34 protein-coding genes (1 of these 34 running past the window's edge) are annotated in these 57,671 nt (G+C 44.3%); 12 read left to right on the top strand and 22 right to left on the bottom strand.

What is annotated here, in order from left to right; translation table 11 throughout:
* The 8 genes from AB6735_RS03080 to AB6735_RS03045 form a co-directional block, all read right to left on the bottom strand.
* Nucleotides 1–1,148, bottom strand: partial view of a hypothetical protein gene (locus tag AB6735_RS03080; RefSeq protein ID WP_370994362.1) — the 5' portion only. The gene continues 526 nt to the left of window position 1, outside the view; the window shows 1,148 of its 1,674 coding nt (coding positions 1–1,148); the start codon lies at nt 1,146–1,148; its stop codon lies beyond the left edge, outside the window.
* 425 nt (nt 1,149–1,573) lie between these two features.
* Nucleotides 1,574–2,980: an efflux transporter outer membrane subunit gene (locus AB6735_RS03075; protein WP_370994361.1), complete on the bottom strand. Its 1,407-nt coding sequence runs from the start codon at nt 2,978–2,980 to the stop codon at nt 1,574–1,576.
* Between the two features lie 23 nt (nt 2,981–3,003).
* Nucleotides 3,004–6,171: an efflux RND transporter permease subunit gene (locus AB6735_RS03070; protein ID WP_370994359.1), complete on the bottom strand. Its 3,168-nt coding sequence runs from the start codon at nt 6,169–6,171 to the stop codon at nt 3,004–3,006.
* Between the two features lie 36 nt (nt 6,172–6,207).
* The gene (locus tag AB6735_RS03065; protein ID WP_370994358.1) at nt 6,208–7,419 is read right to left on the bottom strand and encodes an efflux RND transporter periplasmic adaptor subunit; all 1,212 of its coding nucleotides are present in this window, start codon (nt 7,417–7,419) and stop codon (nt 6,208–6,210) included.
* A gap of 216 nt (nt 7,420–7,635) precedes the next feature.
* Nucleotides 7,636–8,580, bottom strand: a complete 945-nt coding sequence (locus AB6735_RS03060) for a sugar phosphate isomerase/epimerase family protein (protein WP_370994357.1) — start codon at nt 8,578–8,580, stop codon at nt 7,636–7,638.
* 9 nt (nt 8,581–8,589) lie between these two features.
* Nucleotides 8,590–9,441: a sugar phosphate isomerase/epimerase family protein gene (locus AB6735_RS03055; protein ID WP_370994356.1), complete on the bottom strand. Its 852-nt coding sequence runs from the start codon at nt 9,439–9,441 to the stop codon at nt 8,590–8,592.
* 151 nt (nt 9,442–9,592) lie between these two features.
* Nucleotides 9,593–13,033, bottom strand: a complete 3,441-nt coding sequence (locus AB6735_RS03050) for a ThuA domain-containing protein (RefSeq protein WP_370994355.1) — start codon at nt 13,031–13,033, stop codon at nt 9,593–9,595.
* A gap of 283 nt (nt 13,034–13,316) precedes the next feature.
* Nucleotides 13,317–13,592: a hypothetical protein gene (locus AB6735_RS03045; protein WP_370994354.1), complete on the bottom strand. Its 276-nt coding sequence runs from the start codon at nt 13,590–13,592 to the stop codon at nt 13,317–13,319.
* 219 nt (nt 13,593–13,811) lie between these two features.
* On the opposite strand from AB6735_RS03045, the gene AB6735_RS03040 reads away from it, so the two are divergent.
* On the top strand, nt 13,812–15,710 hold the full coding sequence (locus AB6735_RS03040; RefSeq protein ID WP_370994353.1) for an AAA domain-containing protein: 1,899 nt from the start codon (nt 13,812–13,814) through the stop codon (nt 15,708–15,710).
* A 162-nt stretch (nt 15,711–15,872) separates the two neighbouring features.
* Nucleotides 15,873–16,907: a class 1 fructose-bisphosphatase gene (gene fbp, locus AB6735_RS03035; RefSeq protein ID WP_370994352.1), complete on the top strand. Its 1,035-nt coding sequence runs from the start codon at nt 15,873–15,875 to the stop codon at nt 16,905–16,907.
* Between the two features lie 159 nt (nt 16,908–17,066).
* Here the strand turns inward: fbp and pckA are convergent, their stop codons facing one another.
* From pckA to AB6735_RS03015, 4 genes are all read right to left on the bottom strand, one after another.
* Nucleotides 17,067–18,665, bottom strand: a complete 1,599-nt coding sequence (pckA, locus tag AB6735_RS03030; protein WP_370994351.1) for a phosphoenolpyruvate carboxykinase (ATP) — start codon at nt 18,663–18,665, stop codon at nt 17,067–17,069.
* Between the two features lie 253 nt (nt 18,666–18,918).
* Nucleotides 18,919–20,688, bottom strand: a complete 1,770-nt coding sequence (locus AB6735_RS03025; RefSeq protein WP_370994350.1) for a CocE/NonD family hydrolase — start codon at nt 20,686–20,688, stop codon at nt 18,919–18,921.
* A 147-nt stretch (nt 20,689–20,835) separates the two neighbouring features.
* A complete protein-coding gene (locus AB6735_RS03020) occupies nt 20,836–21,534 on the bottom strand; it encodes a LytR/AlgR family response regulator transcription factor (protein ID WP_370994349.1) in 699 nt (232 codons plus the stop codon).
* A complete protein-coding gene (locus AB6735_RS03015; RefSeq protein WP_370994348.1) occupies nt 21,531–22,592 on the bottom strand; it encodes a sensor histidine kinase in 1,062 nt (353 codons plus the stop codon). Before AB6735_RS03015 ends, AB6735_RS03020 begins: the two co-directional genes overlap by 4 nt.
* 268 nt (nt 22,593–22,860) lie before the next feature.
* Between AB6735_RS03015 and AB6735_RS03010 the strand changes: the two genes are divergently transcribed.
* Nucleotides 22,861–25,713 (top strand): TonB-dependent receptor domain-containing protein, encoded by a 2,853-nt coding sequence (locus AB6735_RS03010; protein ID WP_370994347.1) that lies wholly within the window; start codon nt 22,861–22,863, stop codon nt 25,711–25,713.
* A gap of 100 nt (nt 25,714–25,813) precedes the next feature.
* Here AB6735_RS03010 and AB6735_RS03005 read toward each other — a convergent pair whose 3' ends face one another.
* The 7 genes from AB6735_RS03005 to AB6735_RS02975 all read right to left on the bottom strand — a co-directional run bounded on the left by AB6735_RS03005 (nt 25,814) and on the right by AB6735_RS02975 (nt 38,055).
* A complete protein-coding gene (locus AB6735_RS03005) occupies nt 25,814–26,890 on the bottom strand; it encodes a cellulase family glycosylhydrolase (protein WP_370994346.1) in 1,077 nt (358 codons plus the stop codon).
* A gap of 10 nt (nt 26,891–26,900) precedes the next feature.
* Nucleotides 26,901–28,052, bottom strand: a complete 1,152-nt coding sequence (locus AB6735_RS03000) for a sialidase family protein (protein WP_370994345.1) — start codon at nt 28,050–28,052, stop codon at nt 26,901–26,903.
* 15 nt (nt 28,053–28,067) lie between these two features.
* Nucleotides 28,068–30,140 (bottom strand): beta-L-arabinofuranosidase domain-containing protein, encoded by a 2,073-nt coding sequence (locus tag AB6735_RS02995; protein WP_370994344.1) that lies wholly within the window; start codon nt 30,138–30,140, stop codon nt 28,068–28,070.
* Nucleotides 30,141–30,154: 14 nt separating this feature from the next.
* Nucleotides 30,155–31,996 carry a glycoside hydrolase family 2 protein gene (locus AB6735_RS02990; protein ID WP_370994343.1) on the bottom strand — a complete coding sequence of 614 codons (1,842 nt, stop codon included), beginning with the start codon at nt 31,994–31,996 and terminating at the stop codon, nt 30,155–30,157.
* 91 nt (nt 31,997–32,087) lie between these two features.
* Complete coding sequence (locus AB6735_RS02985; RefSeq protein ID WP_370994342.1) at nt 32,088–32,792, bottom strand: DUF3823 domain-containing protein; 705 nt, start codon at nt 32,790–32,792, stop codon at nt 32,088–32,090.
* 24 nt (nt 32,793–32,816) lie between these two features.
* Entirely contained in the window at nt 32,817–34,721 is a 1,905-nt protein-coding gene (locus tag AB6735_RS02980; protein WP_370994341.1) for a RagB/SusD family nutrient uptake outer membrane protein, read from the bottom strand.
* Between the two features lie 109 nt (nt 34,722–34,830).
* On the bottom strand, nt 34,831–38,055 hold the full coding sequence (locus AB6735_RS02975) for a SusC/RagA family TonB-linked outer membrane protein (RefSeq protein ID WP_370994340.1): 3,225 nt from the start codon (nt 38,053–38,055) through the stop codon (nt 34,831–34,833).
* 193 nt (nt 38,056–38,248) lie between these two features.
* Here AB6735_RS02975 and AB6735_RS02970 point away from each other — a divergent pair, with 193 nt between their 5' ends.
* The 5 genes from AB6735_RS02970 (at nt 38,249) to AB6735_RS02950 (ending at nt 48,290) form a co-directional block, all read left to right on the top strand.
* Entirely contained in the window at nt 38,249–42,241 is a 3,993-nt protein-coding gene (locus AB6735_RS02970; protein WP_370994339.1) for a two-component regulator propeller domain-containing protein, read from the top strand.
* A gap of 18 nt (nt 42,242–42,259) precedes the next feature.
* Nucleotides 42,260–43,291, top strand: a complete 1,032-nt coding sequence (locus tag AB6735_RS02965) for a family 43 glycosylhydrolase (RefSeq protein ID WP_370994338.1) — start codon at nt 42,260–42,262, stop codon at nt 43,289–43,291.
* A gap of 581 nt (nt 43,292–43,872) precedes the next feature.
* Nucleotides 43,873–44,469 carry a short chain dehydrogenase gene (locus AB6735_RS02960; protein WP_370994337.1) on the top strand — a complete coding sequence of 199 codons (597 nt, stop codon included), beginning with the start codon at nt 43,873–43,875 and terminating at the stop codon, nt 44,467–44,469.
* A 380-nt stretch (nt 44,470–44,849) separates the two neighbouring features.
* Nucleotides 44,850–46,763: a long-chain fatty acid--CoA ligase gene (locus AB6735_RS02955; RefSeq protein ID WP_370994336.1), complete on the top strand. Its 1,914-nt coding sequence runs from the start codon at nt 44,850–44,852 to the stop codon at nt 46,761–46,763.
* Nucleotides 46,764–47,087: 324 nt separating this feature from the next.
* Nucleotides 47,088–48,290, top strand: coding sequence for a DUF763 domain-containing protein (locus AB6735_RS02950; protein WP_370994335.1), 1,203 nt, complete (start codon nt 47,088–47,090; stop codon nt 48,288–48,290).
* Here the strand turns inward: AB6735_RS02950 and AB6735_RS02945 are convergent.
* Nucleotides 48,282–48,815 carry a DUF4142 domain-containing protein gene (locus tag AB6735_RS02945; protein ID WP_370994334.1) on the bottom strand — a complete coding sequence of 178 codons (534 nt, stop codon included), beginning with the start codon at nt 48,813–48,815 and terminating at the stop codon, nt 48,282–48,284. The genes AB6735_RS02950 and AB6735_RS02945 overlap by 9 nt on opposite strands.
* 175 nt (nt 48,816–48,990) lie before the next feature.
* On the opposite strand from AB6735_RS02945, the gene AB6735_RS02940 reads away from it, so the two are divergent.
* The 4 genes from AB6735_RS02940 (at nt 48,991) to AB6735_RS02925 (ending at nt 51,016) form a co-directional block, all read left to right on the top strand.
* Nucleotides 48,991–49,323: an ArsR/SmtB family transcription factor gene (locus AB6735_RS02940; protein WP_370994333.1), complete on the top strand. Its 333-nt coding sequence runs from the start codon at nt 48,991–48,993 to the stop codon at nt 49,321–49,323.
* Nucleotides 49,324–49,382: 59 nt separating this feature from the next.
* Nucleotides 49,383–49,808, top strand: a complete 426-nt coding sequence (locus tag AB6735_RS02935; RefSeq protein ID WP_370994332.1) for an SRPBCC domain-containing protein — start codon at nt 49,383–49,385, stop codon at nt 49,806–49,808.
* Between the two features lie 115 nt (nt 49,809–49,923).
* Nucleotides 49,924–50,496, top strand: coding sequence for a Crp/Fnr family transcriptional regulator (locus tag AB6735_RS02930; protein ID WP_370994331.1), 573 nt, complete (start codon nt 49,924–49,926; stop codon nt 50,494–50,496).
* Between the two features lie 82 nt (nt 50,497–50,578).
* Nucleotides 50,579–51,016, top strand: coding sequence for a carboxymuconolactone decarboxylase family protein (locus tag AB6735_RS02925; protein ID WP_370994330.1), 438 nt, complete (start codon nt 50,579–50,581; stop codon nt 51,014–51,016).
* Nucleotides 51,017–51,191: 175 nt separating this feature from the next.
* On the opposite strand, the gene AB6735_RS02920 is transcribed toward AB6735_RS02925, so the two are convergent.
* Together AB6735_RS02920 and gltB are read right to left on the bottom strand one after the other, a co-directional pair.
* Nucleotides 51,192–52,670 (bottom strand): glutamate synthase subunit beta, encoded by a 1,479-nt coding sequence (locus AB6735_RS02920; RefSeq protein ID WP_370994329.1) that lies wholly within the window; start codon nt 52,668–52,670, stop codon nt 51,192–51,194.
* 6 nt (nt 52,671–52,676) lie between these two features.
* Nucleotides 52,677–57,194 (bottom strand): glutamate synthase large subunit, encoded by a 4,518-nt coding sequence (gene gltB, locus AB6735_RS02915; RefSeq protein ID WP_370994328.1) that lies wholly within the window; start codon nt 57,192–57,194, stop codon nt 52,677–52,679.
* Nucleotides 57,195–57,671 lie beyond the last annotated feature (477 nt).

The following is a 57,671-nucleotide window of genomic DNA, read 5'->3' as shown; positions in this document are numbered from 1 at the left end:
AAATTGGAGCCAGCCGGAACAAATGATGAATTCTCGGTCGTTTTAGCGATCTGGTTACCTTCATTATACTCATCAAACATAGATATATATATGCCCTGCGCACCACCACGGATCAGGTTATAGAATTGCGTCCACATCAGGTCGCCATGCGCCCGTTGATGCAATTGCAGGTCGCCTGGCAAAACGCAAGGCTGGTAATCGATACCGTTGGCATTACAATAGGTCTGATCACCTGCCTGATGATCGTTATAGAAGTTATTGGCTTCAGTTACGTTACTTATTTTACCGATCATCCATGGCGATATCATGTTCAGTGCGGTAGCGGTTGGCAGGAAATTGGGTTGAATATCGGTTGCATTAGTATCGCGCCATGAGGCAGGTACCCCGCCTATCACATAACAACCCTGACTTTTAAACCAATTGATCACATCCAAACAAACAGCCGAAGAAAATGGGTGATTGGCATCATTAAAACCCAATCCCCAGATACATACTACCGGTTTACCATTTTGTTTGGCATAGGCCGATGATGAAGTATATGCCGACATTTTGTTCGTCCAGTCGGTTTTAATCTCCGATTGCATATTTGTCCAGCCGGTTATATCATACATAATATAAAATTTGCGACCTGTAGCCTCTGCCGCGGTTTTTACCTTGGCAGTTATCGCATCACGTACCGGGCCTTCGCCACCTGTAGGGTTAAAACGTTGCAGGGCGGCGCAATCAATATTATTCTGCTGCATCCATTGGAACTGCACATTTACAGTTTGGTCATTAAAAGATGAGAATAATTTTGCCGGGCTACCATTGTTCAAATTGGCAAAGCCGGTTTGATATGAACTGGTATACTCGCGCATATCCGGCCATGATTTGATGCCGATATTATTTGTTGATGGCGCCTGGCTCGCATTCGGCGCCCAATGCCACCAGATATTAATGGGCGAACCGTCACCAATGGCGGCAAACCAGCCCTGGTAGCCTACGGTGATCTTACCAACCACATCACCAACGGGCGATGCAGCTGTTTTTTTACTTTTTCCGGCCAAAGCACCGGCGGTGTTATTGTCTAACCCTTTTTTACAGCTGCTTATGCTTATTATGCCAAACAGGGCTAATAAAAATATTGCCTTAATAGTTTTCAATTTCATAATTTAAGTGTTTAATAATTGGTTTGATATTAGTTAATAGTTGTGATTGGGCATAGTAATGCCTAAGGGGGCATAGAAACATGTTTTTTCATAGATATTAAGGTTTTACAAACCGAAAACTTTAAGAAAAAGCTTACCGGCATAAATTGGTTATCGACATAAAATAAGCGGTTGGACATTAAAAAAAGCTTAATAAATACTTAATTTTTAAACTATTATGAGATTATTAATTAAGCAAAACGAGCGTTATATAGCTTATCAAGAAGTTAACAAACTATATATGATCAATAAAACTAATAAGGTATCTGATAATTATCCATAAAAAAAGCCCGAATGCATCCATTCAGGCTTTTTATTTTTTATAAAAAGACACATGTGATGTGTCTCTACTGTAGAGACGCATTACATGCGTCTCCGACTTACATCTACCGCCATCCGCCGCCCAGCGCACGGTATAAATTCACAATAGCTTGTAATTCCTGTAGTTTATCGCTCACGCCGCTTAATTGCGCGGCTAATAAATTTTGTTCTGAAGTTAGCACATCAGTATAATTAGTTGCCGAACTGTAGCGTAACAGTTCTTGTGTATAATCAACCGATTTTTGCAGCGCGATGATCTGTTTGCTGCGTGAGTCTTGTTTTTCGACCGCGGTTTCATGTGCATATAAGGCGTTGGAAACTTCCTGTCCGGCTACTAATAAAGTTTTCTGAAAACTGTTCAGGGCTTCCTGTTGCTGTGCCTGTGCGGTGCGTAATCTGGCTTTGTTGATCCCTTGGTTAAAAATAGGCTGGGTTAAACCGGCGGCTGCGTTATAAAATATCGATTTGGTAAAGAAATCTTTCAGTGTTAAGCTCGATAAACCTCCGGAAGCGGTTATGGTAAATGATGGATAAAAGTAAGTCCGTGCCAGGTTGGTATTCTCAAACGCCGCTCTAAACGCGTATTCGCTTTGTTGTACATCCGGACGATTGGTCAACAGCTGAGTTGGAACACCTGTCTGCAGTTCGGTGGTCACTTTTTGATCGGCCAGTGTGCTACGGGTTATTGGCCCTGGCGGTCGCGAAAGCAGAATATCCAAAGCATTCTCCGTTTCACGGATGCTGCGTTTAATGTCGGGAATAGATACTTCTGCAGCGTAGCGATTGGCTTCGCTTTGCACAACCGCGGCGCCGTTAACCACCGCTCCTTTTTTGAGCTCCTTCATGGTCTCTACATCCTTTATCCGGTTTTTGAGCGTTTGCTGAGTAATTTCCAACTGCTTATCCAAAGCCAGCAGACTGAAATAGTTATTGGCAATATCAGCTATCAGTTGGGTTTGCACTGCTCTTTTTGCAGCATCGCTTTGTAAAAAGCTGGCCAGGGCGGCCCTTTTGGTACTGCTAAGCTTACCCCAAACATCGGCTTCCCATGAGGTACTTAAACCCGCCTGGTAAGTAGTGGTAAGCGTATTGATATCAATACCTTCCGGAAAATTCAAACCAGCCTGTGATTGTTTTGATCGTGTAAGGCTGGCATTACCACTTAAACTGGGTAAATAAGCCGCTTTACTTTGTCTTAGCGTTGCCTGTGCTTCTAGGATCTTTTGTACAGCGGTTTTCAGATCAAGGTTATTGTTTAGTCCTTCCTGTATCAATGACCGCAATACGGTATCGGCAAACAGGCTTTGCCAGGGCGTAGAAGCGATTGTAGTAGTGTCAGTCGACTGGCTACCGCGATAAAGGCCCTGCGTATTTACATCGGGGCGTTTATAGCTCTTAGTTATCCGGCAGGATAACAGGGCACCTGAAAGCGAGACAAATAGTAATATATATTTTAAACAATTTCTGTTCATGGCGATGTTTTTAATTGATTAGATCAATGAGCGGGTTTTATTTCGACCGCGTCATCTTCATCGTCGTCATTATCTTGTTTCGGCGGGCCGCTTACCCTTTCCTGCAAATGTTGGAAAATGATAAACAATACCGGGATCACGAATACTCCAAATATGGTACCCACAAACATACCACCCACCGCACCGGTACCGATAGATCTGTTACCGTTGGCACCCGCACCTGTCGAGAACATCAATGGCATAATACCAAATATAAACGCGAAGGAGGTCATGAGGATTGGGCGTAAACGAGCTTCAGCGCCGGCTATGGCGGCAGGTATCAGCTCCATTCCCGCGCGCCGCCTTTCCAGGGCAAACTCCACGATCAGGATAGCGTTTTTGGCCAGCAAACCGATGAGCATAATGAGTGAGATTTGCAGATAAATATTACTTTCGATACCGAAGATCTTGGCAAACAGGTAAGTTCCGCACAGGCCTACCGGCAACGAGAGCAATACCGCGAAAGGCAAAATATAACTTTCGTACTGGGCACTTAATAAAAAGTAAACAAACACCAGGCAAAGCATAAATATATAAGCCGACTGTGTTCCGGCGGTTAATTCTTCACGTGTTAAACCCGAAAACTCATAGCCGTAACCGGCCGGCAAGCTCTCCAAAGCAACTTCTTTAATGGCTTTAATGGCATCACCTGTACTAAAACCAGGTTTTGGTTGTCCCGAAACTGATATGGCCGTAAATAGATTGAACCTGGAAATAGACTCTGGCCCAAACACCCTTTTCAGCGAAATAAAGGAGGTTATAGGTGCCATAGTGCCCGCGCTGTTACGTACAAATATCTTGCTTAAGCCTGTTTCTGTGGCCCGGTAATCATAATCAGCCTGAACCATTACACGGTATTGTTTACCAAATTGGTTAAAGTTGGAGGCATATACACCACCATAGTAACCCTGCAAGGTATTTAATACAGAATTTACGGTTACACCAGCCTCTTTACATTTGGCTACATTAACATCAACCTGATACTGCGGAAAATTGGGATTGAACGAGGAGTTAAGGCTCTGAATTTCGGGGCGTTTGCCGAGAGCGGCAATAAAGTCGTTACTTACTTTAAAAAGTTCGTTCACCGTATGACCGCCTTTGTCCTGTAGCTGGAATTCAAAACCATCACTGTTACCGAAACCATTTAAGGTAGGCGGCGAAAAATAAAACACATTGGCCTCCCGCATCCCACTGGTTTTGCCATAAAGCTGGCCTATAATGCCCTCCTGGCTATCGCTTTTTGATTTACGCTGATCCCAGGTTTTTAGTTTCAGGATCACCATGGCATAAGCGCTGCCATTACCAGCTATAAAGTTAAATCCAACCAACTTCAAAGAACTCACTACAGCCGGAAAGGTATGCCCGATACTATCGATCTTACTGGCAACCGCATCCGTGCGCTCCATTGACGAGGCCGGCGGCAGACTAATGGCAGCAAATACCACACCCTGATCTTCATTGGGTACAAAACTGGACGGCGTAGTTTTGATCAGATAAATAAGGACACTGGCAAATACGGCAATAGCAGCAATTGCTATCCACTTTTTATGCGCCAGGAAACCCACCGATTTTTTATACTTCCCGCTTACCGCATCAAAAGCGGTATTGAATATCACGTAGAAATGATTGATAAAGCCATGCTTTTTAGTGCCTTTTTCATGTGGTTTTAGGAACAAGGCGCACAAGGCCGGACTAAGCGTTAACGCGTTGATGGCCGAAAGCATAATAGCCACAGCCAGCGTAATACCAAATTGCTTATAAAACACACCGGTTGAGCCTGATATGAAAGTTACCGGCAAAAACACTGCCGACATGACCAGCGTAATGGAAACTATAGCGCCTGATATTTCGCTCATAGCATCAATAGATGCCTTACGGGCCGATTTATAGCCGATATCCAGCTTGGCATGCACAGCCTCCACCACCACAATAGCGTCATCCACCACAATACCAATGGCCAATACTAATGCAAATAGCGTAAGCAGGTTAATGGTAAAACCAAACAGGTTAAGGAAAAAGAAAGTACCTACAATAGCTACAGGAACCGCGATGGCCGGGATAAGGGTTGAGCGGAAATCCTGCAGGAAGACAAACACTACGATAAACACCAGTATAAAGGCTTCTATGAGCGTACTGATCACCTTTTCTATCGAGGCATCCAAAACCTCATTGGCATCAACCAGGTAGGCTATCTTCATCCCCTTAGGAAAAGTTTCTGCAGCGGCGTCCAGGATCTTTTTTGATTCATTGATCACATCACGTGCATTTGATCCCGCCGTTTGACTAATGGCCACACCTACAGATGGTTTACCGTCGGTAATGATATGAAACGAATAATCCAGCGAACCCAGCTCAACACGGGCTACATCATTTAAGCGCAGTAATTGCCCGTTGCCAACAGATTTGATGATCATGTTGCCAAACTCAGCGGCAGATTGCAAACGCCCTTTATACCTGATCACATATTGAAATGATTGATTGCTGTTTTCGCCAAATTTACCCGGTGCAGCTTCAATATTTTGTTCGTTAAGCACCTCGGTAATATCATCAGGAACCAGGCCATAACGCGACATGACATCGGGTTTAAGCCAAATTCGCATGGAGTAATCCCGTGACCCAAAAACCTCGGCCGTACCAACACCGGTAACACGCTGTATCTGCGGCACCAGGTTTATCTTGGCATAGTTCTGTAAAAAGGTTTCGTCGTAGGTTTTATTGTCGCTGTATAGGGAGAAGATAACCAGGTTGCTGCTCTGGCTTTTAGCCACCGTAACACCAGATTGTGTAACCACCAGGGGCAATAAACTGGTTGCTCTTGATACCCTGTTCTGCACGTTCACCGCAGCCAGATCGGGATTAGTACCTACTTTAAAATATACCGTGATCGATGCAGAACCGTCATTACTGGCGCTGGAGGTCATGTAGGTCATGTTCTCCACCCCGTTGATCTGCTCTTCCATCGGGATAATCACACTTTTAAGTACCACATCGGCATTGGCGCCATTGTAAAAGGCAGATACGTTTACCGTTGGGGGCGCTATATCCGGGTATTGGGATATGGGTAAATTAAGGAGTCCCAGTATACCCAGTATCAGCAGTAAAACGGATATAACGGTTGATAATACCGGACGTTCTATAAATTTTTTAAGCATACTATTGCTTTAACAGGATTGATAAATTAAACTCCACTATTTAAGGTTGCCATAAACAGATGCCTCGTTAACCGGGTTGGGCTTTATGGTAGTACCATCAGGTAAATTATTGGCGCTTTGCAGTACTATTTTATCGCCTGCATGCAAACCGTCGGTAACCACATAAAATTGGCCGGCGGTATTATCCATCACCTGTATGGCTACATTTTTGATCTTGTTCTGTTTGTCAACCAGGTAAACAAAGCGTTTGTCCTGTAATTCATAAGTAGCGCTTTGCGGTACCAACAAGCCCGATTTAATGGTGTTTGGTATCCTTATCGTTGCGCTGCTGCCGCTACGGATAATGCCGCGCGGATTTACAAAGTCGGCCCGGACATTGGCAGCGCCGGTAGCCGTATTAATTAATCCGTTAACGGTTTCCACCCGACCGGTATGTTCATAAGTAGAACCATCAGGCAGTATCAACAACACATTAGGCAGTTTGCTCAGCTTTGATTTGAAAGAGGTTGTACCTGCACTATCCTTGCTAAAATCAAGCAGCTGTTTTTCGTTCAGTGCAAAGTAGGCGTAAATATTAGATGTATTATAAACCGTTGTTAAAGGATCGGTTGTGGCACTGGTTACCAGGCTGCCCAATTTGTAGGGCAATGAACCAATAACGCCATTTACCGGACTGGTGATGGTTGTATATCCCAAATTAACCTGCGCATTTACCAATGCTGCTTTTGCCTGAGCTAAAGCAGCCGCTTTTGACTGTTGCGTATATTCTGCAGATTCCAGTTCGTAATGACTGATGATATCTTTATCAACCAGGGGTTTTACTTTGTTCACCTGCATTTTGGCCAGGCTCAGGTCGGCCTCCGCGGTTTTGATACCCGCCTGGGCGGTACGTACATCCTGCTCATATTGCGGTGCATTGATCTTAAAAAGCAGCTGGCCTTTTTTTACGATTGCCCCTTCGTCTACATATATTTTCTCTACGTAACCATCAACTTTGGGCCGTATCTCGATATTTTGCTGACCCTGTATACTTGCCGGATAATCCACATTTAAAGTAGCCGCACGGGGTTGCAAAGTGAGCACCTTATAATCCAACACCTGCTCTCCTCCCTGGCCTCCGGCTGCCTGCTTATTTTTACTGCCACAGGAACTCAATATAGCCGTTGATAAAACGATTGTAAAAAATGCAGCCCAATTTTGAGGCGAAAGTACATAGTAAGTTTTGCAGGACGATTTTAAAAGTATCATAAGGTAAAATAATCGTGAAAATATAGGGCGCAGGGGTTTACGCCGCTAAATACGGCATTAATTAGATATTTTGACTGTTAAATATAGTTAATGTTACAGCTTAATTTAAAATCGGAAGCGCTGTTGGTTAAACATCAATTAAAATAGCTTTTATTTTTTAATTAACAAGATACGCTGCGCTAATCTCGTGGAAGCGAGAAGCAGGTATTTATATTGCTACACATCCGCCGTAACCGCTTTCATTTTGCGCAGGGCCGTTTGGGCTACCCGTAAGGCATCCTGAGCATAATAGCTTTTATTAAAGACTTCGCAGGATATGATGAGCGGCTTTTCCGGATGTTTTACAAGTTGCAGAATCCGCTTTAATGGCGCAACACCATCGCCGGGATATACGCGGTCGGGCTCGGATATAACATCCGGTTTGATACCTGACGGATAATCATTTACATGAAATATCTCCAGCGCGGGTTTACCAATCAATTGCAGGCTCTCCACTGCCGATTGCCCTTTGTATATATGAAACACATCCAGCAACACCCGGGCATCGGGAAGCCCGCTTTGCAGGGCCACATACAGCACCTGGCTGATGTGTTTTAGATTGACCGATCCACCCCACATTTCCAGTTGCGGCATAACGCCGGTATCCCTGCCCATAGTCAGGATGATGTTATAGCGTTCAGTTACGGTATCCAGGTTGATCACATCGCCTTTGGTAGCACCAGCCGGCGGTGCGGCAATACGCTTACAGCCCAATTTGGCCAGTAGTTCCATTTCACTCTGTAGCTGGATCAAGGCCTGTTTACGGATAGCCTCGTCATCCACTATCCATTGGGCAAAGCCTATGGCATTTTGAATGGTGATACCCAAACCATCAGCAATCTTTTTAGCCTCCGTTACCGAGCCGCCATTTTTCAAATAGGTTTGCAAAGTATCCAGCCAGATCTCCACGGAAGTAAAGCCGGCTTTGGCAGCTGTTTCCAGCTCTTTTATAAAACCCAGGTTTTGCCCGCGGATGGTACTCATGTTTAAGGAGTACTCAAAACCGCGTCCGTTTTTATCAACTTTAATGGCGGCTTCGGAACGGTTGCCAACAACCGCCGCCCCTGCCGCCATACCTAAAGTTTTCAATGCGATTCTCCTGGTTACAGATTTGAAATTCATTGGCTTATATTAATTTTTTAAACTTTTGATATAAGCTATAGTCACCGGCAATTGCTTACTGTACGACGGACTTTCATCTTCAATAAAGTAATGTTTGATGCCCGCCTTTTTAGCCGCCTTCAGCACCTCTGGGATATTGATCTGTCCGGTTCCCAGGGCCACATCGTTGCGGGTATCGGTACCGCCGGTCAGGTCGTTAGCTACACCTTTGCGGATATCTTTCAGGTGCATCAGCTTCATGCGTGAAGGGTATTTATTGATAAGTTGCGCCGGATCCTGCCCGCCATGAAACGACCACAAGATATCGATCTCAAACGATACATACCGCGGGTCGGTATTTTTGGCGATATAATCAAACGGCGTACCATCCTCATATTTGCCAAACTCATAGCCATGGTTATGGTAGCAAAAGGTAAGTCCATTATCCTTAAGTATTTTGCCTACCCGGTTAAAATCGGCAGCAGCCTTTTTGGCATCCTCCAGCGTAAACTCTTTTTTATGCGGAATCCAGGCCACCATTACGTAGCTTGCACCCAGCGTTTTAGCCAGTTTAATTACAGCTTGCGGGTCTTTTACAATATCATCGTACCCTGCCCCAACGGATGGGATCTTGATACCGCGCTCGTCACAAAGTTTTTTAAACTGTTCCTTGGGCATGTCCTTCGGCCCCTCACCTTCCAGCTCGGTTATTCCCAGTGCTTTAATGGTATCCAATACAGCTACGGTTGCCTTGGGCATACTGTTACGAAAAGTATAAGCCTGCACGCCTATAGCGTTGGTAAAAAGTGGCTTACCGCTCTGGGCAAAGCTTGAAGATGTGAGTGCCAGACAGGTGGTTAAAATGATGATATGTTTTTTCATAATTTATTGTTGTTATGGTTGCTAATCGACTCACCCAATCTGCGAAGCCTCACCTAAATCCTCTCCAAAGGAGAGGACTTTATTTACATATTAGTTTTTCAATTTAATTTAGCTTCCTCTCCTTTGGAGAGGGCTGGGGTGAGGCTTTCTCTTATTCAAACTGTATATCCTTAATACTCAAAATACCTTCGCTTGGTTTGCTTCGTTTGATGGCGAAAAAGTAAATATCATGTTTGCCGCTCAGCGGTTTTTGTATGTCGGCGGTTAAGGAGGCAGTTTTTTTCCAATCGCCGGTTTCTGTATAGGCTGCGGAGCTGATCACCGGTCCGGCCTGCGAATCGATACGTACTTCTATCTCGCCTGCTGCATCTTTAGACGCATATTGGTAAACAAACTTTTTGATGTTCGACAGGTCGACATCTTTGAACATCACATACGATTTATGGTTCCCGGCTGATAGGTCGTTCTTAAAACGATTAAAGCCCTTCAGTTCGTCAGCATAAGCCGCTTTCACATCCGAGTTGCGCAAGGTTACCACGTCGGTACCTGTCAATGGGCCAACTACTTTACCTCCTTTATCGGTATATGAAGCAAATAAGGTGTATTGGCCACGTGGTTCGGCATCGTTAAATTTCAAATTCAGACTACCATGCAGCGGCAGAGGCATAACTTTGTTCTTTTTATCCGTGAGCGAAAAAATATAGCGTACGATTTCTTTGGTGTCCGGAGTAGATAACTGCGGGTGCGCGCTCATCAAATGCTCTGTCCCCCAGCTGCCCGCCCCACCATTGATGATCTTTTTGGCCAATTTATCAACCGAGCCCTTTTGTGTTTTATAACGATTGGCTATTGCTGTAAAGCTTGGCCCTACGGCGGTTTTATTAACCGTATGGCACGATTTGCAATCGCTGGCCGCCATCAGGGCTTTACCCGGATAACTGATCTCAGCTGTCGATAAGGCTGCCAGGCTTTTAACGGCCTTACCATCTGTGGAAGGCTGCGGATTATAAACGTAAAACAGCTTTATCCGTTTTGGATCGATCACTTTATCTTCCTTATCCTTTACCACCACATTGTACTTGAATGGCTTACCTTTCCAGATGAACGATTTATTATCGGCACTTACAATGCTAACGGATGGTACTGTATTGCCAACTTTCACTAATATGGTATCGCGACCAATCGCGCCAGCCTTATCTGTTACTTTAAGTATAGCCTTATAAATACCTGGTTTAGTGTAAGTATGCGTTGCATAAACTGTGGTAGCGCCAACGGTTTTACCATCAAAAAGCCATTGATAACTGATCTTGTCATCGTCGTCCAGATCGCGACTGCCTTGTCCGTTAACGGTTACCGTAAGCGGCGCCTGACCAGCAATTTCTTTTTTAACCGGCATGGTTTTCAACTCGGCAGTGAGGTATTTGGTATGCTGATAGAGATTGATCATGGCGGTATCGGTAATGGATGCCTTGGCTATCGGGGCACGGTTACCGGTATTGTATTCAATTTTCACCAGGCGGGCATCTTCATTCTGCGCACCATAAACCGACCCGTATTCCAGCATATAAAATACACCATCAGGGCCAAACTCCATATCGATAGGGCGCCTGAAATCGCCGGTTGAGGGCATAAAGGCTTCGTTGCGCACATAATTCTCATTCTGATCAAACCTGAGGTCGATAACCCAGTTGCGCATCCAGTCGGCAACAAATAAGGTACCGTCATAATACGCAGGAAATTTATTAGGATTAGGATTGCTGGCATCATACTCATAAAAATCGCCGCCGATAGCACAGCGGCCACCCAGGCCCAGTTCTGGGAACTCGTCCGACGCAGCGTAAGGATACCAGATCATAGCCGGTGTAGCCGGAGGCAATACATTTAAACCTGTATTATTGGGCGAATTATTCACTGGCGCTTTTGGATCAAACAGCGGACCGGGCTTGCCGGTCACAAAATCCCAATGTGAGTATGCAAAGTTATTACCCACAAAATAGGGCCAGCCGAAGTTACCGGCTTTTTTGGCCTGGTTAAATTCATCATAACCTCGCGGGCCGCGTGGCGAATCATGCCCTGCATCCGGCCCTATCTCGCCCCAGTACAATACCGAGGTTTTGGGATTAACCGCTATACGGTATGGGTTACGACAGCCCATCACATAAATTTCGGGGCGGGTTTTTGGTGTGCCTTTCGGGAACAGGTTACCCTCGGGAATGGTATAGGTGCCATCGGCCTCTGGGTGAATCCTCAGGATCTTTCCTTTCAGATCATTGGTATTACCGGCGCTGCGTTGTGCATCCAGACTATAGTGTTCTTGACCGGGGCGTTCATCCAGCGGGGCATAACCATCTGACGGGAATGGACTGGAGCTGTCGCCGACAGAAAGATACAGGTTACCGTTCTTATCCCAGGCCAGGGAGCCGCCGTGATGCGCGCCGCTCACCTTTTGAACTGGTACTTTAAATAAGATCTTTTCTGATTTGAGATCGAGTACGTTCTGCTGACTTATACTGAACCTCGATAGTTGAAAATTCAATGGCTCTATGGTTTGCCCGGCTGGCATGTAATAGATGTAAACATAGCCGTTGCTTTCAAACTTAGGGTCGAGTGTAAGGCCGATAACACCGGTGCCGCCGTCATCAGTAATGGGGAATTTATGGATGACCTTGTACTGTTTGGTGCGGGTATTGTACACAGAAAAATTGCCATACAACTGCGTAAAAAACACCCGGCCATCTTTGGCCACAGCCAGTTCCATAGGCGAAGCGATGTTATTCACCAGTACGGTTTTCACAAATCGTCCCTGATCCGGCGCTACTTTGGAGTAAGCCTTACTATAATCCAAAGGTTTACCATTACCCATAGCGTATTTGATACCGCCCAGCAACTGTCCTAAAAACAGCGGATCGCTGTAACTTTCGTCGGTATGGCCGCAGCCGGTATAAAAAGAGCGGCCACCATCAAACTCATGGTACCAGGTAATGGGATGGTCGGCGCCGTTGGTACCGCCATCGTAGGTATTTTCATCCAGACTGGCCAACACATGAATGCCACTGAAGATAGACTTATAGTTGTACCATTCGTCGGTACGTTCCCAGCGGGCGGGTAAATTGGCAGTGATGGGATTGGTACGATCAGTAACATCGATAGTTGCCTTGCGGATATTGGAATTATTGGGATGACTGGAAAAGTATGCCCCCAACAGTTTACCATACCAGGGCCAGTCGTACTCCGTATCCGCGGCGGAATGCACGCCGGCAAAACCACCACCGGCCTGGATATAACGCTCAAAAGCAGCCTGTTCTTCAGCATTTAATACATTGCCGGTGGTACAGTTAAATATCACCGCCTGGTACTTTTTAAGGTTATCGTCGGTAAAAAGCGCCGAGTTGGTGGTGGTATCCACCTCAAAACCGTTCTCTTTCCCGAGCTTTTGGATAGCCGCTATACCAAAAGGGATACAGGAATGATGCCAGCCCAGTGTTTTTGAAAACACCAGGACACGTGGTTCCGGAGCCGGCTTTTTAAACGAATACAGTAAAAAGCTAAGCCCAAGCCATAAAACACAGATGAGTTTGAATTTCAGAGACATGATGTGAGATTTAGTTGATATTTTTTATTCTATCAACCGGCAAAAATCCATCGTCATAAAGCACAATTATCTCTTAATAAGCGCGCAATGATAAAAAGCACTATCTACAGATGAAGTATTACCGGTTAAGCAATTGGTTATTACAATATTAATATTTATTTGTGTATTTACTACACTAATCTCTATTCATTAAATATTATAAGTAAATTGTTACCTGACTTAATTTTCATCAGCTCATTTTCTTCACTCCCGGCAAGCTATATCGGTTTAGTAAATTTTTATCTCAATGCTTGTTCAGTTTTTCTTCAATACGTTCCTGCATCTGTTTTTTACACTCTTCATCCAGCTTTAATTCAGTAACTTTTGACGGATGGAAAAGCTCGCGCACCATTTTATTGATCAACCCGCTTTGCTGCTCAAACACCCGGCAAACCGAGCAACCGGCCAGGTGGATCTTCAACTCCAATTTTTCGCGAAGCGTTAAATGGTCTATCAGCTTCTTCTCAATTAAATGAGTGGCTTTACGACAGTTGTATGCTACTTTTGTTAGTTCATCCATATTCCTCCCCTTTTTAAGAGTTAGTCGTATCGTACGGCGCACCCTTACATGTTTTTTTGGAGCAAAGGTTCTTGGAGCAGGCACAAGGATGAATAGCGTATTGATGCTGGCTGCTAATGTCTTTAATCTTTGTGCTTTGCTCCTTTTATCCTTACTCCCAAAAATCCTTGCTCCTTGCTCTCCCTATCCTTACTCCCAAAAATCCTACCTTTGCAGGCAATGGATTATTTCAAAAAGCTCCTTGATCTACTGAATAAAGAAAAAGAGGAGGACCGTAACGCCTATCTTAAACTAACCGAAAACACATCTGCTGCCGACCGCCGGGCACAGGGCCTTAGCTGGTATCCTATCGCCATTCGCGGTACAGAACCCGGCCGGGGCGATTATATCAGCGTAGAGGTAGAACGCACCACGCACAAAGACCTGGCTCACCAATTGCGCTTTGGCGTACCGGCTGCCCTGTTTTCCAATCACGATCCAAAAACCGATCGCGTGGAAGGAACCATCACCTATCAGGGCGGCGACCGCTTAAAAATTACTCTATACACCGACGAGCTGCCCGACTGGAGCCGCGATGGCAAACTGGGCATCGACCTGCTTTTTGACAACAACAGTTACGACGAAATGCAGAACGCCATAAAACAGGCTTCGGCACTGGCGGCAAAACCACAGGAAGGGCGGTTGATCCATATCCTTACCGGCGAAAAACCACCCATGTTTAATACCCTTGCCCCCTTTTTCGCTCCACGCTTAAATGCGTCGCAGACAGAGGCGGTTAATAAAATAGTTTCGGCACAAGACCTGGCTATTGTTCACGGGCCGCCGGGCACAGGTAAGACCACTACTTTGGTACAGGCTATTAAGGCACTTATTCAACAAAATAAAAAACAAGTTTTGGTTGTCGCCCCCAGCAATACAGCGGTTGATCTGCTCAGCGAAAAACTAACTGATGAAGGTTTGAATGTATTGCGCATTGGCAACCCTGCCCGGGTATCCGAAAAATTGTTCTCGTTAACACTCGATAGTAAGATAGCTGAGCACAGCGATAACAAAGAGATCAAAAAACTCAAGAAACAGGCCAGTGCTTATAAGGACATGGCCCACAAATACAAACGCAGCTTTGGTAAAGCAGAACGCGACCAGCGCAAAGCCCTGTTTAACGAAGCGCACAAGATCATGAAAGATGTGGCGGCTACCGAACAGCATATTGTTGACGACCTGGTGAGCAAAGCCCAGGTGATCACCGCTACTTTGGTAGGCGCCAATCATTACACCATACGCGATGTAAAATTTGAAACCGTAGTTATTGACGAAGCTGGCCAGGCGCTGGAACCCGCCTGCTGGATCCCAATACTGAAAGCGCAAAAAGTAATACTGGCCGGCGATCATTGCCAGCTACCCCCTACCATTAAATCGGCAGAAGCGGCGAAAAATGGACTGAGTACTACCCTGCTCGAAAAATGCGCCACTCTACACCCTGAAGCCATGGTATTACTGGAAGAACAATACCGCATGCACGAAGCCATCATGGGCTTTTCATCGGCAGAGTTTTATCAGAACAGACTTAAAGCACATACTTCAGTAGCGCAACGCCTGTTATTTCAGGGTGATATGCCGGTTTCATTTGTAGATACCGCGGGTTGTGGCTTTGATGAACAACAGCAAGGTACAAGTGTAGCTAATCCGGAAGAGGCCGCGTTTTTATTAAAACACCTGAATAAGTTGGTAGTCAATTTAACTGATACCGCCAATTTCCCCAGCGTTGCCATTATCGCGCCTTATAAGGAACAGATCAGGGTGTTGAATGAGTTGATGGCTGCCCATCCGGAATTACTTCCCCACAGCGAACATATTTCTATTAATACGGTTGATAGTTTCCAGGGACAGGAACGGGATGTGGTTTATATCAGCATGACGCGCAGTAATTCCGAAGGTGAGATCGGTTTCCTTTCAGATATCCGCCGGATGAACGTTGCCTTAACCCGCGCCAGAAAGAAACTGGTGGTTATCGGCGACAGCTCCACCCTCAGCAGGCTACCTTTTTATGCGGACCTGATTGAATACACCGAACGCCTGAATGCCTACGAAAGCGCCTGGACATATGCCGGTGAAGAATAAACCATGCTAACACCTTTTAGTAGCCATTTTTACACTATCAAACTGAGTTACGCAATCGTTATCGACGATAAATATTGCCGAATTGTTTCATTTTAGGCTTTTTTATGATTATCTTGTCAGCAAACCAAGGACAAATTAATACGTAAAAAACACACTAAGCCTATGGCACAAGCAAAAACATTAGGACAATTTATCATTGAAAAACAAGCCGATTTTCCTTACGCCAAAGGTGAGCTTTCACGTTTGCTGCGCGATATAGGTATCGCGGCAAAAATTGTGAACCGTGAGGTAAACAAAGCAGGCTTGATGGATATGCAGGGAGAAGCAGGCAGCACTAACGTTCAGGGCGAAAGTCAGCAAAAACTGGATATTTATGCCAATGAACAATTCATAACCGCCCTTAAAAGCGGTGGGGAGTGCTGTATTGTTGCATCCGAAGAGAATGAGGAGATCGTGATGCTGGATACCGATGTTTCCCTCGATGCTAAATATATTGTGGCCATTGACCCATTGGATGGATCATCCAATATTGATGTAAATGTATCAGTAGGCACCATTTTTTCTATATACCGCAGACAAAGCACCTCGGGCCGGGCTACACTGGCCGATGTATTACAAAAAGGGGTAAACCAGGTTGCCGCGGGTTATGTCATCTACGGGACATCAACCATGTTGGTTTACACTACCGGCAAGGGAGTTAACGGATTTACGCTGGATCCATCCATAGGCGAATTTTGCCTGTCGCACCCGGATATGAAAATACCTAAAACAGGTATTATCTACTCTATCAACGAAGGTTACTATGTACATTTCCCGCAAGGGGTAAAATCATACATCAAATATTGCCAGGTAGAGGACGAAGCTACCCATCGCCCTTACAGTTCGCGCTATGTAGGCTCTATGATAGCCGACCTGCACCGCAGCATGATCAAAGGTGGTATATTTATTTACCCGGTTACTGCGGCCACCCCAGGCGGTAAATTACGACTGGTTTATGAATGTAACCCCATGTCCTTTGTTATTGAGCAAGCCGGCGGTCGTGCTACAGACGGCAAAAACCGCATTATGGAACTGGATGTTAATTCCCTGCATCAGCGTACCCCTATTTTTATCGGCTCCGAACAAATGGTGCTTAAAGCCGAGGAATTTATGGCCAACGCTGTAGAGGAGGAAATAAGTATGGACCTGGCGGGGTAAAAAGCCCCCTCTAAATTTCCCCCAAAGGGGGAGACTTCAAAAAAAGATTTTAAAGCCCTCTCCTTTGGAGAGGGTTGGGTGAGGCTTCCATAAAAAAACAAAAGCCCCGGCAAGTTACCGGGGTTTTCTTATTTGAAAACGAAACACAATTATGATCTATTATCCAGCCGCTCCAACTGTTGGACCAACAGAACATAACATTCCGTCAGAAAAACCTTTGTATTGGCTGCAGTTTTGGCGGAAAAGACTGGCCAGGTGATTGGCTGTTTCTTCGTAGTTATATGAATCAGTCCAGGTATTTACCGGGTTCAATATCTCTGATGGCACGCCTGGGCAACTTTCTGGTATCATCAGATCAAAAATGGGCAGCTTTTGATAAGGCACATCGTTCAGCTTTCCCCCAAGTGCGGCTTTGATCATGGCTCGGGTATAACTCAGTTTAATGCGCTCACCTGTCCCGTATGACCCTCCTGTCCAGCCGGTATTTACCAGCCATACATTCAACGGGTACTTATCCAGTTTCTCACCCAGCATTTCGGCGTATTTGGTGGGGTGCAAGGGTAAAAACGCCCTACCAAAACAAGCAGAGAAAGTAGCTTCCGGCTCGTTGATACCATATTCCGTTCCGGCTATTTTAGCGGTATAGCCCGAAAGAAAATAATACATAGCCTGTGCCTTATTCAGCCTGGAAATAGGTGGCAGCACACCAAAAGCATCTGCCGTAAGAAAAAATATATTCTTTGGAATATCACCAATTGCCGGCTCTATTGCATTGGTGATAAAACTCATAGGATACGACAGGCGGATATTTTCCGTTTTGGATAGATTATCAAAATCCACCGTTTTTGACCAGGGTTTAAAACAAATATTTTCCAAAAGTGCTCCTGGTTGCATAGCATGATATATTTGCGGCTCTTTTTCGGCAGTCAGTCCTGCTATTTTAGCGTAACATCCCCCTTCAAAATTAAATACCGAATTTTCGCCCCAACCATGCTCATCATCCCCGATCAGTTGTCGGTCCTGATCGGCAGAGAGTGTAGTTTTTCCGGTGCCCGATAAACCGAAAAAGATGGCCGTATCGCCATCAACGCCTTTATTGGCGGCACAATGCATGGGCAGGATCTCCTGCTGAGGCAACAAAAAATTGAGCACAGTAAATACCGCTTTCTTGATCTCGCCTGTATAACCCGTCCCTCCTATTAAAATCACCTTGCGTGTAAAATTGATGATCGAAAAATTATGCTGACGGGTACCATCTACAGCAGGATTAGCCTTAAAATCCGGTGCCGATATAATAGTCCATTCCGGATCAATAACCCCATCAGGGCGCAGGAACAGGTTATAAGCAAACAGGTTCTGGCTGGCAGTTTCGGTAATCACACGTAAAGTGAGACGGCTGCTTTTGTTGGCACAGACCATGGCATCACGTATAAAAATAGACTTATCATAAAGGTAAGTCATTACCTTAGTGTACAGACTATCAAACACTTCCGCATCAACAGGGATATTAATATCACTCCACCAAACCGTATCTTTTGTCACACTATCCAGCACAATAAAGCGATCTTTGGGCGAGCGGCCGGTAAACTCGCCGGTGTCAATAGTTAATACATCATGATCTGTTAAATAGCCCTCCTTACGTTCCAGGGCGGCTTTTATCAAATCTTCCGGCGGTAATTGATAGTGGATTTCCTGAGCTTTATTTAACTCCGGAAACTCCGTTCGAAAGCTTGTAGTTTTATTAGTGATTTGTCCCATATCACATTAAATTTTGTTATTGGTTTGGAACAAAACTAAGACTACCAAAACGCATTTCAAAATATATAATCACTGATAATCAATCAGTTGTATTCAATACACTAAGCCAGTTCTATCTACTAATCAGGGTGTTATCATCAATTTCGGTAGTAAATTGTTTTTGAAATATTTATAGCTGTAATATTGACGGAAATAAGCCAAAAACGGCCATTTGAGGGCATTTTCATGTATTTATATACCTCCTATTACCTATTTATTCTTTAACTGGTACACTTATAAAACTATCATTATACCATTTAATACGCAGCGGAATTTTTCCGTCGCTTATATTTTCGGAGCTTACATCTTTACCCGTTCCATAATTAACCTGCGCGAATGAGTTTTTATTAATATCCAATATCACCAGCAGGCGGCTGCCTTTGCTCAGTTGACGGCTCACCATACGGCTACGGTGCAAGGGGATTGTTTCTATTTTACCTGGCTGCAGCAATTTCCTCACGCTCATATCATGCGCATAACTGGCGCGCCCCAAAAAGTACGATAGATCAAACAGATCACCATTGGGCATCGCTTCATACAAGGAAACGCCGATATCCATATCCTTTTTGTTGATCATGGCCTTTAAGCTACCAGCAAACATACCGTTTACCTCTACCGGTTTATCAAAAGGCCGGCTCATAAAAAACAAGCCGGTGCTACGGTCGAGTTCCTTTTTGATGATGGGAAACGGATAGTAATTGTTATTGTTTGAAGTTTGATGATCGGCCAGGTTTACTTCCTGGTTTATGGCCGCCTGTGTACCGGGCTTTTTATCAGAGAGGAGATAATAATCGCCTTCTTTTTTATTAGTGAGGTATAGGTTAAGCGTAGTATTGGCCATTTTAGAGATAGAGGCCGCATGCTCCCATTTATTGGCGCCCATAATCTCAAAGTTCACTTTATCCTGCAACATAGTCGGCTTTTTAGCACCCTTTAATATATAATTAAACCATTGAAAGGTAATATCCCGGGTATTGATCAAGGCTACGGAATCAACAGTATAATCGCGCAATACAGGAGATCCGCCCCGTTGTGCCCCAAAATGATCATAAGGGCCAATGATGAGGTAATGCTCGGCTCTGGGATTATATTTTAAGTGCTCCTGCAGATAATGCAAAGCCGATATCTGGCCATCATCATAATAACCGGTAACGGTAAGCACAGGGATATTGATATTGGCAAAGTCTTTTTGATAGGGCACCTGAGCCTGCCAGTATTTGTCGAAACCAGGATGTTTCAACGAGTGTTGCAACCAGGGATTGGGCGTTCCGTCAACGCTGTCGAGTTTGTTATAGGCTGCGCCACTGGTATACCACCTATCGTTTATTGATCGCCAGCGCCTCGGATTGTAGTATACCTCGTTATCCAGGTACTTATTATTAGTTACATACAGAAACCAGCCATAATTGGCGTTGATGAACACATTATTTTCCATCGGCAAACCCAAACCTGGTATTGCCGCCACATAAGGCACAATGGTTTTGAGTGCCGGGTGATGGTATTTGGCCGCGGCCCATTGCGTAAAACCATTATAGCTGCCTCCATACATACCTATTTTACCATTACACCAGCTTTGTTTACTGATCCAGTCGATCACCTCATTAGCATCTTTGCCATCATGCTCATAAGGAACAATCTGATCCGGACTTAAACCCTTGCCACGGGTATATGCCATCACACCGGTATAACCATGAACAGCAGGCTCAAGAATGCTCTTCCAGGCTGTACTATCGGCATAAATGGTGTACTGTAAAATTACCGGTTGCGGGGCAGTTACACCTCTAAGCCTTACAACGATGGCAGCTATAGAAGCCCCATCCTTTGTTTTAATCAAAACATTTTGGATGTTATATCGTCTATCGCGGTCTTGCCGGGCAATAGTTGCACTATCAATAGCGTTAATTTTATGATAATCAATCTTTTGTGCCTTGCAATAATTGGTTAAAAAAAGGCATAGCCATGCCATGCAGCGTATTCTGGTCATAATTTTAGTGTTTAAGCCTCACCTAAATCCTCTCCAAAGGAGAGGACCTGGATTAGCAGGATGATTCTTTTGTTATTAAGCTAGTCAGATCTAACCCATGTCGTTTCCCTTCTCCTTTGGAGAAGGTGGCCAAAGGCCGGATGAGGCTTATATGCGCCCCATGCTTTTCAGTTTTACCGATTGCCGGTCTGATGCTTCCAGCTCCTCGCCTGTTTGCATACTGATTTGCAGACGGCCATTAAGGCTAATGTTAATTTTTTTAATAAACTGCAGATTGATGATCTGTGAACGATTGATCCTGAAAAAAATATCCGGATCCAGTTTCTCTTCTAACTGGTTGAGGGAGCTTTTCAGGAATACATTTTTTTCTTCAAAATATAGTCGGGCGTAATTATCCATCGATTCGATCAAGTGTACCTTGCTCCATTTAATGAAATGATATTGCTGCCTGTCTTTTACAAATATTTGAGGATCGCTGATTTGTTGTGCCTGCTTTTGCCTTACCTTTTCCATAGCCTGGGCAAAACGTTCTTCGCGGATGGGCTTGGTGAGGTAATCCATCGCGTTCACTTCAAAAGCCTTTACCGCGTACTCATCAAAAGCTGTGGTGAATATCACTTCGGGCACTTCGGTCAATGATTCCAGCAGATCAAACCCCGAGCGTTCGGGCATTTGCACATCCAGAAAAAGTAAATCGGGATGTTTTTCTGCTATTTGTATAGCCGCATCATCGGCGTTTCCAGCTTCTCCGATGATCTCCATATCGAGATAAGGTATCAGCAGGCGTTTTACCTCCTGCCTGGCCATGCGTTCATCATCAACTATCAATACACGCAGCTTTTTCATAGGTTGGGGATCATTATAGTCGCTAAAACAATACCCGGCATACGTCCGGTAATGGTAAAAGTAGCCTTACCTTTATACTGTAACTCCAGTCGCTCCTGCAAATTTTTAAGACCCACGCCACTTGCAGATTCGTCAATATCCAAATGCCCTGGATTTTGAACGCTGATACAAATATGTTCCGGAAATTTTTCGACCTGGATACTGACAAGTCCACCATCTTTTTGCTTCGAGATGCCATGTTTAATGGCATTTTCAACCAGGGTTTGTATACTTAGTCTTAGTATCGATATTTTTAAAAGTTCGTCATCAACCTTAATGGCAAATTGTAAACGTTCTTCGAAGCGCAGTTTTTCCAGTTCGAGATAATCTTTAACCAGTTCAATCTCATTGTTTACGGATGTCAACATCATATCACCGCTGTATAAACTGGTGCGCAGGATATCTGATAATAAATCAATACCCCTGCGTGCTGATTCTGGGCTTTCGATCACCAGGGCTTTGATATTATTAAGCGAATTGAACAAAAAATGGGGATTTAGCTGAGCCGACAAGTTATTCAGCTGCGCCTCGCGGGTAATAATGGCCAAACGGGCGTTTTCTTTGGCTATACGAATCTCCCGCTGCTCATATTGATATAAATGATAGGCAAGTAACCAGATAGACATTAACCGAACGCCTGTTACAAAAATCGGCTGCTTGTTCGTCTGAACAAATTCTGCGAATGGTTGCTGAAAACCAGGTATAAACCAATATTTTAAAAAATATATCTTGACTATGGTGACCAAGGTAAAGACTAAACCCAATACAATAACCGAGGTTATAATCCGTGGAAGCAATTGGTTAAGTCCCAGCAATTGCCATTGGTGGCGCAGCGCAAAATTGCGGTATAAATGGGTGATGAGGATATAAAAGCCCACATCGGTTATAAACAGCAGCAGGCCCAGTAATGGATCAAAGCGTTCACTGGTGATGCCTGTGTACCCCCAATACAACGCAGCTACCGACCAGCCGATGAGCTGACATTTCCAGTAAAGGGTGAGAGATAGCTTCTTTTTCACTTTGGTTTTTATTTATTATCCAAAGCAACAAAATCTATCCGCAACAAAAAAATAAAGTACAGGAACGGGGTATTTCGGGGATAAACGGGTCATAAAACATTCAAGGCAAACAATATATCTGATATGGCTTATTCATCTTCCATATCTATACTATTTAATATAAATTATTGAAAATGCCATCAATAAATTTGATTTATAATGAATTAACTGTAACGATAATGTATTTTTTTGATACAAATCGCTATATTAAACCCAAATCTTATTAACTATGAAAATTCTGTACATTAAAACTTCGTTATTATTAGTGTTTTTGGCCAGCGCTAATATATTATTCGGCCAGGGGATAAAAGGTAAAATAACTGATGCCGCAAATGGCTTGGCCATGCCTGGCGTAAGCGTTTCGGTTGTGGGCACTTCGCAGGGAGCATCCTCAAACGAAAAGGGCGAATATTCGCTCAAGCTATCGCAGGGCAGTTATCAGCTTAAAGTTTCCTTCATCGGGTACGAGAGCCAAACCAGCAATGTAACCATCAGTAGCGGAACCCAAACACTTGATTTTAGCCTCAAACCTTTGAGCAACGCGCTTAATGAAGTGGCAGTGGTTGGTTCCCGCTCCACTAAGCCACGCACCAATATTGAATCGCCGGTGCCGGTTGATGTGATCTCGGCTAAAGAGATGCGCAGTTTTCCACAAACGGATATTACGCAGGTATTAAATTACATAGCGCCCTCCTTCAGCTCAAACCGGCAAACCGTGGCCGATGGTACCGACCACATCGACCCGGCATCGTTAAGAGGTCTTGGGCCCGACCAGGTATTGGTACTGGTGAATGGTAAACGGCGCCATACCACAGCTTTGGTGAACATCAACGGTACATTTGGTCGTGGTACAGTTGGTACTGATATGAACTCCATCCCTCTCGCCGCTATTGATCATATTGAAGTTTTGCGCGATGGTGCAGCAGCCCAGTACGGATCAGACGCTATTGCCGGGGTGATCAATATTGTATTGAAGAAAGTTACCCCACTGGTAATATCTACCAGTTACGGACAATCGGCATCATCAACCAATGGGAATACTTATACCGATGGTAAAACTTACCAGATAGACGGCAGCAAGGGCTGGGACCTGAACGGAAAAGGCTTTGTGAACATAGCAGCCCAGTATTTGGATCGCGGAGCAACCAATCGCGGTGGTTTGGATACCCACCCTTTAATCTATTCAGCATTGCCTACCAAAGGCGCCAATGAATCCGAAGCTGATTTTGAGACCCGTTTTGCAGGCATCAAAGCCGCCGATGATGCCAAAGCCAAGGCTGATGGTTTTAGTCGCGATAATATGATCATTGGTAATTCCCACTCCAAAAATTTTGGAAGTTTTGGCAATGCACAGTACAGCGTGGCTGATTGGGCTACCGTTTACCTGGCAACCGGCTATACACATAAAACCGGCTCGGCGGCAGGATTTATTCGCCTGCCCAACCAGTTTACCCAGATCGACGCTACTATTTATCCCGATGGCTTTTTACCATTTATCAATACTTCTATCAATGATATATCGGCAAGCGGTGGGGTTAAAGGAAAACTCAGCAACTGGACCTACGACCTGAGTAATACCTTTGGCGAAAACAACCTGAGCTATACTATTGACCATACCCTGAATGCTTCGTTGCCGATTGGTACAAGTCCGACATCATTCAAGGCCGGCGAACTGATCTTTAAGCAAAACACAGTGAATCTTGATGTTTCCCGCAAGTATGATTTTACAGGTTTCCTGACTTCGTTGAACATGGCATACGGCGCTGAATACCGTATTGATAATTACGAAATAAAACCCGGCGAGGAGTTGTCTTACTCTTATGGACAGCCATCAAAAAATATTCCCGGCAGATTGGTTGGTACCACACCGGCTGCTGCTGGTTCACAGGTATTCCCTGGTTTTAAACCGAGCAATGCTATTGACAAATCAAGAAACAACCAGAGTTTATACGCCGATTACGAAGCCGAATTTGGCCCGCGCGTATTGTTAGAAGCCGCCGGCCGTTATGAGCATTTCAGCGATTTTGGTTCCAACTTCTCGTATAAATTTACCGGCAAAGTAAAGGTGATCGATCAGTTGGCCATCCGTGGTGCTATCGCGACTGGCTTTAGGGCGCCTTCATTGGCTCAACGGTATTTTAATAATGAGAGCACGCAGTTTGTGAGTGGTAACCCTACGCAGGTATTAACCGTTAATAACGACAATCCCATTGTGAGGAAGTTTGGTGTAGGATCGTTGAAGCCCGAGAAATCAAAATCTTATAGCTTAGGCCTGGCCGGTAAAATAACCTCAGCATTAACATTCACAATAGATGCTTACCAGATAGATATCAAAGACCGTATCGTGTTTTCGAGCCAGTTTACCCGGGCTATTCCCGCAGTGGCCGACATATTGAATACGGTTGACCCCAACGGCCAGATCAATAGTGTACAGTTTTTCACCAACGCCATCTCTACCCGTACCAAAGGCTTGGACATTGTATTGGCCGATAGGATCAATATCAACTCTGCAAGCAGCTTAACGCTTTCTGCAGCGGCTAATTTTAACCAGACCAAAGTACGCTCGATACAAGGATCGGACATTATAGAAGGTAGTGCTGCATTAAAAGCCAAACTGTTCGACCGTACAGAACGTTCCCGTTTTGAATCATCAGTACCAGCCAGCAAGATCAATCTGAGCGCCTTGTATAACATCAAGAAGTTCGACTTTTCGTTAAGGTCGGTTTATTTTGGCAAGGTAACTTACCTCAATTCGGTTGATCCTACCATTCCCGCCAACAATCTGCCCCTGGAGCTTGACCAAACTTACTCAGGCAAATGGGTAACCGATTTGGCGATAAGCTATAAGGTGATCAAACAATTGGGCGTTACCATCAGCGCCAGCAACCTGTTTGATGTTTACCCGGACAAAAACTATATGGATCCGCGCAATAATGTGAATAACCTAAGCGGTAACCCGGCCAATAATTACACCACCAACCGCGATAATACCTCCAACGGGCACTTTGTATACAGCCGTGCGGTATCGCAATTTGGATTTAACGGCAGGTTTTTATCAGGAAAAGTTGTTTATACTTTTTAATTTATAAAAACGCGTCATTGCGAGGTACGAAGCAATCCCTAACTGTACAGAGTCGATCTGCAAATCGGGGATTGCTTCGTACCTCGCAATGACGCGTTTTTTATTTTCCTCTACCTGTAAGATTTTTGATCAACTCCGTTTCTTCCGGCTTGTAAGGCGTGCCATCCTTGCGGAAAATATCATGGAACCACAGTTTTGGTTCGCTGCCATCAGGTATTGGGGTATCCCAGGCGTAAATGGTATTAGTTTTGCCCGATACAAAACCCCAGTTAATAGCGCCTACATTTTCTTTCTTCAGCATAGGTAATACTGTGCTGAACAAACTATTGCGCGGGCGGGCCATGTACTCGGTACAGATCAAAGGGCGACCAACCATTTTCAGGAACTGAACCGTTTTTAAATGATCTGCCTCGGGCGAATAATCATGATATGTGATCACATCGGAATTGGCTATCTGATATTGGTTCAGAGTTTCTAAATTCCAGCTCCATACACCGGCGCTTACCGGCTGGCTTGGGTTTACCGCCCTGGCCCATTTAAATACAGATTTTAATAAGGGCAGCGATTTATCGCCTTTGCCGGAGTTACCAGGTTCGTTATACAGATCCCACAGTAATATGCGCTTATCGGCAGCGAAGCGTTTTAATACATCTTTTACATATTTTTCCAGAGCTGGAAAATTGGAAGGGTCTTCAGAAGCTGGCTGACCAGGGTCCTGCATCCAGCCGGAGTTATGGATACCAGGTTTGGGTTCGGGCTGCTTCCCTGTTTTGGGTTCCTTGTTCCAGCAATCATCAAAAAACACAAACATGGTTTGGATGCCGTGCTTACTGGAAATAGCCAGGTACTGATCAACCCGTTTTTTAAAACCTTCCGGATCCTGCTGCCAGGCCAGGTGATGCAAAAACACGCGCATCACATTCATGCCTATACCTTGCGCGTAGCCCAGCTCTTTATCAATGGTATTGGGATCAAAGGTATCGGCCTGCCACATTTCCAGTTGGTTAATGGCCGTGCTGGGTATAAAATCGCTGCCCACCAGCCATTGATGCTGCGCATACCATGTTTTTGCTTTTTGCGCCGACCATACCTGTGCAGGTGCTTTTTGTTGTGCTGATGCTGTCACATGGAGCAAGACGATCGATGCGATGGCAAATAATTTCAGTTTATTTTGCATGTGTTATTATTTAGTAAGTGCTTTTTTTATTGATTAAATGTCCTTTAATCATCCAAATGGCTGTATAACTGTTATAAGCATCGGTTGAGGTAAGGGCGATGATGGTGCCGTCATTAAGTACACATAACGAGTTCCATAACCCATGTTTATTTAGGGGAATGTTAAATGGCGTTGCAGTATTTACAAAGTTCTCACCCTTACTATTACCTACCGCTACCTGCATGCAGGCCAGCTCCCAATTGCCGTTTCTGCCAAAGGTACTTTGATATGATAATATAGTTTGTCCTCCTGGTAATTGACGTAAGTATGGCGCGCCGGCATAAACGGTATCCGGGAGTTTGGGTGTTAGGGCATAAGTACGTTCAGGGTCGTTAGCGCCTACCGTTTTTTGCCAGTTTTGATTAAAACTATTACGGATGATGGATGGCTTAAACTGTCCGCCGGCATTGTCTTCGATAGAAAACAAGATCTCTTTTGTCCCATTCAGGATAATAGGTACAGGCATACCATCGCGATGGCCAGGTGTAAAAGAAACTATCTCGGGCTTTTGAGTCCATGTTAACCCGTTATCATGCGATCTGAAAATGGAGATATTTTGCTCGTTAGAGTGTGTGTAAACCCCTTCGTTAGAGAAATATAACTGTATTTCGCCATTGGGTAACTGTATTTGCGATGGTTCCCAGCAGCCATCCTCAAATTGATAGCTTGCCTCGTATATCAACCGCTCATCGCGCCAGGTTTTACCCTCGTCGTAGCTTTTTTTGGTACGGATGGCAAAATGCTTGGTGGTATCCCAGCTGCCATTTATTTTATGCGGCCGCGGATTATAAGATACCAGCAGGGAATGATCTTTGAGTTCCAGGATCTCGGGCACACTCATATTTACACCGGAAACAGCAGAAGCTATTACAACCGGTTTAAGCCAGGTTTTACCCAGATCATGGCTTTGCGTACACTCCACCCCGCCATTGCTTTCATATACGCATAACAGGTTGCCATTATGCAGCTGTATCATACGGGCATAATTGGCGCTTTTACTCCCCGATAGTGGCGCCACCTGTTTTAGCGTTGACTGATCCCACACAATGGCAGGCGAATTTTGAGCCTTAAGCTGTGCGCCCGATAGCAAAACAAAGGTCAATATGGTTATAAAAGCTTTCAAAATCTACTTTAATAACTATTCCACAACCGGGAATGATGATATCCTTAACCTGGCCCCCCCCATAGGCACCAGCGTTAATTCTGACAAAGGTTTATCTGTTTTTACCGGGCTTTGAGGTAGTACACCACATAGGCCGTATTGATCTATCGTCCAGCCTGGAATTTGTTTGCCTTTTGCTTTGAGTTCAATTGGCGCGTTAGCGTTGGTAAAAGGGTTATCATCCTTTGGCCATCTGCGATGGATGATCTCGATAGATCTCTCCGGATGTTGTTCATCAATCACCAAACCATAGTTCCAGGCAGATGCCGGATGGATCTCATACGAGGGCCATTTCTGTGGATCGGCACTGGCTTGCCAATGCGAATCGCCCTGGGTTGATTTCCGGCCGTCTTGTTTGGTATACTGCTCATCAATTTTAAGCGAATAAGTAAGCGGACCGTAGTTTACGCTCACACTATTTTTGTTAGCAGCCCATTGGCGAACTTTAAGTTGCATAGGTAAATGCAGGGTTATTTTATCGCCGTTTTTCCAGGTTTTGGTCAACCTGATATAGTTACCAGCGGCGGTGTTTACCTGTATAGCAGCGCCGTTTACTTTTACGGTGGCCCCTTTACACCACTCGGGGATGCGTAGATAAAGCGGGAAGCTCACCGGTTTTGGTGCATTAATTGTAAAATCTACCTGATCTTCGAATGGATATTTAGTGGTTTCTGTAAGACTTATGGGTGTACCGCTACCCACTTTGGCGTTTACCTGCCCTTGCGTGTAAAGCTGTACAGAGAGGCCATTATCCGGCGTTGCCATCCAGCTATTTTCGGCGTAATAAACCCAGCCCGCAGCATGGTTATGCTGGCAGCAGCGGCTGCTGAAGGGGTTCATCATCAAAAACGGTCCTTCGTTGGAGATACCAGGGTGATGGTCTTTACTATCGCTTACCACCATGTTTGGCGCTGTTAGGTAACGCAGTGATCGGTAATCGGGCATAAAGGCGGCTGAGAAAGTATTGAAAGCCACATCCTCACAGTTCTCGGTCCAAAAGGTATCACCTGTTGAACCCAGCAACATCTGGTCTGAGGTCATCTGCTCCACCATACCGCAGGTTTCAACAGCCTGGCGTGGATCATCATAACCTTTTCGGGCATTTTCATCGGCACCGAACATGCCGCCGGGCACCTGCCCATAGATGGTGCGTATGAGTTTAAAGTCGTTATATGTGGCATTCAGATCTTTTGGATCATGGCTTTGCAGGTAATAGGTTGCCGGCTCGCGGAAACATTGAGCCACATTTACGTTATGCCAGTTGGGCAGGTTATTAGTCTGCCGCCAATTGGCTGTATTCCTGTCGAGCTTGGTAGCCAGGTCGAGCAGGAATTTATCACCGGTACGATTGTACAGCCAGTACACGCTGAGCATATTATCACCTCCCCGGCTGTTTTCCCAGTAATCCTCTAAAAAATGATCATCGGGTATAGATAATTCGTACTTAAAATATTTGGTCATGAAGGGGATAACCCGCGGATCTTTACTGTATTCGTAGTACGATTGCAGGCACCAAAGCATCGGCATGTTCGTCCACAGATCGCGATTGCCTTTATTCATCCGGGCCGGACCGAAATCACCATTATCCCGTTGATTGTTCAGCACTGCATCTATCCAGAATTTAGCTTCAGCTATCATTTTCTGATCCTTCAGCATATAACCGATATCGGCATAGCCTTTTAACCAGTACGGTAGTTCTTCCCATCCATACTCGCCTTTACCCTCTTTATTGAGCCAGGCATTGTTGGTTTTAGATAGCCAGATACTGATCTCGCCCAGGTTTCCGGTCAGGCCGTCGCGCTGCAACTCTAACGCTTTCTTGAGCCAGCCGCCTGCTTTAATACTCCCAACAGGCAATTTGGTAAAATATTGCTTTTGCAAGGGCGCACGGTTATTTACGTAAAAAGCATTGGCCTGCCCGTTATCAATCTTGGTTATGGTGGTAGCTTTTACACCAGTTTGGGCCATTGCCGCGATACCTGAACATACAAAAGCTGTTGTGAAGCAGATACCTTTTTTTATTACGTTGATCTTGTTTTTAAAGCGCATATTCAGCGATTATTTTATTTTACTAAAGATGGATCGCACAGTTTACTATTTACCTTTTGCAGCGATTCAACCGGCATTTTGATCACCTTACGATCATAGGTCATAAAGCCGTTCACCTCGCCTTCCACATCGGTGGTTTGGGTATATACTGCTGCCGAAAGACCTAATCTGATCAGTTCCTGCAACCTGTCGGTAAACGAAGCGTATTTTTTAAACAGGTCGTCACCATTTTTAAAGTTCTGGTAGCCCCAGTTTTTATTAGCCTGCCAGGTATGGCCTTCTACCGGCCAGCCTAAGCCCCCAAATTCGCCCAATACTACGGCCTGCGTTTTGCCGAAGATCTCGGCGCGTGGCATAGCCGGATGCGGGTAATTATGTAAGTCGACGATATTGCCGGTTGCATAAAAATTACCTCCACTGGCGCTGTTCACCAGGCGTGACGGGTCTTTTTTCATCGTCCACTCGGTTATCTCTACTGTTTTAAATTGTCCCCAGGCTTCATTAAACGGCGTCCATACTACAATGCATGGATAGTTATATAAGGCATTGATGATGGCGTTCCATTCCTTACGGTAATACCCTTCAGACTCCGGCGTACGTTGCTGATCTGTGGCACGATCATACACACCCGGGCGGTTTTCCCAATGGTTACCCAAATCGCCGCTGGGCATATCCTGCCAAAGCAGCATCCCGGTTTTATCGCAATAAGCATAATAGCGGGCTGGTTCAACCTTAATGTGCTTGCGGATCATGTTAAAGCCCATGGCTTTCAGCTTATCGATATCAAAGCTCATGGCTTCATATGTAGGCGGGGTGTATAAACCATCTGGCCACCATCCCTGGTCAAGCGGACCATATTCAAATACAAACTTGTTGTTCAGCAACATGCGCTGTACACCATTGGCATCAGCACCTAATGAGATTTTGCGCATAGCGAAATAGCTTTTCACTTCGTCAACCGGTTTATTGTTCCGAATAAGAGCTACGCGCAGATCATACAGGAAAGGATCTGTTGTTGACCATAATTTTTCATTCTTAATATCCAGAATAGCTGTTGCGCCTACATCTACAATCTTCTCGTCAATCTGTGTCTGGCCATCCCAGGCGCTGATCTTCAATTTATCGCCAGGCTGACTATTGGTAACTTCCGCCGAAACCGAAAGGGTGTGATCATCAATATTGGGTATTTGCTTGGTAGCGTCGATATGCGTTTTGGCTACACCTTCCAACCAAACGGTTTGCCAGATCCCGGTAACAGGGGTATACCAGATACCTTCCGGCTTTTTAACCTGCTTGCCACGTGGCTGCGGGCCGTCATCTGTTGGATCCCAAACGCTTACTTTAATCTCCTGCTTTGAACCGCCTTTTAAATAAGGAGTTATATTGAAAGTAAAGGGATCAAAACCGCCTTCGTGAATACCGGCGCTTTTTCCGTTCACAAATACTTCCGTACGCCAGTCAACAGCCCCAAAGTGCAGTAAAATATCTTTTCCTTTGATGGTTTTATTAAGGGTGATACTTGTTTTATACCACAACATGCTATCCTTACCTACTATTTTGCCCACGCCCGATAATGCTGATTCAACAGCAAAAGGCACCAATATTTTTCCTTCATATCTTGCGGGACCAGTTGTTGCTTTAGGTACTATTGCATAGTCCCACAAACCATTCAGGCTTTGCCAGTTAGGGCGTACCAATTGCGGTCGTGGATATTCAGGCAGCGGAGCTTTGGGGTCAACTTTTTCAGCCCAGGGGGTGGTAATATGATCTTTGATCAAATGCCAGTCACTTTGCTGTGCGCTGGCAGAGAGGGAAGCGAAAACTAAAATAGATGCGCAAAGATTCAGTTTTTTCATCAGGGATAAACAGATGTAATGGTATATGGAATTAAGATTTATTTGATAAAGATAAGGGGCCATCCCATTGTATGGCCCCTTTAAATTGTAATTAATACGATACTTTAACTACCGGCGAAAATATCATATCCTCCACCCCGGCTATCGTGATGCCAACACGGGCATAAACATAGTTTTGCGTTACCGGAAACGAAGGAATAGCCACATTCAATGATACGTTAGCCGGATCGGTAATGGCTGCCCCATCCAGATCTATTTTTGCGGCTTTATCAGTTGGCGATACGAACTGGGTTTTATTTACAAACAGACTTACTGTTTGTATGCTTTTGGCCGTTGCATCTGTAATTATTTTTTCAATGCTAAAGTTGGCCGTGATCTTACCACCGGCTGCTGTTATTTGCGCATTACGGATCATATAGTAGGGCGTTACTTCGATATTCACAGCTTGATCACCGTTCAGGGCGATATTGATTGTATCGCGCCCACCTGATGGAAGTTCTTTCCATTGAAAAGGACCCTGTCCACCAGGAATAGTGAATTTGTAATTCCCATTGAAAGTTAATACGGAATAGCTGCCATCCTGATCAAATGTACCGTTAATAGGTGTGTTGCCTGCATAACCGGTTTGGTAAAGTTGAAAAGGTACCTTACTATATTCCACCCCAATAGGTGAGCCTTTGTACATTAATTGCCCGGTTAGCTTAACCGAAGGAGGTTTAACATTATCCAGCTTACTGCAACCAGCGGCCGAAAGCATCAGGATAAATAGGACTATGTGATGAAATTTGATTTTCATGATCTTTGATTTATAGTAATATACTTATTGGTTTGGCTGTCTCTTGATTTTTGGATTAGCAGATATGATATTGTCACCAATTCTTGAATAGTAATTACCCAAACTGAAAGTGAGCACACCGGTTACCGGTGCTGGCAATACCTCTCTGAATACCCATTTACCATTATTCGGATTGCCCGGATTGTAATATTTGTACGGATACAGGCCCCATGGCTGTGTATTTCTTTTGGTAGCTGAGCCGATATTACTGGTTAAATCATTTAAGCTTTCCGGATTGCCATCCCAAACTTTGGTTGCTATTCTCCAGCGTTTCATATCAAACAAAACGTGCCCTTCAAATGAAAGTTCGGCCCGGCGTTCGTGTACTATACGATCAAAGGTGATATCACCAGCCGTAAGTGGTGTGGTTAAACCTGCACGAGCTCTTACCTGATTCATGTAAAGCGCGGCATCACTGGTTTGCCCTAATTCAAAGGCTGCTTCTGCTGCGTTTAATAAAACTTCGGCATAACGGTAACGGATAAAGTTAACATCGCTCTGACGCCCTCTGCGCCCTGAGCCTGTTGCAGGGTCAAGATATTTACGGACATAAAAACCGGTTTGAGTACGGAGCGGCTCTCCGCTTGGTGTTGGGCCATCTTTACCCACCACCTGTATAGGTGTGGTAGTACCGGGCAGCGCGGCATAGTGTGTCGCATCATCGCTGCTGATGATATTGCCATTAGCCAGCAGATAACCTCCCCAGATATCAATGTATGCTGTTTTCCAGAAAAAGTTCGGCAACATTACTGTACCAGCCAGTCTGGCATCTCTGCCCGCAAATGGATCCTGCTGATCTGCATAGTAGATTGGGTTACCTGAGCCATCTTTGGTAGCTATTGGTGCAAAAGTGTTATCCAGTTTTTCAAATGATTGTACTAAGTTTAAGGATGGATCTAAACGACCGGCATCAGAAGCTTCATCCGAAACAGAATAAGGCTGATCGTTGGTGGTAAACGAGTGTACCTTACCGGCAAGAGCCTTGAAATCTTCTACCCATATCGATTCCTGGTTTACGCTGCTTTTATCTAAAAATATAGCTGCAAAATTGTCGGAAAGGTTGGGCAGCACCTGGTATAATTTATATGATCCGGCAGAGCCGTTGATAATTTCCTTTGCTGCAGCCAAAGCTTTAGTGTAGTATCCTGAGGCCATATTTGATGGAATGCCAACCTCGCCCCCTGGTAATGAAACCTGTGGTGTTGCAGCGCCATATTTTGCTATAGAGCCCGCATATAATGCTGCTCTGGCTTCCATAGCCAGCGCGGCAGCTTTGGTTGCTCTTGATTTTTCATTTGGGTCAGAAGGTAATAAGCCTTTGATGGCTTCGGCTTCGCTGATCACAAAATCATAAATATCTGATTCCTTTGCCCGCGGGAATTGCAAGCCCACTACATTACCGCTGTTATCATAAGTAAGTGTTTGCGTGATCAAAGGAACACCGCCCATTCTTTTAACCATTTCAAAGTAGTAACTGGCACGTAAAAAACGTCCTTCGGCCAGGAAACGGCTTTTATCAGCGGCCAGCAGTTTGGTTGATGCCGTTACGTTATCAATAAACAGGTTAAGGTCGCGTACATAACCGTAATCCCAGGTACCCCAGGTACCATAATCCCATGATCTATTTTGAACAAAGCCGTACTGTCCATTATCTGAAGGGAATGATTCTCCAAAGTCGGCAAAGGTTGTCCAGCCGGCATCCAGGCTCGAAAAATCGAGCACACGATTATACAGGTCGCCTAATACAGATAATACCAGTGCAGGATCTGAAAAAACCACATCGGTGGTGACCACCGATTTTGGTGGCACATTTAAAAAATCGCTATCTTTTTTGCATGATTCCGCGCCTATCAGTATCGAAATCATAGCTATTGTGAATATCTTTTTCATTAGAACAATTTGTTTTTTAAGGGCAATGAAGCTATCATGGGCTATGTTTATTTGTTTTTTGAGCGGCAGCTCATGATGGTTTCATTGAATATTTTACTTAATGTTTTTATTAAAAGGTTAGGTTAACACCAAAGTTATAAACCCTGCTTTGCGGCGTTTGCAAACCATTATCATCATTAACTTCCGGATCAACGCCATACTGACGCAGGTTGTCTATCGAAAACAGGTTATATACGTTGGCATAAAACCTCGCCCTTTTAATTTTCACTTTCGCTAACAGGTCTTTTGGTAAAGAGTAACCTATTTCAATTGTACGTGCTCTTAAATATTTCACGTTATGTAACCAGAAAGTAGAATTTGAAGAGTAATCGTAATGATTAGTACCTACGTTATTCCGGTTCACAGGGTATTTGCCGGATACCCAGGTACTATTCAAATCATTAGGGTTACTCAGGTGCCAGCTATCCAGAAAAATGGTATTTAAGTTGCCATTATTCTGGAAGGCCCATCTTGATTCCCAGTTCTGGTTCCATGAATAACCTGCTCCGCCAGAAAAGTCGGCATGAAAGTCAAAACCTTTATAGCCCAATCCCAGTGAAAAACCAAAGTTCGTATTAGGCTGCGATCCCAGGCCGTAACCTATAGGGCGGGAATCGTTACCATCAATTTTACCGTCGCCATTTTGATCTTTATAAATTAAATCTCCGGGTAGTACAGTGCTATTACCTTTTCCGTCTTCATTTACTTTATAACCATTGATCTGATCGGCAGAGGTAAACTGCCCGATAACCTGGTATCCCCAGGCAATATTGGCAGTACGGTTGTTTTGTGAGCGGAAGTATTCATCCAGCGAGTTGCCAAAAGGGGTATCGGCAAAAGTACCTGTTTTTTTACGGCTATAAGAGAAGTTTCCGCTGATGTTATAGCTCACTTGGCCAATTTTGTTGTTGTATGCCAGGGATATTTCAACACCACGCTGTAAATCGGTATTCTCGTTGATTTGGGGTAAATTAAAACCTACTTCTGTAGGTAATACTACATTATGATTGTCTCCAACAATCTGGGAACGTGATCTTTTAAAATACTCAATAGCACCGGTCAACTTGTTATTTAACAGGCTAAAATCGGCGCCTACGTTAAATATTTTACTTTTCATCCAGGATACGTTAGTAATGGGGACACCTTTATTGAGCGATGTAGAGACCGGGTTACCATCCAATATGGCTACATTACCGGCTGCTCCGTTTGCGTAATTATAACCTGGCAAATAAGCATACGGCGTTACGATAGGTGTATTTCCGCTCGCGTCATAAGGGCTTCTGTCGTCACCAAGTACACCGTATGAAGCCCTGAATTTCAAGTCATTCAGTAAACTATTATCACCCAGCAGCTTTTTCATAAAACCTTCGTTGGTGATACGCCATCCTACGGATACACCCGGAAAATAACCAACGCGGTGAGCCGGGTCAAATAAGTAGGATGCATCTCTTCTGCCGAGTGCTTCTAAATAATACCGGTTATCATAATTGTAATTGAAACGCGCTACATAACCTATGCGGGCCTCAGAATCATCACTATCCTGATACTGATCCATAGTTGGGAAATAGATCAGGGGCAGGTTGTTTGATATGGGGTTAGCATGCAGCCAGTTCCTCAAGTGCTCTTTATGGATACGTTCGTTAACCAACGTAGCGCCAATGGTGCTTTTACCAAAAGTATTATTATAACTTAACTGCAACTGGGTTGTAGTGCTAAGCTCTTTTCGTTGCTCACGCTCACGCCATGGGTTGGTAACGGCATGGGTTATATCATAATTACCAGTTTGTTGGTTATAGGTATAGGCATTGTAAGTATACTCATGGTTGTTTAATAACTCGTCGGCATAGTAATAAGAATAGTCGTACTTGGCTGTAAGTCCCTTTATACCAGGGATAATATACTCAGCTTCGAAATTGGTTTGCAATACCCGCCAGTCCTGGTGCCAGATACCCGAAAGCTTGTCATTTAGAAACGCGTAGTTGGCTTCGGTGTGTGGACCGTTATCGCGCAAATAGGCCGGGTTGTCATTGGCATAAGGCCTATCTAAAGGAGTATTTTCTAATATCCCCAGTTTTGCTAAAAAATAATCGTCACCACCGGGAACACCAGGATTTTCGCGTGTTTCTATCCGGCCGTTAATATTCATGCTCACTGAAAGACCGGCAGCTACCCTTGCCTTTACATTTGATTGGATATTGGTACGTCTGAAAAGGTATTCAGCTCCGGCTGGTGAGTTTTGGGTCAAATGAGTTCCAGCTACGTAATAGGTAACCTTCTCATTGCCCCCGGTAAAATCGGCATGGAACGAATTTAGTGGAGCACCTGAGTTTGCCAATACAAATGGTTTCCAGTTAAAACTCTGGTATCCGGGTTCTGTACCGGCCTTATACTTTGCCAGTTCGGCATCGGTAATAGAGGTGCTGCCGTTGGTAATTACCTGTGCCGCGGCCAACGCTTTCATATAATCATAGGAATTAGTCAATACGTTGGGGAATCTGTCCCATGATTGAAAACCCAGATAAGAGTCGATATTGATGCGCCCCTCGCCTGATCCTCTTTTAGTGGTTACCACCACCACACCGTTTCCGGCACGTACACCATAAATAGCCGCTGATGCATCTTTTAGTACCGAGATACTTTCCACATCATTTGGTGCCAGATTATTAAACTGGCCCTCATCCTGCTGAATTCCATCAATTACATATAATGGGGCGCCCAAATTACGGATCTGCACGCTGGCACTGGCTCCTGGTCGTCCTTCTGCCTGCCTGAAAGTTACGCCCGGTATTTTACCTGCCAAACCCGTACTAACGGTAGAACCACCATGCACGCGTTCAATATCCTTACTGGTTACACTGGAGATGGCCCCTGTTATCGATGCCCTTTTTTGTGTACCATAACCTGTTACCACTACTTCCTGAAGCGCTGAATTATTTGATTTCAAACGAACAGCAATAACTGATCTGCCATTGATCGGGATCTCGGCTGTTACAAAGCCAATGTAACTCAGAACAAGGGTGCCATTAGCGTCGGGAACACTGAGGGTAAACTTTCCTTTGATGTCTGTTGCTGTGCCCACCTGCGTTCCTTGCACCCGGATGGCTACCCCGGTAAGCACCTCGCCCGTGGTATCAGTCACTGTACCGCTTACCTTAAACTTATTTTGAGCTGATGCAGAAAATGAGGTAAGCAGGCATAGCATAAAAGCAATCAATGCTAATTTTGGGCTCCATTTACTGGGCGGCCATTGCAAGCGGAAATAATCTACTTGTTTGAGTAGTAAAATTTTTCTCATAAATGATTTATTTAATTGGTTAAGTATTTTGATTTAAAATGTAGGTTTGACAGATTTAAATCATACTGTAAAGAAAAAGCATTTTAGCCCCCGCCTATTAACCAAATCATATCAATTATTAGTCAAAACGTATCATTTTTTACCGTAACGAAAACGCTTGCCCAGAATGGTTATATTTGCTTATTGAACGATTTTGAAACCTGTATTTTTAACTTCTTTATTATTACTCCTGTTATTTAATATCTGTAAAGCACAATCGTACTATTTCAGGCATTATCAAGTTGAACAGGGGTTGTCAAACAATACCGTTTACTGCATTACGCAGGACAAGCGTGGCTTTCTGTGGCTTGGAACCAAGGATGGGCTCAATCGGTTTGACGGTTATTCCTTTAAAACTTTCAGGCATGATGCAAAAGATAAAAAAAGCATTTCGGGTAATATGGTTCATACCCTTTGCCTGGATAAGGATGGCAGCTTCTGGATAGGTACAGACCACGGGCTCGACAAATATAACCCTCAAACAGAAAGCTTTATACATCTCACCTCAAACAACAACGCTATCAGATACATGGTGACAGATCAATTTTATAACTGTTGGTTTGTTTCCCGGTCGGCGTTAATGAAGTATGATAAAAAGACTGGAAAAATAATTGATTACAGGCCTTTTCAACATTTTGACGCTACTTCTGTAACCGTCAATGGCTCTGGTGATATTTGGGTATCGTCAACATCTGGTAGTTTAGAAAAACTGGATACTGTAACACGCTCTTTCAGCAGTTATAGTGTATTTAAAAACTCGCCACCAGTTGCTTCAAAATTTATCGAAAAAATATACAGTTCAGGTAACCAAATACTCATTGGCACCACCAATCAAGGTATTAAAGAATTTGACTCTTCGAACGGCACTTATTGCGACCTGCTAACCTATAATTCCAATAATACCGAGATATATGTGCGTGATTTTGTAAAATATAACGACCATGAATTCTGGATAGCCACCGAATCGGGCATATTCATTTATGATACACAAAAAGCCACATTCACTAATCTGAAAAAACAATTTAATGACCCCTACTCCATATCAGACAATGCTGTGTATACGGTTTACAAAGACTCAGAAGGCGGGCTCTGGGCCGGAACCTATTTTGGCGGAGTAAATTATTATCCCAAGCAATACTCCGCTTTCAATAAGTTTTATCCAGGGTATGACAAAACGGGTTTACAGGGCAATGTAGTACGCGAAATATGTAAAGACCAATATGGTAACCTGTGGATGGGTACCGAAGATAATGGACTGAACAAACTAAGCCCTGACAAACATACCTGGACGCATTATTACCCCGGTGGTAAAAACACCATATCAAACACCAATATACACGGCTTAATGGCCAATGGCAATGAGCTGTTTATTGGCACACTGGAGCGGGGATTAAATATCCTGGATATTCCCAGTGGTAAAGTGATTAGATATTACCTGGCAGGCAATGCTAAAAACATGCTTAAAAGTAATTTCGTTATTACCTTTTGTAAAACAAGATCAGGCCTTATCCTGGTAGGTACAACGCAGGGGCTCTACAGATACAATATTGCTACCAAAGATTTTACACAGATTAACGGTGTACCCACTCATGATTTTATTTACAGTATTACCGAAGATCACAATGGAAAGATATGGGTAGGTACGGTGCACGATGGTGTTTATTTTTATGATCCGGAAAAAAATTCGGGTTACAAGTTAAGGGATGTGCATGGCATAACCAGTGCACTGGACAACAGTACGGTTAATGGCATTTTTGAAGACAGTGATCATCGGCTTTGGTTTGCCACGGAAGGTCTGGGTTTATGGAACTATAACCTTGCACAAAAAACCTTTAAGTTTTACGATCTCAGCAATGGCTTCCCCAGCAACTATGTGTTCCGGATATTGGAAGACGCTCATAAAAACCTTTGGATAAGTACTACCCGTGGATTAGTATGTTTAAATATCCCGGCCAAAAGCATCAAGGTATATACTAAAGCCAGCGGTTTGCTGAGCGATCAGTTTAACTATAACTCGGCCTTTAAAGATACTGATGGCACCATGTATTTTGGCTGTGTAAAAGGCATGGTAAGCTTTAACCCCTCGCAGTTTAAAATAAACGATTTTGTAGCGCCGGTATATATCACCGGGATACAGGTGCATAACCAGGAGATCTCCGTTAATGGCCACGATTCTCTGCTTCATCAATCAATCATCAGTACCAAACAACTCAATCTTAATCATAATCAATCCTCATTCAGTATTGATTTCGCGGCATTAAGTTACCCTTCACCCGAGATGACCCAGTATAAATACATGATGAAGGGACTTGATAAAGGGTGGACTTTCTTAAAAACCAACCGTAAAGTATACTTTACGCAATTAAGGCCAGGTCAATACACTTTTATTGTTAAAGCGGCCAATAACAGCGGGCAATGGTTATCCCAAGAAGCAAGGCTCGATATCACCATAACACCTCCTTTCTGGGAAAGCATTTGGGCTTATATGGTTTATATGCTATTGATACTGTTTGCCATGTATTATATACTAAGGCAATACCACATTAAGACCCGCGACAAGAACAAACGACTTATCGAAATCCTGGAAAACGACAAAGAAAAGCAGATCTATAATGCCAAAATAGAATTTTTCACTAATGTGGCCCATGAAATACGTACACCACTTACCTTAATAAAAGGGCCGATGGAAAAAGTGATCAAAAAAGCAGGCAGCGTTCCGGAGATCCAGCATAACCTGCAGATCATGGAAAAAAACACCAATCGTTTGTTGGAGTTGACTAACCAACTGCTTGATTTCCGGAAAACCGAAACCAATGGTTTTAGCCTCAGCTTTGTTAAAACCGACATCACCGAATTACTTGCCGATACCTTTTTAAGGTTTAAGCCCTTGGCCGAGCAAAAAAGCATTCACTATGAACTTAAGCACCCGCCAAAGAGCCTGTACGCTTATGTAGACATTGAGGCTTTCACCAAAATTATAAGTAACCTCATTAACAACGCTATCAAGTATGGCCGCTCGGTGGTTGAAGTGGAATTGCTGGAGCTTCAACCTGATGAGGGCACATTTTCTATCGAGATCAGAAACAATGGCTACATCGTTCCTTACGAAATGCGCGAAAAAATATTTGAGCCATTCTTTCGCCTCAAAGAATCTGAAAAACAGATCGGAACAGGTATCGGGCTCTCCCTTTCACGCTCTCTCGCCGGGCTGCATAAAGGTGTACTGGTATTGAACAAACCCATTGGTGACTTGAACACATTTTTATTAACCCTGCCCATACATCAGGATGAAGAATTTGATCTGTATAATATACCCAATGATTATGAACTAACTGATAAAACCAAAGAGGAGGATTTTGACTTTATGAAACCAATTATACTTTTAGTGGACGATAACCCCGAGATACTCGATTTTATTTCGGACGACCTGAGCGAAAAATATTCGGTCATTAAAGCCTTGAACGGTCAGGAAGCATTGGACATGATCGAGATCGAGAGCATTCAACTTATTATTAGTGACGTGATGATGCCTGTAATGGATGGCTTTGAACTGTGCAAAAGAATCAAAACTAACTTTGATCATAGCCATATTCCCATTATACTGCTTACAGCCAAAAACACCCTGCAAAGCAAGATAGAGGGTCTCGAAGTTGGTGCCGATGCCTATATCGAAAAGCCATTCTCTCCTGAACATTTACAGGTACAGATAGCCAACTTGTTAATTAACCGCAGCAAGATCCGGGAGCACTTTGCCAGTTCGCCGCTGGCGGGTATCAATACCATGGCTTACTCCAAGCCCGATGAAAGCTTTCTGGATCGGCTAAACGCAGCTATCAACAAAAACATCCAGAACCCTGAGCTTGATGTGGAGCAAATTGCCAGCTTAATGAACATGAGCAAACCCACTTTATATCGTAAGGTAAAAGCCATATCAAATCTTACCATAAATGAGCTCATCAACATTACACGGCTAAAAGCTGCCGCCAAACTGCTTGAAGATGGTGATTATAAAATTTACGAAGTGGCTGCCATGGTGGGCTACAGCTCGCAATCACACCTGGGGCGAAACTTCCTGAAACAGTTTGGCACTACCCCTTCCGAGTATCAGCAAAACAAAAAAAACCTCAAAACCCGACCGGTCAATTAAATACCTATACCACTATATATGAAAAAGTTATCTCTTACTTTTTGCCTTTTTATACTCAGCATCATTGCCTGCATGGCTCAACGTACTTTTACCAATCCATTGCTACCATCAGGTGCCGATCCATGGGTTATTTACCGCAATGATTATTATTACTATACCAACTCGACCGGTAGCAATCTCGTGATCTGGAAAACTAAACAGATCACGGATTTGGATAAAGCGGAGAAAAAAGTGATCTGGACACCGCCCACCGGTACAACACATTCTAAAGAACTATGGGCTCCCGAACTCCATTTTTTGAAGGGGAAATGGTATATGTATTTTGCTGCCGATGATGGCGATAACAACCACCACCGTTTATACGTACTGGAAAACGCCTCTGCCGATCCACTACAAGGCGAATGGACATTCAAGGGACAAATTAGCGACAGTACCAACAAATGGGCCATCGATGGTTCGGTATTTGAGAATAAGGGCCAGCTTTACCTGATCTGGGCCGGCTGGGAAGGTGATACCAACGGTCAGCAGAATATCTATATCGCCAAAATGAAGGATCCATACACCGTTAGTAGCGAAAGGGTGAAAATATCAAGCCCTGAATACGCCTGGGAAAAATATGGCGACCTACATGACGACAAAAATCCGGCCCATGTAAATGTGAACGAAGGCCCGGAGATACTAAAACATGGCAACAAACTATTCCTGATATACTCCGCAAGCGGTTGCTGGACAGATTATTATGCCTTGGGAATGCTCAGTACCACTGCCAGCAGCAATTTACTTAATGCCGCCTCCTGGAGAAAATCACCAGAGCCTGTTTTTAAACAGTCGCCGGAGAATGGTGTTTACGCGCCAGGGCACAATTCATTTTTTAAATCGCCAAATGGTAAGGAGGACTGGATACTGTACCATGCCAATTCCAAACCTGGCCAGGGTTGCGGGCATGATCGCTCTCCGCGGGCGCAAAAATTCACCTGGAATAAAGATGGTTCGCCAAATTTTGATGCGCCCCTCAAAACGGGAGAGCCTTTGCCGGTACCAGCTGAGTAAAAACTTTTTAAACCTTGAATTTTAACAAATTTCTGCTCAAAAACGGCGTAAAAACATGCAAAAACTCATTCAAAAACATCGATTTTAACACTTTTTAACAAATTTTAACGTGGTTTTAATGAGTTTTTGAAACTTTAAAAAGTATTAATTTTCTGATTATCAAATAACTAAATACAAAAAGTCTTTTTTTGACCTCATTTTGTCTTAACCAAACAGCCCGGTCGTCCAAAAAGGAGACCGGGCTGTGTTGTAAATACAATATACAAAAAGTTATTGGAAGATTTGGTGGCGGAGTTTTGTCTGGTTTAACACTACCAACTTACCCTGGCATCCCTCTACTTGCGCTGAAAGTGAGACTAAGAATCCCTCCGCGCATCATTGCGAGGAGGAACGATGTGGCAATCCCCTACTTACAGAGCGCCCCTACTAATTGGGGATTGCCACGCTTCGCTCCAATGACGTTATTTTTTGTCGGGTCATTTTTTTGACACCATTATCATTTTTCTATAAAACTTTATGCTTAAAATGGCGTGTATTATTTAAATCCAAACCATTAACATCTAAATAAACACGCATCCTGTATGAAAATAATTATTGTTGGTGCCAGCGGCACTATAGGCAAAAAAGTAACAGAGGCCCTTCGCGGCGAAAATGAGATCATCACAGCAGGTTCCAAAAGCGGCGATATACAAGTGGATATTACCAGTACAGAGTCCATCGAAGCATTTTACAAACAAACGGGCAGTTTCGACGCACTGGTGAGCGTTACTGGCAGCGCGCATTTTGGTCCGCTTAAAACCATGACCGCTAAAGATTTCGACCTTGGCCTGCAAAACAAATTGCTGGGACAGGTAAATCTGGTGCTCATCGGTCAGCATCATATCAACCCTAAAGGCTCGTTCACGCTCACCTCAGGTATCCTGGCAGATGATCCTATTGTGCTTGGCGCCAACCTGAGCACCGTGAACGGGGCAATTAATTCTTTTGCTAAAGCTGCCGCTATTGAATTGGAAAACGGTGTACGCATCAACGCCATCAGTGCCGGCGTGGTAGAGGATGCTCCGGGCTATTTCCCCTACTTCCCGGGCCATATCCCCGTAACTATGGATAAAGTAGCCAACGCCTATTACAAAAGCGTTTTTGGCGCCTTAACCGGGCAGGTGATACAGGTTTGGTAACCTCACCCCAACCCTCTCCAAAGGAGAGCTATAATAAATATGCTAAGTAAAATCCTCTCCTTTGGAGAGGATTTAGGTGAGGTCTACTCAAATTCACCCGCCTATCCAAGCGTTCACGCTTGGAGATTGTTTTTGGTAAGCGTCCACGCTTACTTTTTAATAACCTTAAGCGTAGACGCTTACATTAGGTTTGGATTCAAGCGTGGACGCTTGAATCGGCGAATTCTTCACTCCGTTCAGAATGACAAATATTTTTTATGATTACGCGCTGCCTAATCCAATCACACCTCCACCTCCCCAAAGTAGGGATATACATCATTTCATTTGAGTTTTAGGTTTAAAAAACATAAGTTTGATGTCTGTAAATCCTTTTTAATTTAATGAGCCAGTTAATCGAATCGTCAACTGTTCCCGGCTTTATACGTAATGTTGTAGCCAATATCCATCCCGATAGCCATACTTTTTTAATGCACAAGGTAAAAGATACCTGGGTTGAAATAACTTATAAACAGGCATTAGAAAAAATTGACGCCATATCGGCCTGGTTCCTGCGGATGGGTGTACAAAAAGGCGATCGTCTTTCGCTCATTATCGAGAACGGTCCGGATTATGTTTATTATGATCAGGCCCTGCAGCAGATCGGCGCTATCAACACCTCCATCTACCCTACGCTTAGCGAAAGCGAGATCGAATATATTCTGAACGATTCGGGCGCCAAAACCATTTTGGTAGGCAACCCTTTTCTGTTGCGGAAAGTTTTAAGGGTAGCCAATAACTGCGAGGCGCTGATCCGCATTATACCGGCTTTTGACGATTTTGAAAAATACAGCGATAAAGTAAATCTGAATGCCGGGGTGATTGGCTTTGATCAAGTGATACAGGAAGGTCTTGCCCTGGTTGAGCAATATAAACATGCCATCGGCGCTGCCCGCGAAGCTATTTTAACTACCGATATTTCCTGCTTGATCTATACTTCGGGCACTACGGGTATCCCCAAAGGGGTTATGTTAACACATCACAACCTTACCCAAAACGTGATCAACAGTTTGATCCAGATCCCGTACATCGAGAAAACAGATCTGTTCCTGTCGTTCCTTCCGCTGTCGCACGTGTTTGAGCGTACAGCTACCTATCATATTTGCCTGTCGAAAGGTTGTACTATCGCCTTTGCGCAAAGCCTGGAGCTGCTGGCCAAAAACATGGCCGAAGTGAAACCAACTGTACTTTGCTGCGTGCCACGCTTGCTGGAGCGCATCCATGATAAGGCTATCAAAAACGGCACATCTGCCGGAGGCGTAAAATCAAAAATATTCCTTTGGGCACTGGAGATCGGTAAAAAATACCGCCTGGTTCAGGAAGCCGGCAAAAAACCGGGCCTTATTTTAAAAAATCAGCATAAAATTGCCGAGAAACTGGTGTTCAGCAAGATCAAGGAGAAAACCGGCGGTCGCCTAAAATTTATGGTTTCGGGCGGAGGTGCTTTACCACGCAATATCGGCGAGTTTTTTGGCGACCTGGGTATTGTGATACTGGAAGGCTTTGGCTTAACAGAAACATCGCCGGTTATGGCCGTTACCGAATATCACCGGGTAATATATGGCACCGTTGGTCGTATTATTCCGGGTATTGAGGTGGCTATTCAGAATGTAGAAACACAGCACATTTATACCATTCAAACGCATGATAATTTTAAGGAAGACCTGCAATCGGAAGAAGGTGAGATCATCGTTCGCGGGCATTGCGTAATGAAAGGCTACTGGAACAAACCCGAAGAAACTGCTACCGTAATTGATAAGGACGGCTGGTTCCACACCGGCGATATTGGCAGGTTTTATCGCGGTAACCTGCAAATAACCGACCGCTTAAAAAACATGCTGGTAAATGCCTACGGCAAAAATATATATCCTACCCCTGTAGAGAACACCTACCTCAAAAGCCCTAAAATTGAACAGATATTTTTAGTGGGCGATAAACGCGAGTACATTACCGCCATCATTGTACCATCGCGCGAAACCATGCAGGAAACATTTGATTTAAAAGACGCGTTTTTTGAACAGCCAGATGTGTTTATTGAAGACAAAGAACTGGTTGACTGGATCGGTCAGGATCTGCGCAAGCTGAGCAACGAGCTGGCTAAGTTTGAGCGCATCAAGGCATTCAAAGTAAAACGTAACCCATTTAGCATGGACGATGGCGAGATAACCCCTACCATGAAAGCCAAACGCAAGGTGATCGAAAAGAAATACGCTGCCGACATTGACGAAATGTATCTCCAGGAAACAGAAGCTGATTAGACCGCTGATTTTTTTGATTACGTTGATTTCGCTGATGGATTAACCACAACGTCGTTGCGAGCGCAGCTTAATTATATTATTCGTAGAGACACATCACATGTGTCTCTTTTTGTTTAGCCACCACGTTAGCCCCCTCTAAATCTCCCCCAAAGGGGGAGACTTCAAAAAAAACATTTTAAAGCCCTCTCCTTTGGAGAGGGTTGGGTGAGGCTCTTTTGCTTCGTACCACGCAATGACGCGTGGAGAAGAAAAGACTCAAAAAAATCAACGAAATCAATGTAATCAAAAGAAAAATCAACGGTCTTTTTTGCTAACTTTGTTAGTATGAAACGATCAGGGAGTGCAGATCTGCCTTTACATTATGGTTATGTGCCGCAATGGCTTGCCGAGCGTATGGCTAAGCTGGGCCTGACTGTGGTGGAAAATATAGTGCTGGATTATGGCAAAGACGAGGTACTACGCCGCCTGAGTGATCCTTTCTGGTTTCAGAGCCTGGGCGCGGTGATGGGGATGGACTGGCATTCGTCGGGTATTACCACTTCGGTGATGGGCGCGCTCAAAAGGGCCATTAACCCACATAGCCGTGAGCTGGGCATTTATATTTGCGGCGGTAAAGGCAAGTACTCCAAACAAACCCCGGCCGAGTTGATAAAGATCAGTGAAACTATAGGACTCGACGGTAACCACCTGGTTAAATGCAGCAAACTGAGCGCTAAGGTGGATAATACCGCAATACAAGACGGCTTTCAGCTTTACACACATAATTTTATCCTGAGCGATACCGGCAAATGGGCCGTAGTGCAGCAAGGCATGAGCGCCGAAAGCCATACCGCACGCAGATATCACTGGCATTCGGAACAATTGACCTCTTTTGTTAACGATCCACATACCTTTATTTATGGGCAAAATCATGGCCTTATCCTCAACATGACTGATCAGCAGGCCGACAGCTCCCGCAACGGCGTAATGCAAATAGCCGGCGAAAATCCGGAGCAGATGTTACGGGAGATCAATAAACTGGTAATGCCTGGCCACCATCATGTAACCGCAAAGGATGTCGACCTGAAACGATTGGGCGCTGTATTATGGCTGGCTCATGAAAAGCAACCTGCCGATTTTGAAGAGCTGTTATTGTTACAGGGATTAGGTCCGCGGACCTTACAGTCGCTGGCATTGGTAAGCGAGGTGATACATGGCACGCCATCACGGTTTAAAGATCCGGCCAGGTTTTCGTTCGCGCATGGTGGTAAGGATGGCCACCCCTTCCCCGTACCAACCAAAGTTTATGACGAAACCATTGGCACTTTGCAAAACGCGATCTACAAAGCCAAACTGGGTCAATCAGAAAAGAACGAGGCCATCAAACGTCTGTCGAAAATAGCCGAGAATGCCGAAAAGGATTTTACTCCGAACGCCAATTTTGAACAGGTAATAGCCCGCGAACGTGAGGATTCCTGGAAATATGGTGGTCGTACGGTAATGGGCCGGGCCAAACCGCCTGTACAGCAGCAATTAAAGTTATTTTAATACCGTAGCAATGGCCTTTGCCGAATCTAATTGTGCCTGCAAAACCGATAGCTTTTGTTTGGCAAAGTCGGCTACATTGGCATTTGGGTAGTGGCTGGCAAAAGTGTATCGTTTGATCTCCGGTTCGTATTCATTAATTATTTCCTGTAAATAGGCATTATCAAACTGCTTTGCCTGTTTTTTTTCAAGATCAGTAATTAATTGTTGGTGAGCGGTATTCAAGGAATCTTCTGATGTTACAAAATTATCGGTCGCAAGTTTTTTTAAATCAGTGCCAAGCTGTGTGTGCTTATCCATCATCACTTTTGCAAACCGGATAATCTGCAGGTTTTTTGAATTAGACATCGCCAGATCCGAAATTTTAACAACAGCCTGGCTGGCCTCCGTAGCGTCTTTTAAAAAAGCTTCTTCCCTTGCATTTACGGTAGGTTCATTGTTATAATTACTGGGACGCTTGCGATCTGTGCAACCCTGTACCCAAACCAGTGTGATCAGTCCCATTAATATTCCTGCTATCTGCTTCATTTACTTGTGTGTATCTTATATAAAGCTTAACAAAATTTAATCCTATAGGTTTAATCAAAGCATCCATTATCGGTTTATGCATTCCAATTGTTACGTATTTTTTTTCATTTTCTTGTTGTGTAACCAAAAGGTTTCATTTATATTTGTAACCTAACGGTTTCAAATACTATTAACTATGCTTCAAAGAGACGTTTTTAAAGCCATTGCTGATCCTACACGGCGCGAGATCATCAATTTGATTGCTCACAGCAATATGAATTTAAATGCCCTGGCCGATAATTTTAACATCAGTCGCCCGGCAGTATCAAAACATATTAAAATACTAACCGAGTGTGGTTTGCTGGTGATTAAACAACAAGGCCGGGAACGTTTTTGCCAGGCCGATCTGCGCCAGCTACAGGAAGTAACCGACTGGGCCGAACAATACCGCCAGTTCTGGATGCAAAAACTGGATGCCCTGGGCGATTTTCTGGATAAAGAAAACGGAAGCGAAAAGCTGAAGGCATAAAGCTGAAAGCTAAAAGCAAAAAGTTAAATCAATAATTATAAACCAAAAAATAAACATTTATGAGCGCACAACCATTTGTGATAGACCGTGTTTATAACGCCCCTACTGAAAGAGTATGGGAGGCTATTACCGACAACAACAAAATGAAGGAATGGTATTTTGATATACCTGATTTTAAACCGGTAGTAGGCTTTGAATTTACTTTCACTGGCGGAAGTGAAGAAAAAACATATGTACACTTGTGCCGTGTGATTGAGGTTATTGAAGGCAAAAAACTTGCACATACCTGGCGATACAGAGATTATGAGGGTGACTCCGTGGTTACCTGGGAATTATTCCCCGAGGGCGATAAAACCAGGCTTGTATTAACCCATACCGGTCTGGAAACCTTCCCGCCACTAAAAGATTTCGCCAGAGAAAGCTTTACCGCCGGCTGGACCGAGATTGTTGGTCGTATGCTGAAGGAATATGTAGAGAAGGCATAATCGAAAATATCAATAGACGCATGTGATGCGTCCCTACCGAACCAAAACGTAGAGACACATTACATGTGTCTCCTATACAGGGTACCGTAATTCTTATTATCTTCGAATGAACGTTATGCTGAACAATCTTACCAACCATATCAAAAAGTTCGTGAAGCTTGACGAGGCTGATGAAGAACTGATCAATCAGGCAGTTACTATAAAATCCGTTAAAAAGAAAACTTTCCTGCTACAGCCAGATCACATCTGCCGCGAGCTATATTTTGTAAGCAAAGGTTGCCTGCGCCTGTATTTCATCAACAAAAAACTCAACGAACAAATAACCCAGTTTGCGATTGAAAACTGGTGGATGAGTGATCATGGCAGCCTGGAGAGCGGCAAACCATCCAGCTATTATATTCAGGCTGTTGAAAATTCCGAGGTTATCAGCATCAGCAAACTCAAGCTCGAGGAGCTTTTTGAAAAAGCCCCACAATTGGAGCGTTATTTCCGGATAGTGCAGCAAAGAGCCTTTACCGCCTCGCAAAAGCGCATCGAATACATTTACAGCATGAGCGACGAAGAGCGCTATCGTCATTTCAGCAGCTTATTTCCTGATTTTATACAGCGCATACCGCAATATATGCTGGCCTCCTACCTGGGTTTTACCCCGCAGTTTATGAGCAAAATACGGGCAAAAAAAGTTTAACCAACCCGGTATTTCTTAATCTTGATTCATTTTTTGAGGCGGTCTTTGTCCGGACCTTTGGATATCACAAAAAACAAAGAAAATGAAACCAAGAATTTTAATCCCCAAAGTAGATCCTGAAGCATACAAGGCATTAGGTGTTTTAAACACCTATATTGAAAACAGCAGCTTAACCAAAACCCATAAAGAGCTGATCAAAATACGTGCTTCGCAAATAAACGGCTGTGCCTACTGTATCGATATGCACACCAAGGATGCCCGCAAAGCTGGCGAAACCGAACAACGTATTTATGCCCTGAACGCCTGGCGCGAAACCCCTTTCTTTACTGAAGAAGAACGTGCTATACTGGCCTTAACCGAAGAAGTTACCCTGATACAAAACCATGTATCTGACAAAACCTATGAAGAAGCAGAACGCATCTTGGGCGAAAAATACCTGGCCCAGGTAATCATGGCCATTATTAACATCAGCGCCTGGAACCGGATCGGTATTGCTACAGGTATGCAGCCAGGTTTGTAAGTCTATCTCATTTGTCATCCTGAGGAACGAAGTATCTTCTTCAGTATACATGTCGCATAACAGATGCTTCACTCCGTTCAGCATGACAAGAAACTTCAATAACCAAAAAAGCCGGGTCTTTTTCAAGAGTCCGGCTTTTGGATTTGGATTTATAATTCAAATTAGAACACGCTAATTAAAATACTTGGTCAAATTGGTTAACAGCGTCTTTGCTTTCGAGCACGGAGTGCCCCATCAAAAACTCATCAACCTTGCGGGCGGTTTCGCGGCCCTCAGATATAGCCCATACCACCAGTGATTGTCCGCGGCGCATATCGCCAGCTGTAAATACTTTGCTTACATTGGTACGGTAAACACCTTCTTTTGCTTTTACGTTTTTACGCTCATCAAGCTCCACACCTAACTGTTGGATCAGACCTTCATGCTGTGGATGTAAAAAGCCCATAGCCAGGAATACACGCTGACAAGGTATTTCGCGCTCAGATCCTTCTACGATATTGAATTTTACCGGGCGACCCAGAAAATCCTGCTCCCATTCTACGTCAACTACCTTAAGCGCTCTTAGGTTACCTTCTTCGTCGCCTAAAAACTCCAGTGTATTTACACCCCAGAAACGCTCAGCGCCTTCTTCGTGCGAGCTGGTAGTTTTCATGATCATAGGGTAAGTTGGCCATGGCATGTGCTTGGTGCGTTGCTCAGGTGGTTGAAACATCACCTCAAACTGTTTGATAGAGCTTGCACCCTGGCGGTTTGATGTACCCACGCAATCAGAACCGGTATCACCACCGCCAATCACTACCACATCTTTACCGTTCACCAGAATATCTTCGCCCTTAACCTGGATGTCGCTCACCCGCTTATTTTGCTGTTTCAAAAAATCCATCGCAAAGTGGATACCTTTTAACTCACGGCCCGGGATGTTGAGGTTACGCGGTATGGTTGAACCACCTGCCAAAACAACGGCATCGTTATTACGTACCAGTTCATCGGCAGCTACGTTAACACCAACCTCGCTGTTTAATTTAAATACAACGCCATCTTTTTCCATCACCTCGATACGACGCTCTACCACCCATTTTTCCAGTTTAAAATCGGGGATGCCATAACGTAACAGGCCTCCTGGTTTATCATCACGTTCGTAAACGGTAACCGCGTGCCCTGCTTTTGTTAACTGAGCAGCAGCAGCCAGTCCTGCCGGACCTGAACCTACCACAGCTACCTTTTTACCGGTTTTAACCAATGGTGCGGTTTGTTTTACCAGGTTTTTCTGGTAAGCGATCTCGATAATATGTTTTTCAATTTCCTCAATAGCTACAGCGGGTTTGTTGATACCCAGCACACATGCCGACTCACATGGAGCGGGGCATATACGACCTGTAAACTCAGGGAAGTTATTGGTTGACGACAAAATATGATAAGCCTCTTCCCAGTTTTTACGATACACCGCATCGTTAAACTCTGGAATAATATTTCCCAGCGGGCATCCCGAATGGCAAAACGGAATACCGCAATTCATACACCTGGCCGATTGCTGGTTCAGCTTTTCGTCTGTATATAAATTAACAAACTCTTTATAGTTCTTTACGCGTTCAGCAGCGGGAACCTTGGTTGGTAATTCCCTGTTAAACTCCTGAAATCCTGTTGGTTTTCCCATTGAAATTTAGCCTATTGTTTGATATTGTAATTTCTCTATTGCTTTTTTATACTCTTTTGGATATACCTTCACAAATTGTGTAGATGCCAGTGCCCAGTCTTTCAGTATTTGCTGTGCAAGCTTACTGCCGGTTAGGCTGATGTGCTTGCGTAACAGTGTCTGTATCTGCTCGGTGTCCTGTAACGATAGTGGATCAAGATCAACCATCTCGGTGTTGCAGTTTTCGGCAAAAGTACCTTCGGGATTGTACACCCAGGCTAATCCACCGCTCATACCTGCCGCGAAGTTACGGCCTGTTTGTCCCAGTATCAGTGCACGGCCACCGGTCATGTATTCGCAACCGTGATCGCCTATACCCTCAACAACTGTAGTAGCACCAGAGTTGCGCACCGCGAAACGCTCGCCTGCCATACCGCCGATAAACAACTCGCCGGATGTAGCGCCGTATAAGGCCACGTTACCAATGATGATATTGTCTTTTGGTACAAAGGTGGCATTGGCTGCCGGGTAAATAGCCAGCTGTGCGCCTGATAAACCTTTACCTACATAGTCATTGGCTTCGCCTTCCAGCTCAAAGGATAAACCTTTGGTTGCAAACGCGCCAAAACTTTGTCCGGCCGAGCCTTTGAATTTATAGTTGATAGTGTTATCAGGTAATCCTGCCGATCCATATTTTTTAGATACCTCGTTTGATAACAAAGTACCAATGGTACGGTTAACATTGATCACATCAAATGACGCGAACACAGGTGTTTTATCTTCTAAAGCAGCTTTTGCGCTTTCAACCAGTTTCCAATCCAGTATATCGGCCATGCCATGATCCTGGCTTTCGCTGTTATACAGGGTCATGCCTTTGGTATTGGTTACCGGGTGCAGGATGCCGGATAGATCGATCTTTTTGGCTTTCCAGTTATCCAGGTGGTCTTTTACTTTCAGGAACTGAACACGGCCAACCATTTCATGAATGGTACGGAAGCCGAGTTCGGCCATGATCTCACGTAATTCTTCAGCCATAAAACGGAACAGGTTCACTACATGTTCAGGTTTGCCCGAGAATAGTTTTCTCAGTTCAGGATCCTGAGTGGCCACACCTACCGGACAAGTGTTCAGGTGGCATTTACGCATCATGATACAGCCACCGGCAACAAGGGCAGCGGTAGCCACACCCCATTCTTCGGCACCCATCAGGGCGGCAATAGCCAAATCCCTGCCGGTTTTTAACTGACCATCTGTTTGCAGTACCACACGGCTGCGCAGTTTGTTGCGTACCAGTGTTTGGTGAGCCTCGGTTAAACCAAGCTCCCATGGTAAGCCCGCGTGTTTTACAGAACTTATAGGTGATGCACCTGTACCGCCATCGTATCCGGCAATCAGGATCACATCGGCATGTGCTTTGGCAACACCCGCTGCAATAGTACCCACACCGGCTTTTGAAACCAGTTTTACGTTGATACGCGCGGCACGGTTAGCATTCTTTAAGTCGAATATCAACTGGGCCAGATCCTCGATAGAATAAATATCGTGGTGCGGCGGCGGCGATATCAAACCAACACCCGGTGTTGAGTGACGGGTTTTAGCGATCCAGTCATCAACTTTATGACCAGGTAATTGCCCGCCTTCGCCTGGTTTTGCACCCTGAGCCATTTTTATCTGCAGTTCATCAGCATTGGTCAAATAGTTGGAGGTTACTCCAAAACGTGCCGAAGCGATCTGTTTGATGGCCGAACGCATAGAATCGCCATTTGGCAATACTTCGTAGCGCATTTCGTCCTCACCACCTTCGCCGGTATTACTTTTACCACCAATGCGGTTCATGGCGATAGCCATAGTGCTGTGCGCCTCGTGCGAGATAGAGCCGAACGACATGGCGCCTGTAGCAAAGCGTTTCATGATGTTTTCGGCCGGTTCAACCTCATCAATGCTGATAGCTTCACGGTGATGGGCAAAATCAAGCAGACCACGTATGGTGAAATGCTTTTCGGTTTGCTCGTTGATTTCCTTAGCGTACTTTTTATATACCTCGTAATCATTGGTACGGGTAGCGTGCTGTAATAAGTGTACCGTTGTTGGGTTAAATAAGTGTGCTTCACCACGGCGTTTCCACTGATAGATACCACCTTCGGGCAGTAAATTATCAGCTGCTTTGGCGCTAAAGCCGATACGATGTTTGCAAAGCGCTTCGCGGGCAATTTCATCCAGGCCTAAGCCGCCTATACGGGTAACTGCACCAGAAAAATAACGGTCGACAACCGACTTGTTTAAACCTAATATTTCAAACACCTGCGATCCGTGGTATGATTGCAAGGTAGAGATTCCCATTTTGGAGAATATCTTCAGCAAGCCATCATTTACAGATTTTACATAATTCTTTTGCAGGTATTTGATATCCAGACTGGTTTCCAGGCTACCATTGTTTTTAATAGTTTCAATGGTTGATAGGGCCAGGTATGGGTTAATAGCAGTTGCACCAAAAGCCAGCAGGCAGGCAAAATGGTGTACTTCCCAGGCATCGCCGGTTTCTACAACCAAACCTACCGCGCCACGGCGACCAATTTTAACCAAATGATGGTGAACAGCAGATACCGCCAGTAACGATGGTATAGGCGCATGTTCAGAATCAACAGCACGATCTGACAGGATCAATACCTCAAAACCGTCATCAACCGCGTCCTCGGCATAACGGCAAAGCCTGGCTATACCTTTTTCCAGCGAACCCGGCATGCCATCAGCATTAAAATAAGTTTGCAGGGTTTTAGCATGGAACAAACCGGTATCAATACTGCGGAGTTTTTCTAACTGGTGATTTTTTAATATCGGGTGTTTCAACACTACGCAATGGCAGTGCATTTTATCTTCATCCAACAAATTACCGTTGTTACCAATGAAGGTAGCCAAACTCATTACCAAACGCTCGCGGATAGGATCTATCGGCGGATTGGTAACCTGGGCAAAAAATTGTTTAAAATAGCTCGACAGGTGCTGTGGCTTGTCAGACAGGATAGCCAATGGCACATCCGTCCCCATTGAACCTACGGGCTCTTTACCATCAATCGCCATCGGTTTAATGATGGTGTCGATGTCCTCGCGGCTGTAACCAAACACCTGCTGGTAGCGGAACACCGCCGGTTCAGACAATGGCGCAAATGCCAGGCGTGGTTCGGCCAGTTCGCTCAGGTTTATTTTATAGTTCTCCAGCCAGCGGCCATAAGGCTGCTGTGAAGCAATTTGTTGTTTAATTTCTTCGTCGGTAATAATGCGGGCCTGCTCAGTATCGATCAGCAACATTTTGCCTGGCTGTAAACGGCCTTTACGCAATACGGTGCTCTCGTCGATAGCTAAAGTACCGGCTTCGGAAGCGGCAATTACACGGCCATCATTGGTGATCACATAACGCAGCGGGCGCAAACCATTACGGTCAAGCACAGCGCCAACCAGTTTACCATCGGTAAAGCTGATAGCGGCAGGGCCATCCCATGGCTCCATTAAGGTAGCATGGTATTCGTAAAATGCTTTTTTAATCGGGTCCATTTGTTCGTTGCCATCCCATGCTTCGGGGATCAGCATCATCATTACATGTGGTAATGAACGACCGGAGTGCAACAGGATCTCGATGATATTATCCAGACAGGCAGAGTCAGACTGGTTATTATCGATCACCGGCATGATCATTTCCATTTCTTCGGCGCTAAAATAAGTCGAAGCATAAGATTTTAAACCGGAGTAAAACCAGTTTAAGTTACCGGTAAGGGTATTGATCTCGCCGTTATGGGCAATCAGGCGGAAAGGTTGCGCCAGTTTCCATGACGGGAATGTATTGGTTGAGAAACGCGAGTGGATCATGGCAAAGCCAGACGCGATACGCGGATCGTTCAAGTCTGAATAGTATTTACGCAGCTGAAAGGTAGTCACCATACCCTTGTAAACAAGGGTTTTGCATGATAGTGAGGTGAAATAAAAATATTCCGGAGCTCCGGGTACCGTTTCGGTAATGGTTTTATAAATATACCTTCTTAATACAAACAGTTTACGTTCAAAATCATCGGCATTGGTAATATGATTGGGCCTGCCAATAAATATTTGTTCCACATCCGGTTCAGAATGACGGGCGGTTTCGCCCACTGCCATGGAGTTAACGGTTACTTTGCGATAACCTAAGGCATGCATACCTAATTTTTCAATAGCATTGGTAATTACCTTACGGCAGGCTTTCTTTTGTGCCGAATCTTTCGGAAAAAATATCATCCCCACACCATACTCACCCGGCTCAGGCAGGCTGATCTCCAGGTTTGAGCATTCTTCCATCAAAAATTCATGTGGTAATTGTATCAGTATACCTGCGCCGTCGCCAGTTTCAGGATCGCATCCGCAAGCGCCGCGGTGTTCCATGTTCTCCAACATAGTTAGCGCATCGTCAATGATCTGGTATGATTTATGACCGTTAATATTGGTTATAAATCCTGTTCCGCAGGAGTCGTGTTCAAATTCTGGCCGGTAAAGGCCCTGGTTGCTCTCAGTTTGATTCATCGTAAAATTTAAACCAGTTTTATAAAAAGGGTGTAACTACGAAATTACTAAATACTACATAAATTATAAAATTATCGGTTATTTTTTAAAATATCTAAAAAATCCATTACCGAAGTAATGTTTATTTAACAAATCGGTAACAAAAAATACAGAATATTATGATTTAGAAAATGAAACGCTTAGTTTTCTTATTTAGAATCGATATAAAGTTGCACAAACAAAGCAATATTCAATTATAGCAACGGTAATTTTTGTTATAACAGAATTAAATTTTGTGTAATTTATCTATGTATTCTATAGGGTAACGCCTAATTTAACGTAGTGTATTATTTACATTAAGGTATCACTTCTAATTATCGCTTGGGGAAAGAGTATTAAAAAAAGTACGTCATTGCGAGGCACGAAGCAATCTTCTATGTTGAAAAACAAGTTTTGGATGAAATTTTATTCATATTCTTTAAAAAAAGGCAATAGTTG

The organism is Mucilaginibacter sp. RCC_168, from assembly GCF_041355315.1.
In the GTDB taxonomy this organism is placed as follows: domain Bacteria; phylum Bacteroidota; class Bacteroidia; order Sphingobacteriales; family Sphingobacteriaceae; genus Mucilaginibacter.
Note: the sequence above shows the minus strand (reverse complement) of the source record. Positions and strands in the feature narration are given on the sequence as shown.

Excerpts from the sequence above, each read along its gene's own strand:
- AB6735_RS03075 (WP_370994361.1), bottom strand. The coding sequence starts at position 2,980 with ATGAACAGAAATTGTTTAAAATATATATTACTATTTGTCTCGCTTTCA.
- AB6735_RS03070 (WP_370994359.1), bottom strand. The coding sequence starts at position 6,171 with ATGCTTAAAAAATTTATAGAACGTCCGGTATTATCAACCGTTATATCC.
- AB6735_RS03065 (WP_370994358.1), bottom strand. The coding sequence starts at position 7,419 with ATGATACTTTTAAAATCGTCCTGCAAAACTTACTATGTACTTTCGCCT.
- AB6735_RS03060 (WP_370994357.1), bottom strand. The coding sequence starts at position 8,580 with ATGAATTTCAAATCTGTAACCAGGAGAATCGCATTGAAAACTTTAGGT.
- AB6735_RS03055 (WP_370994356.1), bottom strand. The coding sequence starts at position 9,441 with ATGAAAAAACATATCATCATTTTAACCACCTGTCTGGCACTCACATCT.
- AB6735_RS03050 (WP_370994355.1), bottom strand. The coding sequence starts at position 13,033 with ATGTCTCTGAAATTCAAACTCATCTGTGTTTTATGGCTTGGGCTTAGC.
- AB6735_RS03045 (WP_370994354.1), bottom strand. The coding sequence starts at position 13,592 with ATGGATGAACTAACAAAAGTAGCATACAACTGTCGTAAAGCCACTCAT.
- AB6735_RS03040 (WP_370994353.1), top strand. The coding sequence starts at position 13,812 with ATGGATTATTTCAAAAAGCTCCTTGATCTACTGAATAAAGAAAAAGAG.
- fbp (WP_370994352.1), top strand. The coding sequence starts at position 15,873 with ATGGCACAAGCAAAAACATTAGGACAATTTATCATTGAAAAACAAGCC.
- pckA (WP_370994351.1), bottom strand. The coding sequence starts at position 18,665 with ATGGGACAAATCACTAATAAAACTACAAGCTTTCGAACGGAGTTTCCG.
- AB6735_RS03025 (WP_370994350.1), bottom strand. The coding sequence starts at position 20,688 with ATGACCAGAATACGCTGCATGGCATGGCTATGCCTTTTTTTAACCAAT.
- AB6735_RS03020 (WP_370994349.1), bottom strand. The coding sequence starts at position 21,534 with ATGAAAAAGCTGCGTGTATTGATAGTTGATGATGAACGCATGGCCAGG.
- AB6735_RS03010 (WP_370994347.1), top strand. The coding sequence starts at position 22,861 with ATGAAAATTCTGTACATTAAAACTTCGTTATTATTAGTGTTTTTGGCC.
- AB6735_RS03005 (WP_370994346.1), bottom strand. The coding sequence starts at position 26,890 with ATGCAAAATAAACTGAAATTATTTGCCATCGCATCGATCGTCTTGCTC.
- AB6735_RS02995 (WP_370994344.1), bottom strand. The coding sequence starts at position 30,140 with ATGCGCTTTAAAAACAAGATCAACGTAATAAAAAAAGGTATCTGCTTC.
- AB6735_RS02990 (WP_370994343.1), bottom strand. The coding sequence starts at position 31,996 with ATGAAAAAACTGAATCTTTGCGCATCTATTTTAGTTTTCGCTTCCCTC.
- AB6735_RS02985 (WP_370994342.1), bottom strand. The coding sequence starts at position 32,792 with ATGAAAATCAAATTTCATCACATAGTCCTATTTATCCTGATGCTTTCG.
- AB6735_RS02980 (WP_370994341.1), bottom strand. The coding sequence starts at position 34,721 with ATGAAAAAGATATTCACAATAGCTATGATTTCGATACTGATAGGCGCG.
- AB6735_RS02975 (WP_370994340.1), bottom strand. The coding sequence starts at position 38,055 with ATGAGAAAAATTTTACTACTCAAACAAGTAGATTATTTCCGCTTGCAA.
- AB6735_RS02965 (WP_370994338.1), top strand. The coding sequence starts at position 42,260 with ATGAAAAAGTTATCTCTTACTTTTTGCCTTTTTATACTCAGCATCATT.
- AB6735_RS02960 (WP_370994337.1), top strand. The coding sequence starts at position 43,873 with ATGAAAATAATTATTGTTGGTGCCAGCGGCACTATAGGCAAAAAAGTA.
- AB6735_RS02955 (WP_370994336.1), top strand. The coding sequence starts at position 44,850 with ATGAGCCAGTTAATCGAATCGTCAACTGTTCCCGGCTTTATACGTAAT.
- AB6735_RS02950 (WP_370994335.1), top strand. The coding sequence starts at position 47,088 with ATGAAACGATCAGGGAGTGCAGATCTGCCTTTACATTATGGTTATGTG.
- AB6735_RS02945 (WP_370994334.1), bottom strand. The coding sequence starts at position 48,815 with ATGAAGCAGATAGCAGGAATATTAATGGGACTGATCACACTGGTTTGG.
- AB6735_RS02940 (WP_370994333.1), top strand. The coding sequence starts at position 48,991 with ATGCTTCAAAGAGACGTTTTTAAAGCCATTGCTGATCCTACACGGCGC.
- AB6735_RS02935 (WP_370994332.1), top strand. The coding sequence starts at position 49,383 with ATGAGCGCACAACCATTTGTGATAGACCGTGTTTATAACGCCCCTACT.
- AB6735_RS02930 (WP_370994331.1), top strand. The coding sequence starts at position 49,924 with ATGCTGAACAATCTTACCAACCATATCAAAAAGTTCGTGAAGCTTGAC.
- AB6735_RS02925 (WP_370994330.1), top strand. The coding sequence starts at position 50,579 with ATGAAACCAAGAATTTTAATCCCCAAAGTAGATCCTGAAGCATACAAG.
- AB6735_RS02920 (WP_370994329.1), bottom strand. The coding sequence starts at position 52,670 with ATGGGAAAACCAACAGGATTTCAGGAGTTTAACAGGGAATTACCAACC.
- gltB (WP_370994328.1), bottom strand. The coding sequence starts at position 57,194 with ATGAATCAAACTGAGAGCAACCAGGGCCTTTACCGGCCAGAATTTGAA.